The organism is Microcoleus sp. S28C3, assembly GCF_036700785.1.
GTDB classification, from domain to species: Bacteria; Cyanobacteriota; Cyanobacteriia; order Cyanobacteriales; family Microcoleaceae; genus Microcoleus; species Microcoleus asticus.
Genome location: NZ_JAUBPO010000056.1, coordinates 1 through 49,342, shown reverse-complemented (window position 1 = coordinate 49,342; position 49,342 = coordinate 1). Strand labels below are relative to the sequence as shown.

The 49,342-nt window shown below is 44.3% G+C and carries 36 protein-coding genes and 1 pseudogene; 20 read left to right on the top strand and 17 right to left on the bottom strand.

Annotation, left to right across the window (positions count from 1 at the left end; translation table 11 throughout):
* Positions 1 to 347: 347 nt before the first annotated feature.
* Complete coding sequence (locus QUA13_RS17755; RefSeq protein ID WP_333200543.1) at positions 348 to 1,787, bottom strand: ATP-binding protein; 1,440 nt, start codon at positions 1,785 to 1,787, stop codon at positions 348 to 350.
* A gap of 999 nt (positions 1,788 to 2,786) precedes the next feature.
* Between QUA13_RS17755 and QUA13_RS17750 the strand changes: the two genes are divergently transcribed.
* The 9 genes from QUA13_RS17750 to QUA13_RS17710 all read left to right on the top strand — a co-directional run bounded on the left by QUA13_RS17750 (position 2,787) and on the right by QUA13_RS17710 (position 13,721).
* Positions 2,787 to 3,866: a permease gene (locus QUA13_RS17750; RefSeq protein WP_333200537.1), complete on the top strand. Its 1,080-nt coding sequence runs from the start codon at positions 2,787 to 2,789 to the stop codon at positions 3,864 to 3,866.
* An 80-nt stretch (positions 3,867 to 3,946) separates the two neighbouring features.
* Positions 3,947 to 4,735 carry a TIGR03943 family putative permease subunit gene (locus QUA13_RS17745; protein ID WP_333200541.1) on the top strand — a complete coding sequence of 263 codons (789 nt, stop codon included), beginning with the start codon at positions 3,947 to 3,949 and terminating at the stop codon, positions 4,733 to 4,735.
* A 183-nt stretch (positions 4,736 to 4,918) separates the two neighbouring features.
* On the top strand, positions 4,919 to 6,295 hold the full coding sequence (locus QUA13_RS17740) for an oligosaccharide flippase family protein (RefSeq protein ID WP_333200535.1): 1,377 nt from the start codon (positions 4,919 to 4,921) through the stop codon (positions 6,293 to 6,295).
* A gap of 20 nt (positions 6,296 to 6,315) precedes the next feature.
* A complete protein-coding gene (locus QUA13_RS17735; protein WP_333200533.1) occupies positions 6,316 to 7,302 on the top strand; it encodes a hypothetical protein in 987 nt (328 codons plus the stop codon).
* Between the two features lie 123 nt (positions 7,303 to 7,425).
* Positions 7,426 to 7,596: a hypothetical protein gene (locus tag QUA13_RS17730; protein WP_333200531.1), complete on the top strand. Its 171-nt coding sequence runs from the start codon at positions 7,426 to 7,428 to the stop codon at positions 7,594 to 7,596.
* A gap of 186 nt (positions 7,597 to 7,782) precedes the next feature.
* Positions 7,783 to 9,348, top strand: a complete 1,566-nt coding sequence (locus QUA13_RS17725; protein WP_333200529.1) for a hypothetical protein — start codon at positions 7,783 to 7,785, stop codon at positions 9,346 to 9,348.
* Between the two features lie 255 nt (positions 9,349 to 9,603).
* The gene (locus tag QUA13_RS17720) at positions 9,604 to 10,170 is read left to right on the top strand and encodes a hypothetical protein (RefSeq protein ID WP_333200527.1); all 567 of its coding nucleotides are present in this window, start codon (positions 9,604 to 9,606) and stop codon (positions 10,168 to 10,170) included.
* Positions 10,171 to 10,879: 709 nt separating this feature from the next.
* Complete coding sequence (locus tag QUA13_RS17715; protein WP_445242721.1) at positions 10,880 to 12,235, top strand: ATP-binding protein; 1,356 nt, start codon at positions 10,880 to 10,882, stop codon at positions 12,233 to 12,235.
* A gap of 109 nt (positions 12,236 to 12,344) precedes the next feature.
* Complete coding sequence (locus tag QUA13_RS17710; RefSeq protein WP_333200523.1) at positions 12,345 to 13,721, top strand: ATP-binding protein; 1,377 nt, start codon at positions 12,345 to 12,347, stop codon at positions 13,719 to 13,721.
* A 192-nt stretch (positions 13,722 to 13,913) separates the two neighbouring features.
* Here the strand turns inward: QUA13_RS17710 and QUA13_RS17705 are convergent, their stop codons facing one another.
* Positions 13,914 to 14,693: an ion transporter gene (locus tag QUA13_RS17705; RefSeq protein WP_333200521.1), complete on the bottom strand. Its 780-nt coding sequence runs from the start codon at positions 14,691 to 14,693 to the stop codon at positions 13,914 to 13,916.
* A 46-nt stretch (positions 14,694 to 14,739) separates the two neighbouring features.
* Here QUA13_RS17705 and QUA13_RS17700 point away from each other — a divergent pair, with 46 nt between their 5' ends.
* From QUA13_RS17700 to QUA13_RS17690, 3 genes are all read left to right on the top strand, one after another.
* Positions 14,740 to 16,476 (top strand): pentapeptide repeat-containing protein, encoded by a 1,737-nt coding sequence (locus QUA13_RS17700; RefSeq protein ID WP_333200519.1) that lies wholly within the window; start codon positions 14,740 to 14,742, stop codon positions 16,474 to 16,476.
* A 190-nt stretch (positions 16,477 to 16,666) separates the two neighbouring features.
* Positions 16,667 to 17,188 carry a hypothetical protein gene (locus tag QUA13_RS17695; protein WP_333200517.1) on the top strand — a complete coding sequence of 174 codons (522 nt, stop codon included), beginning with the start codon at positions 16,667 to 16,669 and terminating at the stop codon, positions 17,186 to 17,188.
* Between the two features lie 75 nt (positions 17,189 to 17,263).
* On the top strand, positions 17,264 to 17,608 hold the full coding sequence (locus tag QUA13_RS17690) for an NAD(P)H-quinone oxidoreductase subunit M (protein ID WP_333200515.1): 345 nt from the start codon (positions 17,264 to 17,266) through the stop codon (positions 17,606 to 17,608).
* A 219-nt stretch (positions 17,609 to 17,827) separates the two neighbouring features.
* On the opposite strand, the gene QUA13_RS17685 is transcribed toward QUA13_RS17690, so the two are convergent.
* Positions 17,828 to 18,211, bottom strand: a complete 384-nt coding sequence (locus QUA13_RS17685; protein WP_333200513.1) for a hypothetical protein — start codon at positions 18,209 to 18,211, stop codon at positions 17,828 to 17,830.
* A gap of 810 nt (positions 18,212 to 19,021) precedes the next feature.
* On the opposite strand from QUA13_RS17685, the gene QUA13_RS17680 reads away from it, so the two are divergent.
* A complete protein-coding gene (locus QUA13_RS17680) occupies positions 19,022 to 21,334 on the top strand; it encodes a protein phosphatase 2C domain-containing protein (RefSeq protein ID WP_333200511.1) in 2,313 nt (770 codons plus the stop codon).
* 293 nt (positions 21,335 to 21,627) lie between these two features.
* Here the strand turns inward: QUA13_RS17680 and QUA13_RS17675 are convergent, their stop codons facing one another.
* From QUA13_RS17675 to QUA13_RS17625, 11 genes are all read right to left on the bottom strand, one after another.
* Complete coding sequence (locus QUA13_RS17675; protein ID WP_333200509.1) at positions 21,628 to 22,323, bottom strand: LPS assembly lipoprotein LptE; 696 nt, start codon at positions 22,321 to 22,323, stop codon at positions 21,628 to 21,630.
* Positions 22,324 to 22,619: 296 nt separating this feature from the next.
* The gene (locus QUA13_RS17670; protein WP_333200507.1) at positions 22,620 to 22,985 is read right to left on the bottom strand and encodes a DUF1823 family protein; all 366 of its coding nucleotides are present in this window, start codon (positions 22,983 to 22,985) and stop codon (positions 22,620 to 22,622) included.
* A 150-nt stretch (positions 22,986 to 23,135) separates the two neighbouring features.
* The gene (gene gap, locus QUA13_RS17665) at positions 23,136 to 24,167 is read right to left on the bottom strand and encodes a type I glyceraldehyde-3-phosphate dehydrogenase (protein ID WP_333193547.1); all 1,032 of its coding nucleotides are present in this window, start codon (positions 24,165 to 24,167) and stop codon (positions 23,136 to 23,138) included.
* Positions 24,168 to 24,616: 449 nt separating this feature from the next.
* Complete coding sequence (locus QUA13_RS17660) at positions 24,617 to 24,925, bottom strand: P-II family nitrogen regulator (RefSeq protein ID WP_172186349.1); 309 nt, start codon at positions 24,923 to 24,925, stop codon at positions 24,617 to 24,619.
* A gap of 4 nt (positions 24,926 to 24,929) precedes the next feature.
* Positions 24,930 to 25,901, bottom strand: coding sequence for a sodium-dependent bicarbonate transport family permease (locus tag QUA13_RS17655; protein WP_172186348.1), 972 nt, complete (start codon positions 25,899 to 25,901; stop codon positions 24,930 to 24,932).
* A gap of 203 nt (positions 25,902 to 26,104) precedes the next feature.
* Positions 26,105 to 26,839: a glutathione peroxidase gene (locus QUA13_RS17650; protein ID WP_333200505.1), complete on the bottom strand. Its 735-nt coding sequence runs from the start codon at positions 26,837 to 26,839 to the stop codon at positions 26,105 to 26,107.
* A gap of 313 nt (positions 26,840 to 27,152) precedes the next feature.
* Positions 27,153 to 29,072 carry a tetratricopeptide repeat protein gene (locus QUA13_RS17645; protein WP_333200503.1) on the bottom strand — a complete coding sequence of 640 codons (1,920 nt, stop codon included), beginning with the start codon at positions 29,070 to 29,072 and terminating at the stop codon, positions 27,153 to 27,155.
* Entirely contained in the window at positions 29,065 to 33,156 is a 4,092-nt protein-coding gene (locus tag QUA13_RS17640) for a tetratricopeptide repeat protein (RefSeq protein WP_333200501.1), read from the bottom strand. Before QUA13_RS17640 ends, QUA13_RS17645 begins: the two co-directional genes overlap by 8 nt.
* Before the next feature lie 24 nt (positions 33,157 to 33,180).
* Positions 33,181 to 36,012: a tetratricopeptide repeat protein gene (locus QUA13_RS17635; RefSeq protein ID WP_333200499.1), complete on the bottom strand. Its 2,832-nt coding sequence runs from the start codon at positions 36,010 to 36,012 to the stop codon at positions 33,181 to 33,183.
* A gap of 538 nt (positions 36,013 to 36,550) precedes the next feature.
* Positions 36,551 to 37,408 carry a calcium-binding protein gene (locus QUA13_RS17630; protein ID WP_333200497.1) on the bottom strand — a complete coding sequence of 286 codons (858 nt, stop codon included), beginning with the start codon at positions 37,406 to 37,408 and terminating at the stop codon, positions 36,551 to 36,553.
* 528 nt (positions 37,409 to 37,936) lie between these two features.
* Positions 37,937 to 38,071, bottom strand: a complete 135-nt coding sequence (locus QUA13_RS17625; RefSeq protein WP_333200495.1) for a hypothetical protein — start codon at positions 38,069 to 38,071, stop codon at positions 37,937 to 37,939.
* 687 nt (positions 38,072 to 38,758) lie between these two features.
* On the opposite strand from QUA13_RS17625, the pseudogene QUA13_RS17620 reads away from it, so the two are divergent.
* Positions 38,759 to 39,504, top strand: a pseudogene (locus QUA13_RS17620) (IS1 family transposase).
* Positions 39,505 to 39,539: 35 nt separating this feature from the next.
* Positions 39,540 to 39,776: a hypothetical protein gene (locus QUA13_RS17615; protein WP_333200492.1), complete on the top strand. Its 237-nt coding sequence runs from the start codon at positions 39,540 to 39,542 to the stop codon at positions 39,774 to 39,776.
* 152 nt (positions 39,777 to 39,928) lie between these two features.
* On the opposite strand, the gene QUA13_RS17610 is transcribed toward QUA13_RS17615, so the two are convergent.
* Entirely contained in the window at positions 39,929 to 40,117 is a 189-nt protein-coding gene (locus tag QUA13_RS17610; RefSeq protein ID WP_333200490.1) for a hypothetical protein, read from the bottom strand.
* 1,636 nt (positions 40,118 to 41,753) lie between these two features.
* Here QUA13_RS17610 and QUA13_RS17605 point away from each other — a divergent pair.
* Together QUA13_RS17605 and QUA13_RS17600 are read left to right on the top strand one after the other, a co-directional pair.
* Positions 41,754 to 41,951 carry a hypothetical protein gene (locus tag QUA13_RS17605; protein WP_333194062.1) on the top strand — a complete coding sequence of 66 codons (198 nt, stop codon included), beginning with the start codon at positions 41,754 to 41,756 and terminating at the stop codon, positions 41,949 to 41,951.
* A gap of 717 nt (positions 41,952 to 42,668) precedes the next feature.
* Positions 42,669 to 42,869, top strand: a complete 201-nt coding sequence (locus QUA13_RS17600) for a hypothetical protein (protein WP_172186381.1) — start codon at positions 42,669 to 42,671, stop codon at positions 42,867 to 42,869.
* Positions 42,870 to 43,015: 146 nt separating this feature from the next.
* Here the strand turns inward: QUA13_RS17600 and QUA13_RS17595 are convergent, their stop codons facing one another.
* Positions 43,016 to 43,765, bottom strand: a complete 750-nt coding sequence (locus QUA13_RS17595; RefSeq protein ID WP_333194060.1) for a pentapeptide repeat-containing protein — start codon at positions 43,763 to 43,765, stop codon at positions 43,016 to 43,018.
* A 54-nt stretch (positions 43,766 to 43,819) separates the two neighbouring features.
* Here QUA13_RS17595 and QUA13_RS17590 point away from each other — a divergent pair, with 54 nt between their 5' ends.
* Positions 43,820 to 44,332 carry a phosphoribosyltransferase family protein gene (locus QUA13_RS17590; protein WP_333194059.1) on the top strand — a complete coding sequence of 171 codons (513 nt, stop codon included), beginning with the start codon at positions 43,820 to 43,822 and terminating at the stop codon, positions 44,330 to 44,332.
* A gap of 357 nt (positions 44,333 to 44,689) precedes the next feature.
* On the opposite strand, the gene dxr is transcribed toward QUA13_RS17590, so the two are convergent.
* A complete protein-coding gene (gene dxr, locus QUA13_RS17585) occupies positions 44,690 to 45,880 on the bottom strand; it encodes a 1-deoxy-D-xylulose-5-phosphate reductoisomerase (RefSeq protein WP_333200488.1) in 1,191 nt (396 codons plus the stop codon).
* A 127-nt stretch (positions 45,881 to 46,007) separates the two neighbouring features.
* On the opposite strand from dxr, the gene QUA13_RS17580 reads away from it, so the two are divergent.
* On the top strand, positions 46,008 to 47,621 hold the full coding sequence (locus QUA13_RS17580; RefSeq protein WP_333200539.1) for a DUF2079 domain-containing protein: 1,614 nt from the start codon (positions 46,008 to 46,010) through the stop codon (positions 47,619 to 47,621).
* Between the two features lie 60 nt (positions 47,622 to 47,681).
* A complete protein-coding gene (locus QUA13_RS17575) occupies positions 47,682 to 49,073 on the top strand; it encodes a DUF2079 domain-containing protein (RefSeq protein ID WP_333200486.1) in 1,392 nt (463 codons plus the stop codon).
* Positions 49,074 to 49,342 lie beyond the last annotated feature (269 nt).

Here is a 49,342-nt window from a genome sequence, read left to right as displayed (position 1 = left end):
ATCCAAACTACCGAAAACTCCTAGAATACGGCTCTCTCAGAGCCTGACTCTCCCAAAATATGTCCGAACTGTTGTAATTACCAATTACTAATAATTAATAACAACTGATATCAATTCCGGTAGCATCGGAATTGTAAAGTCGAGTCAACAGTCAACAATCACGGATGGTGCAACCGGAATCGATCTAATTAATCTGCGTTAATCGGTGTTAATCTGCCTGTATCTGCGGTTAAAAAAAGAGAATGTATTAACCGCAGATGACAAGGGATTGACGCTGATTCACGCAGAGGTCGAGAAGAGAGATAGGAATAGTTGCGATGCTAATAGATTTGATATGACTTATTGCTTCAAATCAATGGCAACAAAATTTCAAATTCAGTACCTGTACCGGGCGTAGAATGCAAATTTAACTTGCCTTTATGCTTTTCCGTAACAATTTGATGGGTAATTGCCAACCCCAAACCGGTACCTTTCCCAGCGGGTTTAGTGGTGAAAAATGTCTCAAAAATCCGCCGCTGAATTTCTGGCGGAATTCCCGGCCCGTTATCGGCAATTCTAATGGCTATCCAAGCGTTATTTTGATTTTTTTCCGCTGCTTCTGGGCAGAAGTCGCCGTTTTGGCTGGCGGATGATAACTGTTTGGCATTTTGTCGATCGCCCATAACATAATTTTGAATTAATTCCGAATTCACGCAATCTCCGTCTGAACTGTCTATTACCTCGGTTTCAATAGTAATCGCAGGCACAAAACCTTTTTCTCCTTTTACCTCTTCCAAAGCGTCGATCGCATTGCTGATAATATTCATAAATACCTGGCTCAACTGACCAGAGTAACACTTGAATAAAGGCAAATCACCATAGCTTTTAACTACTTCAATCTCGTACTTAAGACGGTTTTTCATAATTAGCAGCGTACTGTCAATACATTCGTGGATGTTAGCTTGTTTCAAGCGGGCTTCGTCCATGTGAGAAAAAGTGTGCAAGCTGGTGACGAGTTCGGTCAGCCTTTCGGATGAAACTTTCATACTTTTGAGAATTTCCACCCAATCTTTTTGCAAAAAATCGAAGTCTATGTTTTTTTTGAATCCGTCAATTTTTTCGCTGTCACCGACAATGTGTTCGTAAGCAGACAGCAAATCCATGATGTCTTTCGAGTAGTTGGACAAAAAGCCGATATTTCCCCTGATGCAGGTGACGGGATTTCTAATTTCGTGGGCGACTCCAGCTACCATCTGCCCCAAACTGGCTAGTTTTTCGGTTTGAATTAGTTGAGATTGAGTTTGCTGCCTCAGCAATTTTGTCGCTAGTTCGTGAATGTTGGATTGGGCTACTAACAGTTCGTGTACGTCTAGCAAAGTATAAGTTTGAGGCGACACTTGAACTACAATCGGTTCGTAAAGCAGTTCTTTCGATCGCAACAGCGACTTCCTGGCTGCATCGACGATTAAAGTATTGCTGGGAAAAATTAAATTCTCTGTTTCGGCAAATCGGTACAAAGCGCTCACAGGCCGCTTTAAAAATAATTCTCGCCCAAAAGGACGGCTGATAAATTCTAAAAATCTCCGCCGGGAAATCATACCGGCAAATTCACCTTGATGGGTCACAATGACTCCCGGTAACAGCGGATTAGATTCTAACATCTGGGAAATTTGCATTCCCCAATCCGTAGCTTCTACCTGAAAATCGTAAAGCGACAATTCTTGGAGAGTAGAGTCTAAACAAAGTTCTCTGATGGAAGCCTGGGACGTGGTTTGGACTGGTCTTTCTACGCAGGAGGTATTCAACATAAATTCATCAGCACGCTTTTTTAGGGTTCTATTTGCCAGCAGACCTTCAGCTACCAAAGGTCAGCAAGTGAGTTGCTGACTGCTTCGATCGGCATTCGCCTAGCAAACTGCATTTTAAATTACACAAAAAACTGACTGTAGTAAATGAAATTTTACCACTTAAAGTATTAGGCAAGATTGAGTATAACCGAGATAAATGCGCCCTGGTAATTATACCTGACTTTATTTTATACTGACTTGAGCGGTATTAACGCTTGGTTCGACTATTTAACTATTCATTAACCTTAAGTTATCGTCTTAACCTTTTGTTAATAAATTATTATACCGAGAAATATAATTGATTGACAATAGAAGAAAATCGGAATTGCCCGATCGCCCCTGCGATACAGCGAAATTAAACAAGTTAAAAGCACAAAGCCAGGGCGATCGCATCCCTGAGTTTTAGCTCGCTAAGCGCGATAGCTGCGATCCCCGCAAGCTAAGGCATTTGAGGCGATTTCATCCTATCTCCCCGATCCGGTACTCGCAACCCCCCGTAACGGTAGGTAAGCCAGTCACACCCGCCTGTGAGTCCTCTATTGGTTTGTAGTGAGGACTTTAGTCCTCACTACAAACCAATTTTATAGCAATTCTTCGATCGCACATAATATAAAACAGTCAACCTCGCCCGCAATCTCCAAAATCAGCCCAGGCAGTTGTTCTACAATCAACCATTGTTAACCGAAAGATCCATCAAATCGGCGACGGTTGGCAGAGTCAATTATTGATTGGCTGTACGAGGCGGATATGAATAAAAATTCAGTCAAATTCAAACAAGTTTAACCATTCCAAATCATTCAAGGCATCAGCCTTGATTAAATTAGAATGTCTACAAAATGCCGCAAAAAAAAGGCAAAAAAAAATTAACTGGATCTTAACTTAGTGCTATGCTTTGGTATGATCTACAAGGAGTTCTACCAAAGACGTATAACTAAATAGCAATCTACCAGTAGGTGATCGATGCAACCGGGCTTAACAAATCAGTTAAACAATGCTTTTACCCTTTTTCTCAGCTTGTTAGTAGAGGCAATACCTTTTCTGCTGCTCGGAGTTTTATTTTCAGGTTTGCTGCTGGGGTTTGTAGACGAACGCAAACTCGTATCGCGCATCCCGCGAAACCCGCTGCTGGGGGCTTTGATGGGCAGTTCGATCGGCTTTTTGTTTCCCGTGTGCGAGTGCGGTAACGTGCCTGTAGCCCGCAGGTTACTGATGCAGGGAGTTCCCGCACCAGCCGCGATCGGCTTTTTGCTTGCGGCCCCCACCATCAACCCCGTGGTAATTTGGGCGACTTGGACGGCATTTCGCGATCAGCCAGAAATTGTAGTTTTGCGGGTGGTATTTTCCCTAGTCACAGCCACAATTATCGGCTGGGTGTTCAGCGCCCAAAAAGACTTGCGGCCTCTGCTGCAAGCTTCTGTAGCCCGCGCCATCCCCTTGCCAAAACCAGAGTTTTCCGAAAAAGAACTCGTCCAAGCCAACACTCCGGTGCTGTTGCAGTCGGGAACATTTATGCTCGGTCAGCCGGGGGGGGCAGTGCCGATCGAATCTTTGCTACAAGACGACTGGAAGCCATTACCAACAGGCAAAACAGAAAAAACCTCGAAACGTTCATCTATGTTCCACCGCGTTTCTAAAGAGCGTCTGCGCCTGCTTTTAAACACGATGGTACAGGAGTTGCGCGAATTGGGAGGAGTGTTGGTAATCGGAAGTGCGATCGCAGCAATCATTCAAGTTGGCGTACCCCGCGACCTAATTCTCAATCTCGGTCAAGGCCCTATTTCTTCAATTTTCGCCATGCTGATATTAGGCGCAGTCGTGTCGATTTGTTCTACGGTAGATGCCTTTTTTGCCCTGTCTTTTGCTTCCATATTTACCAGCGGTTCGCTATTAGCATTTCTCGTTTTCGGTCCGATGATTGACCTCAAAGGCATCGGTTTAATGCTGTCAATTTTTAAAGGTCGAGCCGTAGTTTACTTAATTGTGTTGGCAGCTCAGTTAACTTTTTTAATGACCCTCGCTGTCAACTTGTATCTAGGCTAATAAATTAGCCCGGACTGACAAATAACGATAGATTCCCAATGACCAATGACCAATGACCAATGACTAATGACTCTTACAAAATGAATCTTAAAAAAATTAGCCCCTGGCTGGACGCCCTCGCTATCTTAGCGTGGGGAATACTGCTCCTCAAATATTGGATCACCGGCAAATTAAGCATTCTCATTCACCCCAATTACTTTGGCTTGACTCTAGCGGGAGGAATCGGCTTAATGGTGATTGGCGGGTTAAAAACTTGGGAACTCATAAAGCTCGATCGCACCACAAAGCAATCGCGGACATCAGCAGCAAATAACTCTCTCAGAATCACAGAAGTTGAACACGTTACTTTGTTTCCCCCCAGTATTGGCAGCACCTTAATTTTGAGCGTCGCATTAATAGGTTTACTAACAACGCCACGCACTTTTACCAGCCAGACAGCATTAGAACGAGGCCTCACCGAATCTCTGCCAATCACCAGACTGCAACCCCAAGAATTTCGCAATACTACAAAACCCGAACTGCGATCGCTCGTCGAATGGGTGCGACTGTTGAATTTCAATCCAGAACCCGATACATACAGAGGTCAAAAAGTCAAAGTTCAAGGATTTGTAATTCACCCCCCCAACATAGCAGAACAATATATGTGGATCGGGCGTTTTATCATTACCTGCTGCGCGGCAGACGCCTATCCGATCGGGTTGCCGGTAAAATTACTGATCGGTCAAAGCCGGGCCACATTTGCCCCAGACAGTTGGCTAGAAATAGAAGGAGAAACGATCGTAGAAGAATTGCAAGGCAAGCGCAAATTAATCATTCAAGCATCCTCCCTCAAACCAATTCCCGAACCAAAAAATCCTTATGATTATTAGGTATGGAGTAAGTATGAGATTAAATTTTTAGCTTTATTGCGACATGGACACTTAAGACCCGTTCTCCGTATACAAATAAAGATACTGTACAGTCAGCTACGAAAGTGGCAGCAGCATCCTGTAGGAGTTGCAAATAACAAATTCAGCAACTACACTCGTAATTAGGAAATAAATTCTGAGTATATGTCATCAGAAAAAAAATTAGCTGTCAAAGGTGCTATCTGGACGATCGCCAGCTATGGAAGCAGTCAAATTATCCGATTTGCCAGCAACTTAATCCTGACGCGTCTGCTTTTGCCCGAATTATTTGGTCTAGTAGGTCTAGCCTACGTTTTCATCACAGGGATTAACTTATTCTCAGACATCGGTCTAGGCCCAAGCATCATCCAGAACAAACGCGGCGAAGATCCTGAATTTCTCAATACCGCTTGGACGCTGCAAGTTATTCGCAGCTTTTTCATTTGGATTTGTTTGGTTATAATTACCCAGCCTGTTGCTAGTTTTTATGGAGATCCCCGTCTCCTATGGTTGATTCCAATAATAGGTATAAATTCCGTAATAGGAGGGTTTAAATCCACAGCCACATCCAGCCTAGAACGCAAAATGGCAGTGAAGGAAGTAGTAATTTTTGAGTTGGGCATACAGATTGTTTCTACTATAGTAATGATTGTCTGGGCCTGGTTCGATCGCAGTATTTGGGCCATCATCGCCGGCGGCTTGACTGGAGCTGTAATGGAGTTAGTATGGAGCCATTTTTTGATTCCCGGCAAGTCAAACCGCTTTGCTTGGGATAAAGAAGCAGCTAAAGAAATATTTTCTTATGGCAAATGGATATTTGTGTCTACGGCTTTGTTTTTCTTGTGTTCTCAAGCCGATAGACTCATCCTCGGGAAAATATTTACTTTAACAATGTTGGGCATTTACGGCATCGCTTTTACTCTCGGCGATATGCCGCGCCAAGTCATCATCGCCATTAGCGGCAGGGTGATTTTTCCCTCAATTTCTATGCTGGCAGAGTTGCCGCGACAGGAGTTGCGCGCGAAGATACTCAAGAACCGCAAGCTAATTCTAATACCGTTAGCCGTAGGTTTAGCAATTTTTGTGACCTTTGGAGACCAGTTAATTTTAATACTGTACAGGAAAGAGTATTGGGCTGCATCTTGGATGATGCCAATCTTGGCTTTAGGTATCTGGCACACCACCCTCCACAATATGATGGGTTCTTGTCTGTTAGCCGTAGGAAAGTCTCAGTACCCAGCTATGGGTAATCTGCTGACTTTTGTGAATCTATGTATAAGTATACCGCTGGGATACCACTTAAAAGGTAATTTAGGTGCCGTGATTGCTGTAGCTCTCGGCGACCTTCCTACGTATATAGTAACTAACTACGGTTTGTGGCGGGAAGGACTAACTTGTTTTTGGCAGGATCTTCAATTAACAGGGCTGTTTGTAGGGGTGCTGGCAACTCTACTTTGGTGTAGAGTCACTTTTGGTTTGGGTCTGCCAATCGATAAAATATCACCGATGGATTTAATTCCAATCAATACCCTATTTCAGTAAACAAAAAGGAGATTGTCTATATGTCAAGCGAAACAAATACCAGAAGAAAAGTAATGCACTTTATCTTTTTACAACTGGCTTTGTTACAAGAAATATCGCGAGTTGCCACGAGGTATACTAAACTGATGTTTTTTTATCAAAGAGATCGCATTATAGATTTATTCAAAGAAAACGAACAGCCAGAAAAAGCACGGCCCAAAGTCTTTGCGGCTGTCGCACACATTACATCTGTTGAAGAATCTAACAATCCAGAAAAAGCCACAGAAAAAATTGAGAGACTCAGGCACACAATAGATGGACTGTTGACGAGTTTTGCTCATTGCGACCTGACTATTGCGATCCAAACTCTACCAAACAGGCACGTTACAGCGTACTTACCTGAATATCAAATTAAGTGCATTCAGATACAAGAAGGCCCTGAATGCGACCCCATGTTGGTAGAGTTTAGACTTCAGGAAGAATTTGTCGAAAGAGTAGAAAAATTTGACTGGTTTTTATTCATAGAAGATGACATTGTTTTGTACGATGCTTTCATTCTAGAAAAATTAGAAAATTTTAACCGACAAAGCGGGTATGAGAATGCTATTCTTTACCCAAACCGTTATGAAATGGATCAAGGAACCAAGAGATATATTGATTTGACAATACAGCAGCCGCTATTGTGGAATCAGCTATCTAGTGTAGAGATAGAAGGTGTAAAATTTGCGGAGTTTAACAATCCTCATTCAGCATTTTACTGTTTGTCAAGAAACCAGATGAAACAGTGGATAAAATCAGGTCGCATCTTCAAAAATCAAGTAGTGAATGTCGGGCTTTTAGAGAGTGCCGCAACTTTTTGTCTGTTGGAATGTTTCACCATATATAAGCCTCACCCGTCAAACTTAAACTATTTTGAGGTCAGGCATTACGATAGCAAATATTCTAAGCTATATCCCGAACCTGAATCGCCGTATACACTGTCAGCCGTTAATAATAGTTCCAAGATACCCATTGTCAAGGATTCGTGAAAGGGATCTCAGCTAAGTAGTCGTCATGATTATTAGTAGGAGGGGTAGAACGCCTGTGTTACCCCTCAACCTGTTAAAGAATTGGCGATTTGAGATGGGATAAAAAATCTTAAAGCTCAAACAGTGCTTGACGCAACTGGAACAATGGTAGGGTGCTATACGATCGCCAAAACCTCTCTCGATCGAGCAATTTTTAGCTCTGAGACGCCATACAAGCTAAAATCTCAAATTTCACATCTAAAATCGGTGGAGGCTGTTGGACGTGCAGCAGACTCCACCGATTTTAGATCGTGAGTTTAATTCAGTCCAGGACGCACCACAACTTTCAGAAACCGAGTTTTTTACCAGCATACTTCGTTGCAGTCCTTTTCGCTGGTAGAAAAAACGGGTTTCTGAGGGTAGGGAGTGCATCTAGGACTGTAAAATTTAAGAGGGAAAATTTGGTAGTTAATTTTCAGCAGAAATAGGAGAGAAAGATTTGTGAGTATTTTTAACAAAAAAATTAATCCTTCACCCTTAGCTATTCTGCCATTCAAACAGCCGATCGACCGCACGGCGATCGCCCTCATGCTAGTGCTGAGCCTCTTAATGGGTCTGCTGCTGCTGAGCGGCGATCGCACAGCACCCAGAGTGCGAGAATTTACCTGGGAAAACAAACAAATCGGCGCTGAAGATACCGGCTTTATCCTCACCTTCTTTCGACCGATGAACCACTCCAGCGTCGAGGAAAACTTAAAGCTAGAACCCCCCCTCCCCGGTAAATTTAGTTGGGCTGGAAGGCGCATGGCTTACACCCTCAAAGATCCAGCACCCTACGGCGTTACCTACACAGTAAAACTCGCCGGAGCAACCGACAAGTATTTCGGAGAAAACAACCAAAATAAAGGAACGCCAATTCAACCGTTTAGCAGTTCCTTTCGCAGCCGCGATCGAGCTTTTGCTTACATCGGCGTCCAAGGCGAAACAGAAAGCAGATTAATGCTAGTCAATCTCACCAGCAGCGACTCAAAACCGATACCGCTGACTCCCAAAGATTTAGTAGTAACTGATTTTAAACCGTATCCCGACAGCGATCGCATTTTATTCTCAGCTACAGATCGATCGATCGCCCGTAGTGGTGGCACCCTAAATCAAGAACTATTCACAGTCACCACCGGTCTCAACCCTCAATCTCCAGGAGTAGAATCTCAGTCGCAGCCAGCAGGTAGACTTGACAAACTATTAGATGCCAAAGATTACCAAAACCTCAAATTCGACCTCTCAGCCGACGGAAAAATCATAGTTATCCAGCGCGTCAACCGCCGCAATCCCGGCGATTTCAGTCCTTGGATTTTGGAAGAAAAAGTGCCTCCCCGACCCTTGGAAAATCAACAAGGTGGAGATTTTCTGATTCGCCCCGACAGCAAATCGATGGTAATATCTCAAAAACAAGGATTAGCGATCGTCCCCCTCAAACCGGAAGCAGACCCAGTAGAATTTTTGCCAAAATACGAACAAGTATTGGGCATGGCCCGCGACAACTCCGCCGCCGCATATGTTAAATACAACAGCGACTTTACTCGATCGCTTTTCATCTTAGACAACCAAGGTGCAGAACAAGAAATATTGCGAATTCCCGGCAGCATTATCGGCGTTTATTTCGATCCCCGCAAAGACAAAGACAACCAATTTCAGCGTCTATACTGTTTTTTAACCCAACGCCTCACAACAGAAAGCTACAAAGAACAGCCTTTCATCGCCGCCATCGACCTTAAAAAAGAGGGCACTCGTTTGGTAGGAACCATCAAACCGCTGCTGGTTTTGCCCAACCAATTAGATACCCAAATCAGTTTATCTCCCGACGGGCTGGCATTAATTTTCGACCAATCAGTCACAGCAGCAAAGCCCTCAGCAGCAGATAGTCCCCGCAACGATAGCGGGCAGTCGATCGCCACCAGCCGCCTCTGGCTGCTACCCTTAGTAGAAATACCCGCAGACGGTTCTCCCGCAAAACTACAGCCCGAAGAACTGCCCTTTGCCGGCTATCACCCCCGCTGGCTCCCCTAAATCGATTTGAGATTTGAGATTTGAGATTGACCGATATTGGTAAATATCAAGAGGGTAACGCGATCCGTGCGCACCGGGCGTTGAAATGTGCGCCGAGGCGCACTCTACTTTTACTAAATTGATTTGAGATTTGAGATTTGAGATTTGAAATTGACTTGATACTAGGCCATACTGGTAAATATTACAAACTTTGAAACCAACTCACCAGCCTGCAATTTCACATCTAAAACCTCAAACCAAAAATCTAAAATTCGCATGACTCCCGAAGAAATTAGCAATACCCTTAAAGACTTATTTGGTGACCGTGTTGAGACGCCTGCTGCTACTTCTTGGCAAGTAGAAACTCCCAAATTTCGCCTGTTAGTCCTCCTTTCAGAAGAGGGGAGTTGGCTGCGGATTTTGCTGCCGATCGCCGACGCCCAGGAAGCTCAACCATTTTTTGATAAACTGCTAGAAGCTAACTTTGACACCACCCTCGAAACTCGCTACGCCATACATCAAAACGTTGTGTGGGGAGTATTTCAGCACAGTTGTGCCACACTCGCCGCCGCAGATTTCTCGGCCGCCGTCGCCAGACTGCTGGCTTTGCAAGAGCGAGGTTTGTCCGACTTTTTCGGCGGTTTGATAGAAAGCCGCATCCGTCAAATCATCAAAGCTGCGAAGATGCAGGGACAGTCTGTCGAAACTACCCTTCAGACTTTAGACCGTTTCTACGCAGAGGGATTGATGGGTGAAATGGAACTAGGGCGAGAGTCTCGCGAAAATACTCTCGCGGCTTGGCGGTATCAGCTAGAACGCCTTTGGCCGGATGTGGAACCCTAAGACGATTTGAGATTTGAGATTGCAGATTGCCGATTGCAGATTCCAGATTGCAAAAAACTGACTGCCATCGAGGTTGGAAGTTGCCTAAAGTTGGATTCTTTTTAGTGGTATAGCAACCGCCAAGACGGTTAGAACGTTCTCAATTGCACAAACCCTTGCCGAAGATTGCTTCTTCCTTCTCTGCTAGATAACTAAAGCCTTCCATCCGTTACATCCGTCGAGCGAATCCGTTGCCGAACTTCCTTCTGCTGTACAATATGCGGATTTTGGCCAGGGCCCCAGTCTTGACCGTTGGGGCCTCAAGTCACTTCCACGATCGCCAATCCGGGCCATCTTACCCTCGAACCAGGCCCGTATATTCACTGATAACCCGCGAGCTGTTCTCCAATTCCCTACTAGCACCGGAAAAATGGTATAGTAGGTAACAAAAATCCCTGATAAACATTAAAAATTTTCTGAAAACAGGCGATCGCAGGTATATGATGGTAAAAAGTTTACAGCAGAACTCCGTAAGTTCCACAAAAGCTTCGATCGTTTAACATTGATTTAGAAACAAAATCTTTAGCACACAACGCTAGTGCGATCGGGTTTTCCCATCGGATGCTGTTCTAATTTAATAAATTAGCAACTACCCCCTCTCAATTACCCGTTACCAATTAATAGCAACTTAAGTTATCCATCAATACAACATTTAACAGGGGTTTCATCTATGTTTGCTGTGCGTGAGACTAGCTCGGAGTTATCAGTGTTGCATATACCTGAAATTTGTACTTGGAATATATCCTCAGAATCAACTCTCCTAGACCTGCCACTCTACAACTGCCAAATTGAATTAACTCAAGAGGCAAAAGAAGTAGCCCAGGCTTTTGAAAAAAATTCCATGCTTCCCGGCGTCATTTTGACAGAGGGGGGTAATTTTGTAGGTATAATATCCAGGCGTCTATTTTATGAAAAAATTAACCGCCGCTACGGATTAGAAATGTTTTTTAAGCGACCGATAGAAGTATTATACAAGTTTTCCAAGCCAGATCCCCTGGTACTTCCAGGCAGTAAATTAATAGTAGAAGCCGCCCAGGAATCGCTTTACAGATCGGGAGAATTAATTTACGAACCTGTAGTAGTGGAAATAGCACCTCAGATCTACAAACTGTTAGACGTACACCAATTAATAATCGCTCAATCAAGAATTCACGAATTAACAAATAAGTTGCTCCACAAACAAACCCAAGCCAAACTAATCCAAACAGAAAAAATGGCGAGTTTGGGGAGAATTGTAGCAGAAGTAGCTCACGAAATCAGAAATCCGCTAAACTGTATTTGGGGAAATTTGACTTTTCTGCTGTCCTATTTTGAACACTTGCTTCAGCTCATTTCGGTTTATGAAGAAGAATATTCTGAACCGTGTCCCCGAATTGATGCCCTCAAAGAAGAAATTGAATTTGATTTTTTACAAGAAGATTTGCCAATCACGTTAGAAGGGATGGAACTGGGAGCCTCGCAATTGCTAAAAATAGTTAACGGGCTGCACCACTTCTCTCACATGGACGAGACAAAGCCAGTGGAGACAGACATTCACGAATGCGTGGAGATGACGCTGTTAATTCTGAAAAACCGCTTTAAAAACAACATAGAAGTGGTAAAAAATTACGGTGAAGTGCCGCTAGTTACTGGCTACTCAGGTCAGTTGAGTCAGGTGTTTTTGAATTTGTTAGTTAATGCTCTAGACGCCCTGACAGAGTACGCAGCCGATCGAGAAATACAGACCGAGTGCCTGGACAACTGGCAGCCCCAAATCGAAATTACTACTAAAGTCGTAGAAACCGAAGACGGCAAGCGGGTCGCAATTTGCATTGCCGATAACGGCCCCGGCATTCCCCCAGAAAATCACCAGCAGATATTTGAGACCTTTTTTACCACTAAACCAGCAGGCAAAGGCACCGGTATGGGGCTGGCTATCTCCCATCAAATCGTTACAGAAAAGCACGGCGGCCAACTGAAAATGCGATCGCAGCCGGGCCAGAACACCGAATTTGAAATTCTCCTGCCCATAATTGGCAAAATATGATTAACTCAGGAACAGTCTCCAGGGTCGCTCCTGCGGTGAAATTATAGGCTAGCTTAGTAGTACGTTCTAATTTCACTTTCTCAGCGTGTTTCGGCAACTAAAAGTTCCAGTGGCAAATAAATTCAGTTCCAAACTCCTTAGCCCTTCCCTCTCCGAAGGCAGCCATCAAGACCTTTCCCTAGAGTCTACCCTCTGGGATTTGCCCCTGTATGATTTTCAGGTTAAATCGAGCTGCTTGGCCGTGGCAGTTGCCGAAATTTTTGAACAGCATCCCCTAGTGCCGGGTGTCGTATTAGTAGAAGCAGGAGAGTTTGCTGGCATGATATCCCGCAGACAACTGCTGGAATATTTGCTCAAACCCCAAGGCCCCGAGCTATTTTTGCACCTGCCGCTGAAAGTTCTCTACAGTTACGCTCGCCTCGAAATATTATTGCTTGCAGAGAGTACAACCATTTTGGCAGCAGCCCCACAAGCTCTGCGCCGATCGCCCGAATTGCAGTCAGAACCAATCGTCGTCCAAATAGACTCCCAATCTTATCGCCTCTTAGACCCTCACGCGCTAAACATCGCTTACTGGCAAATTCGCGGCATAGAAACTCAAGTCCGCTACGAAAGAGCCCAAACTCAAATGATTCAAAGCGAAAAAATGGCTAGTTTAGGGCGTTTAGTCAACGGAGTAGCCCACGAAATTTTAGATCCGGTAGGCTTTATTTGGGGCAATTTAACCTACGTCAGCGACTACAGCAAAAACTTAATGGAGTTGCTCTCAGTTTACGACGCGCACTGTACCGAACCCTCCCCGGAAATAGCACGGCTCAAGGAAGAGATAGACTATGACTTTTTGCAAAACGATTTCCTCCGAACTGTTGCCAGCATCAAATCTGGAGCCGAACGTTTGAGCAAGCTGGCAAGCAGTTTGCAAAACTTCTGCCACATCGACGATGTTTATCCCAAACCGACCGACTTGCACGCCAACATAGACAGCATACTTTTGCTGCTCAAAAGTCGTTTGACCAGGGAAATCAAAGTAGTGAAAAACTACGGCTACCTGCCGCCAGTGCCGTGCTATGCAGGCCAGCTAAACCAAGTATTTATGAATATCTTGACCAATGCTATTAATACATTAATTAACGAAGCAGTCGGTCAAGAATTGGCGAAAGAGTTTAAAGGTGGAGGACTCAGAGACTTCGATCGCCAGCCTCAAATTGAAATCACAACTCAAGTCTGCTGTCCCGAACCTGCGCCCGATTTAGACAAACTTCATGTTCGCTGGGTTTCGATTTGCATTGCAGATAACGGGCAAGGAATGTCACCTAGCAAGTACAAAAAAATCATAGAATCATTCTCTACCGAAAAACGCGCCCTCAAAGAAACCAGTTTAGCAATTAGCTATCAAATCGTGACGGGCAAACACGGCGGTGCATTCAGAATGCGATCGGAATTAGGCAGCGGCACCCAATTTGAAATTTTGTTACCCTTAGCTTAAAGAAGGAAGAGGGAAGAAGGAAGAGGGAAGAAGGAAGAAGGAAGAGGGAAGAGGGAAGAAGGAAGAAGGAAGAAGTTACAGCGTATTCCAGATTTATGAACTACAAGACACGGCAATGCCGTGTCCCTACCGGTTATCTGTACTGCACTCAACTGAAAACTGCTGTAACAGTCAACAGTCAACAGTCAGCAGTCAACCATTATCTAATTGAGTGCCGCACATTTTACAATATTTGGCATTAGCATCGTGTACAGACCAACCGCAACCTTTACAAACAGCTTCTACTTGATTAGCACTTTTAACTAATTGTTTAATCAAATCCCCCAATTGCCAAGGAATCAGAGCAATTCCGGTCAAAATCATCAAAATAGTCAGAAAACGACCGGATTCCGAAATCGGAGTAACATCGCCAAATCCCACCGTCGTCATGGTGACAACGGAGAAATAAACAGCATCCAAAAAAGTCCTAAAAACTTTGGGATTGGTCGGATGTTCGACTTGATAAATCAAACCCGAATAAACAAAAATTATTGCCAGCAAAGTAAACAAAATCCGAGCAAAAATCACTCCATCTTCGCTGCTGATGCGGAAAATAGAAATTTTTAATTCCAGAAAGCGGATGAGTCGGAGAATTCTAAACCAGCGAAAAATTCGGATAAAACTAACGTTGACAAATCCCAGCAAAAATGGTAATATTGCCAGCAAATCAATAATTGAAAAAAAACTAAAAATAAATTTAACTCGATTTTCGGCACACCACAGCCGCAATAAATACTCAACTGCAAAAACGATTAAAAGAACAGTATCGAGAGTTTGGAAATTAATTCTAACAGATTCCGAAATCGGGTAAGTTTCGGCGATGAAGCTGGCGGAAGATAAAAGAATGAGTCCGGTAAGAGTTAAATTGACGGTTCTGCCAATTGGGGTTTCGATGTCTTCGAGATAAAATCCAATTTGCGATCGGGTTAACATAGATGAGATAATTAATACCATTTATGAGGTAAGGGAATTATCGCATATGAGTATCGAATTAACTAAGGGTGAAAGGTTCAATCTTTCTAAAGAAACTCCTAATTTCAGTAAAATTGCGATCGCCCTGGGTTGGCAAGTCAGCCAGAAAGCACAAAACTGCGACATTGACGCATCTGTTTTTATGTTAGCGGCAGACGGTCGCATTCCCGATGAAAAGTATTTTGTATTTTACAACAATCTGACATCGCCGGACGGTTCGGTGCGGCATTTAGGACACAGCGCGACTGGGCAAATAGACGGAGATGATGAGACGGTTTATGTGGATTTGAGTAAAATTAATTCGGCGATTCAGGAAATTGTGTTTGTTGTGACTATTCACGAGGGACAGGAAAAGAATCAAAGTTTTAGTCAAGTTACAAATGCTTTTATCAGGCTTTACAACCGAGAAACTCTTAGCGAATTGGTTCGGTACAATTTAAATCAGATATTTTCCCAAGAAACGGCTTTAGAATTTGGACGTTTGTATAAGAAGAATGGCGAATGGAGATTTCAGGCGCTAGGACAGGGATATAATGCTGGGTTGCAAAGTTTTGTAGATAAGTATTATGTTGAGAATGCGGTTGAAAAAAGCTCGAAAGCTGGTGAGAAGCTGGATGATGCTGAGGTTGTGAGGCGGTTTAGCGATCGGGTGGATCGGTTATTGCGCGAAGAGGCGATCGAGGAGACACCGATTCCAGTATCTAGTGAAGCAGTAGAACAGCCGGCTGCTACTCCTGTAAATGCGGATACTGTGCAATCTCAGGAAGAGGAAAAAATAAATGATGCTGCACTAAAAAATCTGGAACCCGCTATTAGTGCTGAGGAATTTTGGAAACGGTATGAAGACGGAGAACGCGACTTTACCGGGATTAACCTAACGGGAGTGGATCTAAGTGGCAAAACTATCGACTCTAATGTCAGTCTAAGTCAAGCAAACCTGAGCAGTGCCAATCTAGCAAATGCCGAATTGACAGGGGTAAATTTGATCGGAGCTAACTTGCAAGGCGCTAATTTAAACTCAACAAACTTGCTAAATGCTGATTTGATTGAAGTTAATTTAAGTGGGGCTAACTTAACCAAGGTAATATTGTATTCCGCAAGACTAATTCAGGCAAATTTGAGTCTAGCTAACTTAAGCCAAGCAAAGTTAGATAGCGCAAACCTGACTACAGCAAACCTCAGTAGAGCTAACTTAACTCAAGCAAATCTACCTAATGTTAACCTGACAGGAGCCGATTTAAGTCAAGCGAAGGTAACTAAAGTCAACCTTAGTGGTGCAAATCTTAGTGGTGTTAACTTAACAGGGGTAAGTTTGACTGGGGTAAACCTTCAAGGAGTTAACCTTAGTGGCATGAATTTGAGTGGGGTAAATTTGACTGGCACAAACTTAAGTTATGCCAAGTTGATTGGGATTAACTTAAGTGGAGCAAGTTTGAGTGGGGCAAACTGTTTAGGCGCTAACTTGGATGGTGCTAACCTCACAGGGGTAAATTTGATTGGGGTAAACTTACAGAGCGTTAATCTGAGCGGGCAAAACTTGAGTGGCTTTAATCTGTCTGGGGCTAACCTATATGGAGCAAACTTGAGTAAAGCAGACTTAAGTGAAGCAAACTTGTGTGGGGCAAATTTGAGCTATGCAAACTTAGAGAAAACTAACCTGAAGGAAGCTAAACTGGTTGGAGCAAATCTGGACAATGCAAAACTCGCAGGCGCAATTATGCCAGATGGGACAATTCACGAATAAACTCGATCGCCAATATTAAAGAGCAAGGTGGGCAATTTATTGGTACCCATTTTCCAGCCTCTTCCCCGAAGTCCGGCAGGGAATTAATTCCCTGCCGGCCTTTCGGTTTAAGTTGACAACCAATGGCTGGCATGGCCCACCAAAAAAATAGAGTATGATTAATGTGAAATATCAAATATATAGATTTTCGATGAATGAATCTGACACGGAAATTATAGAATCTACCCTCAGATGGATGACGGAGTTTGTCGAGTTACCTCATCCAATGTTCAGCGATTTACCGATTTGTCCCTTCACTAAAAAAGCACGCTTGGCTAATCAAATTTTATTCAAAAGTGAGCGGTTTTCAGCGCTGACTGAGTTCGATCGCGATTCTGCAATAATGAAATCAATTTATGAATTTTACAATTCGGAATTTGAAATCATGGTAGTAATTAATCCAGAAAAAACAGCAATTACTGCGCCCGAAACTAAAGAATTGATAGACAAACTAAATAATCGGATTTCAGAGTTGGGCTTGCTGGCTTTTCACACTCATCCAGAGGAAGATTTTAATATTGACGGGCTTCATACTAGGAGGATGCCGTATCCGGGCTTCACCGTTCAAGTAAATTCTAAGCTGAAGCCAGCTTCCGATTCTTTAGAGAAAACTGAATATTACAAAAATTGGACGGCCGAACAACTAAAATATTTCGGGATTCCGAGAAATTGACGATCGCCCGCCCTCCCCGCGCATCTCCCAGCCATTACAATTAATTCAGCAAAAAATCTTTACACATAAGAACTCATGCAGCTCAAGTCAACAACCCGCCATATTCGCATATACACCGCCATCCTCGAAGATAACGAACTCGTACCCAGCAACGACCTTTTGACCCTCGACATTGACCCAGATAACGAACTTAACTGGAATGACGAGTCAATCAAACAGATAAATGCCAAATTCGACCAACTCGTAGACGCTTACGAGGGCGAAGACTTGACCGAGTACAACCTCCGCCGCATCGGTTCGGAATTGGAACACTTGGTACGATCGCTCCTCCAAAAAGGCCAAATCAGCTACAACCTCAACGGCCGCGCTGTTAACTACAGCATGGGATTGCCTCAAGTTGATTCCAAAGTCCACCTGTAAGGGCGATCGGGCGATCGGCATTTGTGTCAACTAAAGATAGAAAGCCATCATAAATGTCGCTTGTAGCTGAGTTTCCATCCCCTCTACTGCCCTTAATCAGGGGCAGTAGGGGGGGACAAGACGGTTGTGTTTCGTGTCCCGCCTTAAGGGGGATTGAGGCGAATCTAGACTTTGATACAAAGGAAAGGCCCAGATGGGGAGAATTGGGAAAATCTGCTTTTATTCTTCTTCCTGCTTCTTTCTGACTCCTGACTCCTGACTCCTGGCTTCTTCCTTCTTTTTACCCTCAGCCGAGTCAAAGGGCCTTTTTCCTTCTTTCTTCTCCCCCGCATCCCCAGCATCAACCGCAAAATTAGTAGGATGGCGATCGCGCTCCAAAAACTGTTTAACTGCAACTTGGCGGTTGGTCATAAAATGACCCCAAGCGCCGGGAAACAGCCCATCCAAGGTTTCCACCAGCGCCCAAACCTCAAGATTCATCACTTTGTAATAAAAACTGTGAGAATGTTGAATGCTAGTCAGTATTTCGTCTATTTCAACTGCAGGCAGCAGCTTCGGATCGGACAAATTCTTGCGAAAGGCACTGGACTCATATAGGGGCATGGTTAAATACTCAACAGCTTGCAGAGGCCGGTCAGTCGATTTTAGATTTTAGATTTTAGATTTTAGATTGACTCCACAGATGAATCTGCGGGCTTGAACTAATATCTAATTTTTTTTGATCTCCACGACTCCTGTCGGGGGCTTGCATCCGTCAGTAGATGTGAGATGTTAGATTTTAGACTTTAGATGGACTCCACAGATTTATCTGTGGGCTTGTATCCTTACTTTGGGTAAGGTTGAATTTAACTTTACTTGCTAAACTCTGGTACGAGGCACGGAACACCCTGGGCGAGAAAACCGAGAATTGATATTTATTTATACCTGTTGGCTCAGGTGATTTCTACCTAGCTGCATCATACCATTATAGTTAGTCTAAAATTTCAATTCGTTTGAGAACCGCGATTTCTTCGGAAATGGCTACTATCAAGAATATGCTGAACACAGCGTGCTTTCAAGCCGAGGACTTCGGCGTCGCGCCAGCGTCTAACCCTGAAAGCTCATAGCAAGATTCATCGGGGGGTCAACAAAATGGTAGACTATTCGTGTCAGTACAAGACATTAAAACCTACCCCTGGACTGGGGGAAAGTCACGCCTAAAACATTCTCAGGAGATATAACTGCGCGCACAAGAGTGCAAACGTGGTCAGCCTAGGAACCTGAAAAATCAGGATATTAGGACTGCGAAGTCTTAAGAATCCCCGTCTGTTGAGAAAGCGGGGGTGTCGAATAATCGCCACGTATCAACCGTCGAGGTTCAATCGCTAAAATAGTTCAGATCAGCACGCTTGCCCAAAGGCGTCAGGAACCCTTATGCAAAACTCTGTGGCAAAACACTACTTATGGGCTTTAGGTGAAGGGATCAAAGGGTGTAAGCCAGGCGATCTGATCGCTGGTCGCTACTTGGTCAAGCGCGATCGACTTCTTGTCGATACTCAACCCGAACAGTTGCCGGAACAGCCCGAAGAGATTCCGAGTGTTGTCACTCCTTATCTGAGACTATTTACCTATCAGTTGCACGTACCTCAAGTATACGGGCTGGTATCGTCCCAGAGGAGCAAGCTATCGGGAGATATCTGGCTATTGGAAAACGTGCCTATTTTGAAGGTGACGGAATCTTTAATGCCGGAATTGGCGGACTCCTGGAAAGGAGCCGCAGCGATGCGCCAGCTCAATTGGCTGTGGCAAATTGCCCAGTTGTGGCAGCCGTGTATCGCTCAGGGCGTGGCTTCCACGCTGCTGACTCCGGAACTGCTGCGGGTGGAAGGACAATTGGTGCGGTTTCTGGAATTGCAGCCCGATCGCAAACCGCCTAATTTGTCGCAGTTGGGCAAATTGTGGCAGCAGTGGCTTGAAGATGCTCACCCGGCAATCGCCAATTTTTTGAGGCAACTTTGCCAGCAAATGGTTGCCGGTCAAGTGCGCAACGGCGAACAACTGATGGGCCAGTTGGATAAAGCTCTGGCAAAGTGCGGGCGATTTTACGATCGTCACGTTGAGATTGCCACGGGCACCGATGTCGGCAGAGCACGGGCTCACAACGAAGATGCTTGCTATCCGCCCAGCGGTACGGTGTTCTCCGGAAAACCGGGATCGTCCGCTTGCGCGATCGTCTGCGACGGTATCGGCGGACAAGACGGCGGCGAAATCGCTTCGGAAGAAGCCATTGCTGTGCTGCGGGAAAAGTTGGAGCAAATGCCCCTGCATCAGGCTAATTGGGACCCGCTGAGCCTGACTTCCAAGCTGCAACGGGCCGCTTGTGCTGCTAACGACAAGATAGCCGGTCGCAACGACAGCGAACACCGCCAAGGCCGCCAGCGGATGGGAACTACGCTAGTTATGGCTTTAGCCCACATTCACGAACTCTACGTCGCCCACGTCGGAGACAGTCGGGCTTACTGGATTACCCGCACTGGCTGCTATCAAGTTACTCTCGACGACGATGTAGCTTGCCGCGAGGTGCGTTTGGGCTACTCCCTCTACCGGGATGCTTTGGAACAAGTGGCCGCAGGCGCTCTGATTCAAGCTTTGGGCATTAGTTCGTCCAACACTCTGCACCCAACTGTGCAGCGTTTTCCGGTGGATGAGGACTGCGTTTTGCTGCTGTGTTCCGACGGTTTGAGCGATAAAGACCGGGTTGAGGAATGTTGGGAAACGGAGATTTTGCCAATTCTCGACGGTAGCATTAATGTGGCCAAGGCGCGCGATCGACTGATTGAGATTGCTAATACTAGAAACGGTCACGATAACGTCACTGTAGCTTTAATTCACTGTCAGGCACATTTGAGGGACGAAGGCAATACTTTGACAGAATTGTCTGTCGCACCTTTAGATACGCCTGCGGAACCAATTATCGACAGCGAGGATTTGCCAACGGATTTGAATGATTCCACAACCCTTGGCGATGGTAATTCTCAAGCGAAAACGCAGTTGTTACAGCAGGAAAAAAGCAAAAGTTCATTTTCTCTGCTCCTGAAAATTGTATTTTTATTAGGGTTGGGGGGTGTATTTGCTTATTTTTTCATCCCTCCGGTGGGTCGGGCGATCGATACTGCCGGGGAGTCGATTTTCGGGAAAGGCGGTTTAATTAATGCTGGAAGCACGCCGCAGAAAACAGTTGAATCTGTACCTCCTCCGGTGAAATCTTTAGAAACAGGCTCGTTTATAGAGATTAAAAGTTCTGCAGGTGAGGAATTGGGAAAAGAGGGCGATCGCTTGGATTTGCGCGTCGCAATGGGTGAGTTGACTGTCAAGGGAACAGTCCCTGCCGGCAGCGTTTTGCAGGTGACAAACAAACAACTTACGCCTCAAGGCAATTGGCTGGAATTGAAAGTTTGTTCGATTCCTGAAATTGTGCGATCGAACTCTCCCAAACCCAACTCAAATAAAGATTTTTCTACAGTTTCAAAACCCGCAGTGAATCGATCTCCCGCTGTGGCAACTCCCTCGCCTTCCCCGACCGTTAAGCCAACAGTTGAAGTAGGAATTGCCACGCTGCCAGCGGGAGAAATCGGATGGATTCAAGAACAAGCTGCCCTTTCTAAAGTAGTCTCTAACCCGACTCCAAACCCGAATCAACAGGGGAAATGCGTTGTTAATTCTGACTCAAATCCCAATGCTAATTAAACTGTTAATGCTTGAGTATGTTGAGCGAATTTGCTCTAATTTAGTAGAATGAAAAATGCAGATTTCTAAACAAAACTAAGACTAACTGGTACCATCGCTGATCAAGTAGCTGACATAATCTGTCCTAGACGCAAAAACCCGGTTGATTCACAAAATTTGGTCATATACGCTCGATCGCGACAACGCTCAACCGGGTTTCTTTGGGTAGCGTGCGATAGCGAACTGATAATTTTAGATTTGAGATTGGGAATTATTCAATTCCCAATCTCAAATCTAAAAAGGTTTCAAAATTTCTAACCTAATTTCTTAGATACTTCTGCAAGTTTAGTCACCATCTGAGATACGGCTTTGTCAACGGCCGCGCTCAAAAGTGAGTCTTCATTGCTGCTGCCAGAATTGCTGCTGATACCTCTGACAGAAATATTAGAATCGCTTTGATCGGCTTCTCCTACTGCTTTGGCGGTAGCAAGAATATCTCCTGAAGCTGTACCAATTAACCGCACGTCTATTTGAACGGTAGCTTTGGTTTTTTGCGACCCGCCGCCGATTCCCATGAAACTGCCGCCGCCTGATTGTTTGTCAATATTAAACTTGGTAATGGTGCCGATGAGTACGGCGTCAACTCCTAACTCCTTGCCAATTTCTGCTGCTGTACCAGCATCCATCGCACCGCTGCGATTTTGCTGTTTGAGCACTTGTTCGAGTTTGCTACGATCGACTACTGTATAAGTGCCATTGTTGACAAGTTCGTTGATTAGCAGTTCGCTGATGCCTTTAGCGGCCCCGACTCCCCTGTAGGAAGTGTAATAGCTGTTGGTGGTGCCGTAGTCGAAGTCCATGACGACGAGGCGTTTTTTGGCAGTAGCTTGGGCGAGTTGGGTTGCGGGTTGGGTGGTGGCTGGCGTGGCGGTCGCGTTGACTGAAACGCCGGCTAGCATTAGGGTAGCGAGGGAAATGCTGGTTAAGCGAGATATGGTGGTTGTTTTCATAAAGGTTTCCTCACAGTGGTTTTGTGCCGACTCTAGGATACTTTACGGAACAGCCCGATGTCAGGGTTGGCGGTGAGGAGGTTGGAATTGGCGATCGGATTTTAGTGTTTTTTGACTTTCAAAAGGCTTAATTTTTGTTAATTAACCGCAGAGGACGCAAAGGAGACAGAGAAAGAAAGGAAGAGTTTAATAAAGGTTTCAATCCTTAATAGGAATTTAGGGGTTTTCCTGCCAAAAAATCTAATATCTTTGTACTGTAACGCGGGCAACAACCGCACAGCAATCCCATATACCTCCTAGTCCCCAGCTTTCATAAAACCCATCAACCAATTAGCCATTGTCGCCCTGCGAGTTTGTCTCGGCCCGAATTCCCCAATTTTATAGCCCTTAAACCCCAATTTTTCCTTCAGCAACTGCTTGTTTTCTGGAGGGGTCGATCGAGTCAATTTTACGGTCGCAGGCCTAGAATCGATAAAATCCGGCGGTTCCGGGTATTCTTGGCGCCACTCGGTAGCAACATCAGCACTGTTCCACTTACCAGTCTCCGCATCGCAGCGGTAGCCCAGATACTGCCAAACTAGCTGATTGACGCCAGCATCGTCGATTTCTTCGTTGAGGATAGCCCAAATAGTTTCGTTATTCAGCGGTGGTAATTCAGACATGAGCGCGATCGAATCGGAAACACAAAAAGTTTAACTCACATTAGGTAATATTCTCAGGAACAGGCTTTCGGGCCCGTTCCACAAAAATTCATAGGAATTTGTTTGTGGGGTGGGAAGGCGAGCCCGCCCAAAATGCCACCCCACAAAAAATCAATTATTCAAAATTCCGTCCTTCTGGGCCATCGACAGCATCAAGTCAATCACGCGGCAAGAATAACCCCACTCGTTGTCGTACCAAGAAACGACTTTGAAAAACTTAGAATTAAGTTCAATTCCCGCACCTGCATCGAAAATGCTCGATCGCTCGTCGCCCTTAAAATCTGTAGAAACCACCGCATCTTCAGTATATCCGAGAATGCCTTTGAGTTCGCCCTCCGAGGCTTTTTTCATGGCTTCACAAATTTCTTTGTAGCTAGTTTCCTTCCCCGTTTTAAAAGTAAGGTCAACTACAGACACGTCGGGAGTTGGCACGCGCAAAGCCATTCCCGTCAATTTTCCTTTCAATTTCGGCAACACCAAAGTAACAGCTTTTGCTGCACCAGTGGAAGATGGAATAATATTTTGAGCCGCACCGCGTCCTCCCCGCCAATCTTTTTGGCTGGGGCCGTCTACAGTTGGTTGAGTAGATGTCATGGCGTGAACTGTAGTCATTAAACCTTCTTCCAAGCCGAAGTTATCGTCGATCACTTTGGCAATTGGTGCTAAACAATTCGTTGTACAGCTAGCATTGGAAACAACAGTATCTTTTGCCTGGTCAAATTTGTGGTGGTTGACGCCTACTAGATATGTTGGTACTTTTTCAGGATCTTTTGTCGGTGCTGAAAGTATTACTCGTTTTGCTCCCGCAGTCAAGTGTTTTGATGCGCCTTCAAAATCTGTAAACAATCCGGTAGATTCTACAACATAATCTGCGCCGGATTTACCCCAAGGCAATTCGGCAGGATTTCTAATCGCTGTGCAGGGGATAAATAGTCCGTCAACGACAATCCCGTCGGGTTTGCTTTCAACTTCGCCGTCGTAAATGCCGTGGGTGGAGTCGTATTTGAAAAGATAAGCCAGGTTTTCTGGCGAAACTAAGTCGTTAATGCCGACAAATTCGATGTTGGGGTTTTTGATGCCGGCACGCATGACTAGCCGTCCTATGCGACCAAATCCGTTGATGCCAACTTTTAATGCAGCCATGTTTAAACTCCTCTTGAAAATCTCGCTAGTCGATCGGGCGATCGCCTGTTGTGGCTTAGAATTTACCACGCTAACGGATTTTTTTAACTGATTCTTTTCTATCTCTTAAGAATTCTGAATTCGGGGGTGGCGAAGGGTAATTAACCCTGAAATTACCGCTGGCTAATGGTTAATGGCTGATGATTGTAAACTTGTAAAAGTGCTATAACAGACAGAAATTATTTTCAAAATAGCCTTTTTTAAATCATGCTAAAGTAATAACAAAAAACTTATAAAAAAACCAAAATGGATTGGTATTCTCACCAGTGGTGGCTTTCCGGGCCGGAAGCCTAGGATTAAAGTCACAGATACGCACAAGGACACAGCAATGCCGTGTCCCTACACCTATGGCGTACAATCTATATGTCGCTCTAGTTTTCCGAATTGGTATAATCACCAATCACTAATGACTACCCGACGCACCTAGTAATTAGCAATTCCACCGCATCTGAAATAAAACACGACCCACCAAATTTATTGAGCACGGGTCTAATGTTTTCTGCAACTGCTGATATTTGAGCGGGAGAACAAAAAGCAACCACATAAACGTTATCCAGCGCCGTCATTGATGAATTGCGGGAAACGTGATCCCTGGTGCTTTTTCCCGCCACATCACGAATCACCGAATAACCGGGTACGCCAGCTTTGTCTAAACCGTCTAAAATCTTGCCGAGTTCCACCGAGTGGGCTATGATTTCTATCCTTTTGACTGGCTCCATTATCTCACCTCCAAAACATATTGATTCCGTATAGATACAGGGGAATGCCTACAATGATATTAAATGGAAAGGTCACTGCTAAGGCCGTTGAAATGTAAAGACTTGGATTCGCTTCGGGAACAGTTAGGCGCATGGCTGCTGGTACTGCTATATAAGAAGCACTAGCGCACAAGACGGCAAACAGCAAAGTGTCTCCCTGTGGCATTCCGATTAATTTCGCTATTACCAAAGCAATTACGGCGTTGACTATGGGAATTAGGATTGCAAAGCCGATCAGAAAAATTCCTGCTTCTTGCAAATCTTTAATTCTGCTGGCTGCAACCAGCCCCATGTCTAGCAAGAAAAAAGTCAAAACTCCGTAAAATAAGTCTTGAGTAAACGGACTCATAACTTGCCAACCGTGTTCTCCTGTCATTATGCCCATAATTAGGCTGCCAATCAGTAGAAAAACTGAACTGTTTAGGAATGCTTCTTGCAACACTTCTGGCCAAACTATTTCGCGTTTTCCTTCTTCCCCGCCGAATACACTCACGAGGATTAGCCCGACTATAATTGCCGGGGATTCCATTAATGCTAGCGCGGCTACCATGTAACCGTCAAAGTCGATCCCCTGTGCTGTGAGGAAGGAGGTTGCGGTAATAAATGTGACGGCGCTGATGGAACCGTAGGTGGCTGCGATCGCCGCGGCATTGTAGGAGTCGAGTTTGATCCTCAGTATGAAAAAAGTATAAATTGGTACTAGCATTGACATCAGCATCGCTGCAAAAATTGTCAGGGCAACTTGCTGGTCAATTCCGCTTTTGGACAGTTCGACGCCGCCTTTAAATCCGATCGCAAACAGCAGGTACAGCGAAAACAGTTTGGGGATGGGCGCTGGAATTTCTAAATCAGATTTGAGAAAAATTGCCAGCATTCCCATGAAAAAAGCTAATATGGGTGGATTTAAGATATTTGACGCGACTAAACTCAAATCCACGATCGTTCACTCCCATTTTTTGCGTTTTTAATATTACTTCCCCAGTAATTGTGGCACGAGAATGGATCGATAGACCGATCGAACTTTTCAAGCGAAAGCTCGACGGGGCTAAATACCGCCAAATAGGGCAAAGACGCACACTGCACGCCCTACAACCAGTAAGGCGTGCACTTCGCACCCGCAGGTTAAGTATTTGTGTTTAACTAAGCAACAGCCAAATAAGACTCTAGGTCTTCGGAACCACCGATCAACTTGCCGTCGATAAATACTTGCGGCACAGTTGTAGCCCCAGTCATAGCCCGGAGCGATCGGGTTGTGATCTCCCGTCCCAAGACGATTTCTTCATAATCGAAGCCATTTTTACTCAGCAGTGCCTTAGCCTTAGCGCAGAAGGGACAGCCCATTTTTGTAAACAGGGAAACGACCTTCGGCTTGGCTGCTGCGGAGTTGATGTAGTTGAGCATCGTCTCGGCATCGGACACTTTGAAAGGGTCTCCCGGTTCATCAGGCTCAATAAACATTTTTTCAACCAAGCCATCTTTTACCAGCATCGAATAACGCCAAGACCGCTTGCCAAAGCCTAAGTCTGTTTTGTCTACCAGCATTCCCATGCCTTCGGTAAATTCGCCGTTACCGTCGGGAATTAACGTCACATTGTCTGATTCTTGGTCTTTTGCCCACTCGTTCATCACAAAAGCGTCGTTGACGGAAATACAAACTATTTCATCTACGCCATTTTCTTTGAAAACTTTGGCACATTCGTTATAACCGGGGAGGTGCGTTGACGAACAAGTGGGCGTAAAAGCCCCAGGCAGCGAGAAGACGACTACGGTTTTACCTGCAAATATATCATCGGTGGTGACATCGACCCACTCGTTGTCTTTGCGAGTGCGAAAGGTGACTTTGGGTACTCTTTGACCTTCTTGGTTCGTCAGCATGATTTTAAATTCTTAGGTACTTAGGTTCAATTGCTTACTTTAGCGTAATCATAACGAGTACGACTTGTCAATAGGAGGCGGGTCTTTTGCTCGGACTTGGGCGCGCGGGAGTCAAAAATCTCCCTTGATGCGCCATGTCACGCCAGGTAAGTCCGACTTCATCCGCAAAGCCAGATAGGCAATCATGGACGCCCTCCGACCCAAGAAACCGGGTTTTTTGGCGAAAATACTTGGTTGGAACCCCAGATTCGGTAAAAAACTCGGTTTCTGGCCACCCGTGCTTAAGTCCTGAAAGTAGCAAAAATAAAGTTTATTACCAATTAAAATTTGTGTTTAAATACTCTTCTAGTTGCTGATTGTAAGGTCGAAAATAATCCCTCAACCAATCGCGAACCGATTGATTGACCGGCTGGTAAGAACCGGGATTAGCATTTTGGTATTCAGACAATTGATATTCCGGCAAATCTAAGAATTCTAAAACTTGCTTGACTGTTGTCGCCGCACCTGCATAAAAATCTTCGCTTTTCAAAATTAACAACTGTTCTCTGGGAAAGAAAGCCCGCCATTTTTTGATAAATTCTATGTACCTACCGCGAGCTAAATAATTCCCCGGTTCCTCGCCGATGATGTATTCTGGATTTTGACTCAACCGTTCAATTTCATCGCTAATTACTCGATCGAGCGATCGCGCTTCCCAATTTAAGCCAGTCAAGCGGTAAAATTGAGAAATCGCCCGATCGACCGGATTTCGCAAAAGTACAATCAGTTTCGCCTGTGGAAACAGGCTGTAGAGACGTTCCGGTGCTTCCCGAGAGTCAAAATAGCTCGGACTTGCTTCGCCCGTCAAAAATTGCTCCCCGGCTGGCATTGGCGGAAAATGAGCCAAATACCAATCAATCCCCCTGTCAAAGTGCCACGAGAAAAAATCCATCTCCTTTTTAATCGGAGTCAAAATTTGCGGGTGTTGAGCTAAATAAGTATACAGAGAAGTCGTCCCGCACCGCTGACAACCAATAATTATAAAATTAGGAACTTTGACTGGTTTTAAGTTCCAATTTTGTGGAACAGGCATCTTGCCTGTCTCTGCTTGTGGAACAGGCATCTTGCCTGTCTCTGCTTGTATAACAGGCATCTTGCCTGTCTCTGCTTGTGGAACAGGCAAGATGCCTGTTCTCTTACTGATAAGAGATGCAAAACTTTGTTTGTAACTGACAGTTCGATAAAAATCAATCGCCTCGGCAATTTTACCTTGCCTCGTCAAAGCTTCCCCCAAATTCAGATAAGACCAAAAAGCCTCCGGCTTAGCTGCAACAACTTCGCGGCACAAGTTTTCAACTTCATCTAGCTTGTTTTGTCTAACAAAAACTTCCCACAAATTGTAATAAAACCACCAAGGAAGATCGGGATTTATTTTTATTGCTTGGCAAAATGCCTCCGCCGCTTCCTCCCAATATTTTTGGTGGCTCAAAACGGCACCTAAATTGTAATAAGACCAGCAATCATCGGGTTTTTGGGCGACAGTTGCGCGAGATGAGGCTAATGCGCGATCCTCTTCGAGGGCTTCGCTAACGCACTTTTCTTGCTGCTGCAACAACTCTTCTAATTCTGCTGACCGTTCAGCACAACTCGGCATAGTTGTCAATAGCAATTTGTAAATAATAATTGCACTTTTTGGGCGATCGTACTGTGCTAAATTCTTTCCTAACTGCCAATAAAATTCCCGATTTTCCGGTGTAATTTGCAATTTAAATTGTTCTAACACCAACTTCAAATCAGACTCTGTTTGTCCGACAGCATATCCCAACTTCTCGTAAATTCCCGGCAAATCTCCGTCAATTTCAACAGCTTTTAAATAGCTGGCGATAGCTTCATCCCACTGTTTTAGTTTAGTTAAAGCGTCGCCTAAATTGCAAAAAGACCAAGCAAAATCCGAGTTGAGTGCAATCTCGCAGCGGTAAGCAACAGCAGCCTCTTCCCATTGCTGAAGTTTCAGCAAAGCATCACCCAGATTGTGATAAGACCAAGAAAAATCGGGATTTAACTCAACAGATTTTTTGTAAGCAGCGACAGCTTCCTCCCATTTTTCAAGTTTCAGCAAAACATCGCCCAAACTGTGATAAGACCAAGAAAAATTAGGATTTAATTCAATAGCTTTTTTGTACGCAGAAACAGCCTCATCAAGCCGACCGCTTTCTTGCAGGGAATTACCCAAATCGTGATAGTCATTATCCATGCAAAACTCCTGCAATAGTCATTAATTTTTCCAGCGAGTTCAAATCCAGCCGCATATCTTTATGTAAGGGTTTTGTCGGAGTTCCATCATCAACCAAATCGCCAATTAAATAGTAATGTTCCAAACCGCATAAATTGCTAATCATCCAATAGCAATACGGAACGTAAAGGGGAGAAAAAATCTCAATTACCTTAGTTCCTGGACTGCAAAAAACTAGATTAGTCAATCCCCCTCCGTGAGGTGCGACAACTACTTTAGCAGCCGCCAAACACGCTGCTTGTTCCGCTACCGACATCGTTTCCAACTTGACACTGCGAAACCCAAATTTTTCTAAGTATTTAATTACCTCTTCATCGTTGACAATTCGTCGATAGGATGCTTGTTGGCGGCTGATATAAATCCGCTCAGAATAGTCTGTGCTTAGTGGCTGTTGTTCATTTAAAAATGTCTTTCTGAGATATTCACACTTCCATTTAGAAACTGCCCCCGATCCGTTATAAGATATTGACGGAACTATTAATTTATCGGTTGTAAAGTGTAAACTGCAGCGACTTTCTAAAAGTTTATCTTGAGGAATCCCTAAAGCCTCTAAAGTTTCTGCTTGATAGGAAGAATCCCTGGCATTGACAATAAACTTATCTATAGTTTCTATCAATCCGCTCCGCTGTAAAAGGTCAAATCGCGTAATCACATCAAACATCCAATGAAAATAAGCGGCTCCACCCCAGCGAGCAGATAAAAAAGCCACATTTCCATCGACGTGTTCAGCGGGAGGCAATTTGTCGGAAGTGATTACCAATTCAGCACAACCCATTGAAATATCAGTAACAAGTTTATTTTCTGAAGTAATAACGGCCGTAGTCACAACATCTGCCCAAGCTCGTCCGTTTGGCAATACGGCAACAAAAGCTTTTCTTGAATGACTTTGATGTTCCCAAAATCTGCTGTTGCTGTCAATTGTTTTGGAATACGATAAATTGATGTGACTAGCCGGATGGATGTCAATGCAGGTGAGGTTAGGATTGGATTCTGCTGCAACGGTCAAATCTTCTGTAAACCCACAGTATTTTTTGAGAACACTTAAGGGTAATATTTGATTGCTGTATTCTCCGCGATCGCTCTCATCGACTTCTCCTTGTTGTTCCAGAGCATAACCTATATTATCGTAAGCTTCAAACAAATCGGGTTGAATTTGCAATGCTTGAACTAAATTAGTGATTGCCGGTTCCCACTGCTGTTTGGCAATTAAACTCAAACCCAATCCTTCGTAACACCAACAGGATTTTGGATCGAGATTTATGCCTTGCTCATAAATTGCGATCGCCCTTTCCAATTCCCCTTGATTCCGCAGTGCATCGCCCAACTTTTTGTACAGCCAACTATGCTCAGGTTCTAGCTCAATAGCACTACCAAAAGCCACTGCTGCTTCGGGCCAATTTTCTTGTGATTCCAGAACTTCTCCCAAACTATTGTACAGCCAACAATCATCGGGATTTAATTCAATAGCTTTGCGGCAAGCTGTCGCCGCGTCCTCCCAATTTTCCAGTGCAACCAAAGCCTTACCTAATCTCTCATAAGACCAACAAAAATCGGGATTCAGTTCAACTAACTTGCGGTAACTAACAGCAGCTTCCTCCCAATCAGAAAGCTCCATCAGCACATCGCCTAAATTGTTGTAAGTCCAACAAAAATCGGGATTTAACTCAATAGCTTTGCGGTAAGCAGTAGCGGCTTCGCCCTGTTCCTCAATCGCCTGCAAAGTTTCCCCCAAAAAGTAGTAAGCCCAACTAAAATTAGGGTTTAGTGCGATCGCCTTTTGGTAAGCAGCCCGAGCTTCCTCAAACAGTTCTTTCTCTTGCAGAGTTTTACCCAACTTGTGGTGAGTTAAGTAGTTGCCAGACTTAATTTTAATAGCTGTTTGATAGCGGGCGCTCGCCTCATCCAAATAACCCGCATTTGCCGCAATATCCCCCAACTTTTCCCAACCCTGAGACAACAGAGTTTGCTCTTCGCCCAAACTTTGATTGCCGATTTTTTTAACAATCAGTTGATAGCCTTTGTGTATTACTTCTAACTGACTTCCAAACATCTCCAAAAAAACATCTATCCCAATTTTAGTATCTTGCTCCGGGCTGTCGGGAAACGTAAACTCGTAATCATCAAAAATCATCAGCCCCCCAACTTTCACCAACCTCCAAGATAAAATCGCATCTTGCAGAGCACTGGTAGGTTTGTGACAGCCGTCAATGTAAGCAACATCGTAATATTCCGAAGTCAAATCCACTAACAAATCTTGAGAGTAACCTTCTAATTCAATTACCCGATCGGCTGCTCCAGTTTTAACAATATTGCCCTTAAAATGTTCTTGGAAATACAAATCAATACAAGTAATCTTTGCTGTCGGATGAGTTAAAATATTATCCAGCAGCCAGCAAGCCGACATTCCTTGAAAACTGCCGATTTCCACAACTTGAAAATCCGCAATTCCGGTAAATTCCTGCAAATGCCGTTTCCAAATAGGAATATTGTGGGTAAACCAATCTTGGGTAAATTGATAATCTTTCGCCGCACACTCAGCCCAACCCCTCAATTCGGCCGCTTTTTGGTGGCAAATAATTGCTTCTTCTAATTCGCCTAATTGCGGTAAAATATTTCCTAAATCGTTGTAAGGCTTAGAATTGCTCGGATCGAGATCAATTTGGTGGCGGTAAGTGGCAATTTGTGCGTATAACTCCTGTTGTTTCGCCCGAACATCATGCAGTTGGGCGACAACTGCCTCAGCATTGGGTTCAATTTGCAGTGCCATGCTATAAAATACGATCGCACCTTCCAACTGCTTCTGTTTCGCTAAACTATTCCCTAAATTTATATAAAACTCCGCTCCATCTAACTCAATTCCCAGCAAGTTGTGGTAATATTTCCCGCTTGCAAGTACCTCAATAGCTTGACAGTAAGTTTCGATTGTGCTGTCTAAACCCGATTCGCTTCGCTTGCGCAAAACATATCCCAACCTCTGATTGATTCCCGTCAAATTCGGATCGATCTGAACCGCGTGCAGGTAAGCGCTAACAGCTTCATCCCAGGATTTTTCACAGGTTAAGGCAATTCCCAAATTGCAATAAAACCAAGGAATATTTGAATTTATTTCAATAGCTTTGCGGTAGCAACTAATAGCTTCAGACCACTGTTTTTTGTGAGCAAAAGCGTCCCCTAAACAATTGTATGCCCAGTAGGAATTATCATTAATTTCAAGAGTTTGACGGTAACATTTAATTGCTGCATCAAACTCGCGCTTTTGCATCAAAACATTGCCCAAACCAAGGTGAGCACGAGCGTAGTTGGGATTGATTTCAAGGCTTTTGTTGTAACAGGCGATCGCCCGATCTAATTCACCTCGCTCCGCCCAAGTTTTACCCAAACAGTGGTAAGATTCAAAAGAATTTGGATTGATCGCAAGGGCTTGTCGGTAATTGGCAATCGCCTCATCCCACCGTTTCTCCCGGACCAGCATTTCCCCCAAATTGTGATAAGCTGTTGCCAGCTTCGGGTTTAACCCAATTGCCCGCGAATAACATTCAATAGCGCGATCGAACTTTCCCAATTCAACAAAACTATTTCCCAGAGTGACGTGCTCGTCAGCAGTTGCCCAATTCGGCTCGATATTAAAAGCTTGATACCAACAGTCTGCCGCCTCTTCTGGCTTCTCTACCTGCGTCCAAACTCTCGCCAACTGCCGATAAGCCGCAGCAAAATTTGGCGCTAGCGAAATCGCTTTTTCACAATTTGCGATCGCCTTTTCCCACTGTTTTCCTTGAGAATACAAACTGCCGAGATTAGCGTAAACTTCCGGCAAATTTGGATTGCGATCGATCGCGCTTTCATACCACTGCTTAGCTTGCTCGATTTCACCTTGAACCTGCATCACCTTTCCCAGCGTCTGGCAAGCTGTAGACAAATTCGGTTCAATTTTCAACGCTAACTCGCAAGCAGCAACTGCCTCATTTAACCTTCCTTCGGCTAAATAAACTTCTGCTTGCCGACTCAAATCAACCGCTGCTTTTTCCATCTTCTCAATCGAGGGCATAATTAAACTTACTCCAGACGCCAACTAACCCAAACGCACCACTTCAACCATCCTTTTCAGCGAACTCAAGTTCACCAAAATATCCTCAGTCAGCGAATTCTGATACATCAACTGTCTAATAGGATAGCATTCAAAAGCCTCGCCCGCTAAAAAGTAATGTTCCAACTGCAAATATTGGCTGCTTCCCCAGTAATAATGGCTGATATAGTGAGGCGACACCAACTCAATTACTTTAGTTCCCTGGCGGCAAAAAATCGTATTTGTCAAGCCGCTGCCGTGGGCAGCAACTATCACCTCAGCGTGGTAAAAATGAGCAATTTGCTCTGCCAAAGACATCGACTCCGGCAAAATAGAAACAAAGCCAAATTGCTCCAAAACCTCAACCACATCTTCCTCGTTCAAAACTCGCCGATATCTCGCTTTGCTGCGGCTGATATAAATGCGTTTTGGATAGCTGGAACTAGGTATAATTCCCTTGAGAAACTCGCGCCTCAAAAAATCCATCGCCCACCCAGAAGGCCAGCCCAAATATCCCGCAAAAGACGGCACAATTAACTCTGTTGCTTGAATGTGAGGCAAGCGATCGCTCTCCAAGACTTTCTCTTCAGGAATGCCCAGAATTCTTAGACTTTCCCGCTGAAATTGGTGCTGACAACTATTCACCAAAAACCAATCAATTTCCGCCAAATCCCTACCGCTGAGCCGCAGCAATTCTATCCTCGGCAAAACATCGACCATCCAGTGAAAATAGACATTTCCCGACAAACCAGAAAGCACCGCCACGCTACCGTCAATTTGCTTTAAGGGCGGAAAGGATTCTAACTGAAAAACGCTGTGTTTTCTAACATCATGCTTTTCGCATCCCGGCAAAAACCCCGGATAATCTCTCGACACATCAGCCAATAAATAATTGTCAGGAGTAATTACAGCGATCGCTTTGCAAATCAGCCAATAATTTTCCTGCGGAACAATCCAAACTCGCCCCTTGGGAATCTGTGCCACAAAAGTCTTTGGCGACTCCACAGGTAGCGGTTGCAAGTTGGACAAACGGCAAACTCCCCAACCCAAATGCACCGGATCGAACCACTTAGAAATCCTTTGCAAACACAGCCCGCAAGTTAAACCCGTACAATCGGTATTTTCCGATTGCGAATTTGTTAGCAAAAATTGGGAATTATGAATATTTTTGGCACAGGCTTCTGGTGGATATTTCCAAACTATTTCCACATAATTGCCCGCCTCCAACTTAGCATTAACCAGCCAATCCCAACTCGATAAATAAATAGCGTGAGGAGGTTCTAAAGAATTGCTATCGGGCGAGATAAAACTCTTTTTAGTCCACTCTTTTTGCTCCCCATACCCGTGCAATTGCAACTCTAAAACCTTTTGATAATAATCGATCGCCCGATCCCAGCGCCCCTGTTTTTCCAGGAGTTTTGCCAACTCAAAATAAACCTGCAGTAAAGCAGGTTGAATCGTCAACGCCATGCGGTAAACTGCAATTGCTGCACTGAACCGCTGTTGCTGGGCTAAGGAATTTCCCACCCGCCAGTAAATCTCTGCATTTTGTGGCTGAATTTGCAAAGCTTTTTGATAATAAACGGTGGCCGATTCGTGTCCGCCGTACTCTGTTAAAGCATTTCCCAAATGCAAGTAAATTTCGGCTAAATAATTGTAAATTTCAGCAACAGGCAATTCGTGCTCTGGACTTGACAAATATCTAGCCGCACCCTTTTTTTTCTTTACTTTTAAATCCCTTAAATCTGTGACATCCGTGACATCGGTGACATCAGTAACATCCGTTATACAATCGGTTGCCGAACTTCCCATCAATGCTGCGAGAAATCGATCGCACGCAGCGATCGCTCTTGACAATTCATCATCTTCTACAGCAGCTATTCTGTGCCTTTTTGCCAAACGGCAGTACGCCTCAACAAAATCAGGCTTCAGAGCTATCGCCCGCTTAAAATAAGGCATGGCTTCCGGAACTTTACCCAAAACCATCAAAGAAAACCCGGCGTCTGTATAGCCCGAAATATGTTCGGGATTCAGCTCGATCGCGCGATCGAAACAAGCAACCGCCGCCGAATGTTCTCCCTGTATTTGCCACGCTTTCCCCAGATTGTAGTGAGCCAAAACCATGTCCGGCTGCAACTCAATAGCTGTGAGGTAAGATGCGATCGCCCGAGCGGGATTTTTGTCCAGCAACGCTTGACCAAAATTATTGTGCAGCGTCGCCCAATCTGGCTTAATCTCGATCGCCCGTTGGTAAACCTCGATCGCCTCAGCAGCGCGATCGTCCTTCAGCAGAATCGCACCCAAATTGCTGTAAGCTTCCACGTAATCCGGCTTCAGAGCAATCACCTGTCGGTAGGTATCAATTGCCGCTTCGAGCTGATTATTTTCATCTAAAACCACAGCCAGATTGTAGAAAGCAAGTAGATAATTGGGGTTAAGAGCGATCGCCTTTCGGTAACAGTCGATCGCCCCCAACAAATTACCCTGATTGTGAAAAACATTTCCCAAGTTATAATGAACTTCCGGCCAGTCTGGTTTCAAATCCAGAGCTTGCCGGTAGTGAAAAACCGCCTCATCCAGCCACCAATATTCGCTGTAAAGTTGACCCAAATAAGCATGAGCCAGAAAAAACTGCGGCGAAATCTCCAAAGCTTGCACAAAAGCGTCTCTTGCGGCCGTCGGATCGCCTTGAGCTTCCAGAATTTCGCCTAAAGTGGTGTAAGCCGAGGGCGAAAACGGTTGAAGTTCGATCGCCCTTTTGCAAAACTCGATCGCCTCAGTTAACTTCCCCCTGTTCAAATAAACTTGGGCTTGCCGGATATATTCTTGAGTGTTCATTGATCGCCAGCAGTTGCGGTTACTTTACCGCTTCAGTAAAACTTAGAAATTCTGATTTAAAAACTTTGTATTTATATTTTGCCCGATCGGGCGATCGATTAATTTCACTAATTAATTGTTAAAATTTTTACGTTTGACGTTAAAGTTGACACCAATCCCCGAGTTTTACTTCCTACTTTCTTTTGCTTCTGAGACTCAAGCCTTATAAACGCCGTTTCTACGAGATACGACACTTTTGCTGGCAAATGAATTACAAAAAACTGGTTTCGCTCCGGGGCGGTGCCAAGAGCGCCTGCCCTCCGGGTTTCTGAGGTGTACTGAACTAACCTGGAATCTGCTGCTGTATCTTAGGTTTCCGGGCGAAGTATTTACCAATAAACCGACTTTCTGATTCCGCGTGCCTAAGTCCTGTCTCTACATTAAAGCTTTCAACTTCGCTCCGCCGCAGGCAGAATGAAGTTGAAAGCTTCCAAGACTTTCAGTAGTGTGAGAACAGCACCAGATAAAATATGGTGCTGCCCCACAACTGCCACTTGTTTTAGAACAACTCGAAGCTGTTCGAGGTAATTGTCAGACCAGTCTGCAACTGAGCAACAGTTAGCACTCCGTTGCTGCCGTTGAAGTACAACGCACCGCTTGTTGGGTCGTAGACCAACTTGTTCGTCGTGCCTGCTCCTGGGCTGGCTGCGTTGAAACCAGAAACGACTACAAACTCGGTGGCATCGAAGCTGCTGCCCAAACCAGAGAACACACCGCCCTGCTTCAAGCGGATCTTATCTTCGCCTGGGGTAAAGTCAGTGATCGTGTCTACGCCATAATCGCCACCGCTGGAGAAGAAGTAGAACGTATCGCTGCCAGCACCGCCCGTCAGGACATCACTTCCTCTGTCGCCAGAGATAAAGTCATTGCCAGAGCCACCATCGACAGTATCGTTATCTTTACCGCCGAACAGGCTGTCGTTGCCGTCGCCGCCGCCGACAACATCGTTGCCTTGGCCGCCATAGACTGTATCGCTCCCAGAGCCGCCGAGTACGGTGTCGTTGCCTCTGTCTCCAGAAATCAGGTCATTGCCATCACCGCCGTCTACGAGGTCATCACCTTTACCGGCAAAGATCACGTCATCGCCGGTGCCACCAGCTACCACATCGGCGCCGCTGCCTGAAAGGATGGTATCGTTGCCGTCGCCGCCGCCGACAGTGTCATTGCCGCCGCCGGTAATAATCAGGTCGTTGCCACCGCCACCAGCGACCAAATCGTTGGCCCCAAAAGTCAGGATGATATCGCCTTGGGCGGTGCCGTTTAACCTGTTACTCTCCTGGGTGCCGATAATGTTAGCGCCACCGCCCGGTCCCGGGTTTGAAGATACTGGTGTTGTTGGATTAGTTACCTGTGTCATTTACACTCCTCCTAAAGGATGAACCATTTTTCTACAATACACTTTTCTCTGCTATACAAAACCTGGCTAAGCTTATTTAAGCTCCACCATTCAACTAGAAGTAGTTTCTAGAGGGTCTGCTTCCTGCTTCTACCAAGGGAGTCGGCTCCTACTTGTCCACAGGCGTAAATTCGGGTGGAGCAGCACCCTATTTTTCAAATGAGTACAACTATTTTTTTTGAAGCTTTTAGCCAACGAAACCGGACATTGGTTGAGACCCTAATTGACCCGGCTGCCATAAGTTGTCATGTAATTTAAATTGTCCGTAAGGAGGTCGGGATCGCAAGTTGAATCCTGTATTCCTTGAGCAGCAAATATCGGTTGTTTCCTGCTGTGGACTCTCGACTCCACCACTCCCTCCCTCCTCTAACACCAAAATATTTCAACTAAACGTTTGTGAGTGTACCATACTGAGCTTCGATGCGGCTAGTCATTTTTAAAACAATAGCCGGGAAATACACATAAACCATTTTTAATCGGAGTATGCTCTCAAGATCGAGAAATCGCACCGGGCCCTTCTTGGCACTGTCGATCGCCGGGAAGTTCGATCGCCCGCAATCGGGCTGGAACTGAGTTGCGACTTTTAAGTACACTGTAGTTGACCAGACTTTTGATTTTCGCCAATAGTTCCCCAGAAATCAAAATTTTTTAGCTAGCTTTCAAAGCAAGCCCGCGTACGCTGGAGGCCGCATTCAATCAAAAGTGCGTCCCAACACAATCCCCGACGGACTCTTGAGGCTCATCACCTTAATTTTTCCACCGAAATCCCCCGCACTCAACCCAGGATTTTGGCTAAAAAACCCGGTTTTTCAACCCAAATAGGTCATTACAGCCATGAGCCGCATCCATCCCGACAATCTGACAATGCAGCGCTTGTGTTGGGAAGTTGAGATGAACGGTAGGCCGGTAGAGTGGTGACGGTACTGTCAGTCGATTTTAAATTTGAGATTTGAGATTTGAGATTTACTCCACAGATGAATCTGGGAGGTTGAACAAAGATCTAAAATTTTGGGCTGCTGGCGACTCCTGTCGGAAACTGGTATCCGTTTTTGGGCGGGGTCAAAGCTGAGAAGAAACTGCTGCGCATCTTGTACCAGTTTATAAACAGAATGCAACTGCCGGTAAACTCTAAACTCCGTCATCAATCCTTCCCCATCTAAAACCTCAAATCTCAAATCTCAAATGGTATTAATTGTCTCTTGGTTCGGGACACACTGTCAAACAGAAAAATATGCGGCGTTGCATATATTCATAACTATATTTAAAAATAGGAAGTGGCATAATAAAGGCAAAGTTGTTCAAAGTTCAAAAATGCAATGCCCAAAATGCAACGGTGAAGATGTAGTTAAAAATGGACATCGATACGGAAAAGAGTGCTATCGATGTAAGCAATGCAATCGCCAGTTTGTCGAAACCTATAGTCAGCGTGGATATTCCGAGGATGCCAAACAAATTTGCTCCTCTCATATACTGTAATGGCATGGGGCGCGAGACAAATTGAGCGTTGTAATGCTATCAGCCACAATAGTGTCATCAACTGGGTCAAAGAAACAGGGGAACCATTACCTGAAACTGAGGCAGTTGAAACCATACCAGAAGTAGGAGAAATCGACGAAATCCAGACATTTGTTGGCTCAAAAACAACAATATCCTTGTATAGACACCAGTCAATCATTTTGCTGAAGGCATTCTTGCTTGGACGTTAGGGGATAGCAGCAGTGACACTTTTGTTGCTTTGTGGAGGATGAGTAAAAATTGGTCTTGCTATTTCTGGGTCACTGAGGACTATTGTGTTTACCCAAAATATATCAACTCTGAAGACCATATTGTTTGCAAGACTTATATGACAAGGGTGGAAGGAGACAACACGAGATTAAGACATTATCTGGCGCGGGTTACATCGCAAGACCTTATGTTATTGCAAGTCTCAAGAGATGTTGCAACTTTCAATTAGTTTGTTGCTTTTTTATCTCAAGCACCAGATCAAAGATATTTCCCTGTTTTTCCTCGATCATTATCAATATATTCAACGCCGTTATGGGTTGACGCAATTGTAGTGATGGATAATTTACCTGTTCATCATGTCTAAGCCGTGGAAAGTTTGATTCAATCTGTCGGAGTTCAAGTGAAATGCTTATCTCCCTACTCGCCGAATTTATTTTCCATCGAGTTATGTTGGTCAAAAATTAAAGTAATTCTCGGTTCTGAAGCAGCTCAAACTTCAAATGTTCTTGATGAAGCGATCACTAAAGCTCTTAATGCTATTAATGATGAAAGTGCTTTAAACTGTTTTCATCGCTGTGGTCTATTTTTACAGCCAAATAGATAGTTAATTTTTGTAGTATCTTTGATGGCAAATAGCTGTAAGTAAAAATATTAACTTATCACAAAAAAAATTATTGCTAATTGTTAACTTCGAGCCGCTAATTAACAATTAGCGATTTCCAGGAAATTTGCTTCGGCATTCATAGAAAAGCTCTACTATTTATTCCGATGGTGTGCTTCTAGTTGCGCTGTTGGCGCGTTGGAATTGCTCTGGCTGTCGTACCTGTAGATGTGAGCGTCGCTCTCGAACATATAATTTATGGAAGTAGCTGCATAGTAGCTCAGCGCTAGCAGCGACACTAGATTAAGAATTCTATAAATTGGTTTCTCAGACACTTCGTTCATTTTTACTCCTACTTTTTATGCAAATAGCGAATGTGGATACAGGGACGGCACTTTTTTTTGAGAAGTTCCCAAACCCAAAAATCCAGCACCTCTAAAAATTCCGCTTGCTCGCGTTATACATTCGTCATGCCCGATCGCCCAAAATAAATCGTAGTTGAGATTTGAAACAGTTGTTGCCTATTTCATATTGCAGTCTCTGCTTTTAATTGTCTATCTAACTGCGGTAAGAGTTAGGCAATTTAGGCGCAAACGAACTCTACAATTTGCTTGTGAGAGCTGCTACACTTTTAAAAAATAGAGCTGTAAAAGGTTACAGGGCAAGGTGTCTAGCTTTTTTTAAGGCTAACCAAGGATTTTACCAAATTCGATTAATGGTGCGCAGTGGCCGGAAGTAATAAAAATTCTTAAGTGGGTCAGCGGAAGGCGAAAATATGTCTGAAGTTATAGTTTTGCCAGCAACAGGCCGTGTTACATTGCAGATTAATTTTGAGCTTGGTTGAGCTGGCAGATAATCTTTGAGTAAAAAATGTTGCGGTCGCTGTCCGACTATTTGTGTCTGACAATTTTGACTCAGCGACACCATTAAATCACGATGTTACAGAAGAAAAGTACGCGTCAGTCGATTTGATACTTTGCCATGAGACGTTAGGCGAGAGAGCAGTGGAGTCGCGCTCCGTCGAACGATTTGAGATTTTAGATTTACTCCACAGATGAATCTGGGAGCTTGAACAAGAGTCTAAAATTTTGGTCGGCTGGCGACTACTCTCGGAAACTTGTATCCGTTTTTGGGCGGGAGCGAAAAGCAGAAGGCAGAATTTGGAGCGGTAAAAAAATACTGTTTTAGGATTCAGGATTTTTATTGAATTCTACCTTATAACTGCATTTTTTTTACCATCAAACAAGATGATTTACTCGCTGCGAGGAGCGATGCAAGCCGGATCGTTTAGGACGAGATAACCGACTTTGTTTAAGCCAGTTACTTCCACAAATTATTATAATTCTTGATCGCATTGAGCTGTTTTTACAACAGACTTTTTGCTGGTAATTTGCAAAAGGGATAGGGGCAGAACAACAGGCCAAAACAGAGGGCCGAATATTAATGCTATCCAAGAGATCACGTCTTTTTTAGATGTCGCAGTATCATTCCAAAAACTTTTGAACCAAACAATAAAAACGATTAAGGCAATCGAAAAGTAGCTAATCATTATCATTTTTTTACTTGCCTGCCTAGAGATGGGATAGAAGTATTTATAAATATTGTATCTCAGGGTGTGGCTCGCCGATCGCAACTTTAGACCCTGTGATGCAAGCTGCAAGTGTCTAAAACCCAAAGTTTGACAGTTCTCCGAGTCCAGAGCCTGGGATGTAGAGGGGACGCACTCCCGCTGTGCAGCGGCGCTGGGGGCTAAAAGTCTTGCGATCAGGAGTTTTCGAGGTTTAGTCAAACCTTGAGGCTACCACCGCAATGACAGGTTATGCGATCGAGGTTTTTGGTTATCTGTGATTTAACTCACGTATACTCGCAGACTTCGGTCACAAATGGAGCTAAGAACGATCGCACAGCTTAGCCGACTGCTATCACCCTACTCTTTTCTCAAATCCTCGATACTACAATAGTCGAGTTCAACGATATTTCATGCAAGCTCTGACTTTAAAATCCGATCGCGCGATCGCTGAACTGTTCTATCAAGTCACCCGTTCAGGCAATCTGACTCGCACTCAAAGCCACGGACTGCCCGCACTCTGCGAAAGCGCTCTCAGCGAAGATGCCCGAGATGCAGTCAACCGCCTGCTTCACGCCATCCGCCGCGGATGGGTCAGGATTTCCGATTAGTCCTCTCACAAAAGAAGTTGAGATGAGTATTTCTACTTTTTCTCCTGTCAAGCTTTGCCAACAATAAGATTTTCGTGAGCAGGTCGCTGCATTAACCCTCTCCAAAAAAAGTTGTACTGCGATCGAAAAGCTCGAACCCGGTTTCTTAAAGAAGCCGGGATTTTTGATCTGAAGCAGTCAGCAGTCAGTAGCCTGTAGTCAGCAGTTACAGCAATTTTCAGGTTTATGGAGTAGGGTTGCAAGGGTTTGTCAACTATTTTGGTAAGTGCTTGGGATTAAGGTGTACTCTATTTGCCTGGAATCTGCTGTATTAAGTATATCCACGGAAAAAAACCCACGCCAAGACCTTCGGTAAATGTAACCAAAGGCAGATGTCTCAACAGCGTAAAACTTTTAGATTTAATTAAGTCGATCGATTTAGTTAGCAGTCATTAATTAGCCGTCATTAATCATCTAGATAATAGATAAATATTAATTTATTTGTCAGAGTTTCTTGACAACAAGTATAGATTTGGGATTGGCCAAAAGCGAGAAATCGGGACGGAGTTTGTGTTTCGAGTTGCAGGGCGAGCGAGAAAACATCCGATCCCCAAATCAGGCTGACACAAATCACCAATTAAGAGCGAATCGATCACATATAATTGCGTAGTTAAATCACATAAACATTGGGGAAATCAGTCAATACTGTCAAGAGTGAGTTCAAAAAACAAACACATGATGACAACCCAAACGCTTTTACCTCAATTTACTATTGCAGAGCTAGTCTTTCAGGTATATCACTCTGGTCTGCTGACTCCCACTCACCGACAACAGCTCAAGACAGCGCTGTTAAATGACAGTCTTACCGAAGAAGATCAAACAGCCATCAACCGCTTGCTCCACGCAGTTCGCCGCGGCTGGCTGAAAGTTGTAGATTAAACTCGGTTCTAAATTTTTTGCCACTACTCTTTAAATGCACTGTCACTTGAAGGCAGAATTAAATCCCTTAAAAAAATCAGGCATTAGCATAAATGTAGGGTGCGCAACAGGCACCCTGCTGTTTTAACTTCTATTTTCTCAGCTTATTAGTCAGAGATTGTGCCGTCAGGCATCATGGCCTCTCTCAGATTCGCTTCATCCAAATTTGTCCCGCGCAAAGAAGCTTGATGCAAGTTTGCTCCCCGGAGATTTGCTCCCTTAAGGGAAACTCCGCTCAAATTTGCTTGATGGAGATTTGCACAGCTCAAGTTAGCTCCGCTCAAATCGGCTCCCTTCAAATCAGCTTTTTCCAGATTTGCTTCCGTTAAATTTGCCCAACTCAGATTTGCTTGAGTTAGGTTAGCACGGCTGAGGTCAGCTTGTGTTAAGTTCGCATCGGTTAAATTGGCTTTGCTCAGGTTGATTCCGCAAAGCTTTACTTCTGTCAAGTTTGCACCTTGCAAGTTAGCGTTAACTGCATAAACTTGAATCAAAATTGCCCCCTGAAGGTTTGCATCTCTCATGTCTGCACCCCTGAGACTCGCCCCCGTTAAATCGGCCCCGCTGAAGACGACACTCCGCAAGATGGCTCCGCTCAAGTTCGCTCCCACCGCCTCGCATTCGCCAAAATTAGCGGACATGAGGTTGGCTTGAGAGAGGTTGGCTTGGCTGATATCTGCTTGATACAGATTAGCTCTGTAGAGGGTGAGGCCGAGCGAATTTGCACCTTTTAAATTAGCGTGACTCAGGTCTATATCGCGCAAATTTGTCCTTGACATATGAGCACCGCTCAGGTCTACTTTGTGAAAAACCCGTTCTCCGGCTGCATACCGTCTGAGAAGTTCCTCTGCATCCATGTCATTTTCCCCAAAATAATTAATAATACCTTTGATATTTCAATAATATTAGGAATGAGTAACCTTTACGTTTCTTGGGCTGAGTACCATCGGAAAATTGAGGATTTGGCTGTAAAAATTGAAGAATCTCAGTGGAAATTCGATCGAATTGTCTGTCTGGCGAGGGGAGGGCTGCGGGTTGGAGATACTCTGTCGCGGATTTTCGACAAACCTCTGGCCATTTTAGCTGCCTCGTCCTATGGTGGGGCCGAGGGAAAAGTCCGGGGTGCGATCGAGTTTGCCCGCGATTTGACAATGGTGGGCGATAATTTGGGCAGCCGCATTCTCCTGATTGACGATTTGGTGGATTCGGGAATTAGTTTGGAGCAAGGAATCGCTTGGCTGAAGAGTCGCTACGGCGAGGATATTCAGGAAATTCGGACTGCTGTACTCTGGTACAAGGCTTGTTCTGTTGCAAAGCCGGATTATTATGTAGATTATTTGGCTGACAATCCTTGGATTCACCAACCTTTTGAAATGTACGAAAAGATGAGTGCGGCTGATTTGGCGGCAAAAGTTCGGAGTTAGTCTATAAAAGGCTAACATCCGGTCAACTTTTAACATGGTTTGGGCGATATTTTGCACTTTTTGGCATAGTCCGTCAGGGGGGGAAACCCGTGTCTCATAGCTAAAGTCCTCTGAAATAAAACTGAATATTTATTAAAGTTGGGCAGTCGGTTTCAACTCACATCTTGCACCATTGTCAGCAACAGGCAAGATGCCTGTTCCACAAAGAGTGAATTTTCTTGTGGAACAGGCATCTTGCCTGTTCCTAAAAGGCTTATTGAGAATGGTGCAATATCTCAATTTCAACCAATTTTAGCTATGAGACGGGGTATTAATTCCCCAGCGGACTTGTGGGTAAGTGCAAGTCTGCTGATACAATTACCGAACCGAAAGAATACGATCGCCCAATTCTATACTATCTGCCAAAACTTCCTGCCGCGCCCACCGATCCGCCTCCAAAATATCGTCTAAAGCAGGACTTTCACAGTTATCGGCTTGATGTTTGTCGCAGGCTTTCTCAATCAACTTCGGAATATCCAAAAACTGAATCTTCTCCTCCAAAAACAGGGCTACCGCCTGTTCGTTGGCCGCATTCAGCACCGCAGGCATCGAACCGCCCGCACGTCCCGCTGCATAAGCCAACTGCATACAAGGATACTTTTCGTGGTCGGGTTCTCGGAAAGTCAAATCCCCAGCTTTTACCAAATCCAGCCGTTCCCAATCTGTATGAATTCGCTCCGGCCAAGACAAAGCGTAAAGCAGCGGCAATCGCATATCCGGCCAGCCCAATTGCGCCAAAACCGATGTATCTTGCAGCTCAATTAACGAGTGAATTATGCTCTGAGGATGGATGACAATATCAATGTCCTCATAATCCATCCCGAACAAGTAATGAGCCTCGATTACTTCTAATCCTTTATTCATCAAAGTAGCAGAATCAATTGTAATTTTCTGCCCCATCGACCAATTTGGATGTTTCAAAGCATCGGCTACTGTTACTCCTGCTAATTTCTCGATCGGCAAATCTCGAAAAGAACCCCCCGAAGCTGTGAGAATAATTCGCCGCAACCCGCCAACCCGAACACCTTGGAGGCATTGAAAAATAGCCGAATGTTCCGAGTCAGCAGGCAATATTTTAACGCCGTATTTTTCGATGAGGGGGTTGACAACGGGGCCCCCTGCGATTAATGTTTCTTTATTCGCTAAGGCGATATCTTTACCTGCTTTGATAGCCGCAATTGTTGGCAGCAAACCGGCACAGCCAACTATGCCGGTGACGACGGCTTGAGCGTCGCCATATTTGGCAACTTCGACAACGCCTGACTCGCCCGCAAGTAAAATAGGTTGAGGGTCGAGATCTGCGATCGCGTCCTTCAATTCCAGCAATTTATCTTCGTCGCAAATCGCGACAATTTCCGGTCTAAACTGGCGAATTTGCTGGGCCAGCAACGTTACATTTTGTCCGGCGGTTAACCCGACAATCCGAAATTGCTCGGGGTATTGAGCTACAATATCCAGAGTCTGAGTGCCGATGGAGCCTGTGGAGCCGAGAAGAGTTATTGCTTTCACAATTGTTTAATGTTTTGTGGGCTATTCTAATATTACGATTGCGGGGATTAAAATTAGCGGTTAACTATTGCGTGGAAAGCACATTCGAGGTAATCATATTTTGAGTGGTCAGTTAGTGCCAGATTTCATGCAGAATAGGGAAAATTTTCCTGATTCTAGTGAGGACATCAGTGTCTCTATCGCCGAAAATATAGAGGAAGGTCGATCGCAGCTACCGTCGAGTTTGGTTTGGGCGATCGCTACTGCTGCGGCAATCTTCTTTTTGTGTAGCAGTTTACGGCACGCTTTATTCCAATCAACTGCTTTCGATTTGGGAATTTTTGACCAAGCAATTTACTTGATCGGCCAAAACCAAACGCCTTTTTCTTCTTTAATGGGCATTCATATTTTGGGCGATCATGCAGCGGTAATCTATTATCCGCTAGCTTTGCTTTACAAAATCTACCCGGATGTGCATTGGCTGCTGTTGGTACAAGCAGTTGCTTTATCCCTGGGCGCTTGGCCTAGCTGGAGTTTAGCGCGTTTGGCCGGTTTAAATCAAGAACAATCCCGTGCCATCGCATTGATTTATTTGCTCTATCCGGTGGTATTTAACATCAATTTGTTTGATTTTCACCCGGAAGTAATCGCTTTACCCGCACTTTTGGCAGCAATTTTGGCGGCGCGTTTAAATAAAATTGTGTGGTTTTGTACCGCTATTCTGTTAATTTTGAGTTGCAAGGCGGTTTTGTCCATAACCGTTGCTGCTATTGGTTTATGGCTGTTTTTTTGCGAAAAAAAGCAACGGTGCGGGGCGATCGCACTTTTGCTCGGTGCAGCTTGGTTTTTGATAGCTTCCCAGAAAATCATCCCCTTCTTTAGCGGCAGCGAAGTCGCTGGAGTCGGGCGCTACAGCTATTTAGGCAAATCCGTACTAGAAATCATCATCAATCTCATATTAAAACCACAGTTAGTATTAGGCAAAATCCTTTCATTCGATACATTAAAATATTTATTTCTCCTCACCTTACCTGTGATTTGGCTGCTATTACCATTCTCGCGCAAACTACGCCTACAATATTTAACAGCGCTAATTCCTGCCATCCCTACCCTGCTGATCAATATCCTCTCTGACTTGCAATTTCAACGCAGCTTAGCCTATCAGTATTCAGTGCCTGTAATTCCCTTTTTATTGTTAGCAGCTATCGCGAAGGAAGAAACAAGGAAGAGAGAAGAAATAAGAGAAAACAAGGAAGAGGATAAAGCAAATAACCAACAGTTTTTAACATCTGTAAATTTGCCAAAATTTCCCTATAGCAAATTGGCAAATTTACCCTTTAAGAATTTCCGACTTCATCAACTCCGGCTAGGAATTCAATTGCCGAGAATCATGATAATTTGGTCGTTAATAATTTTCCTATTTCTGGGCGAATATAAAGATTTTTATCTGTACCTAAATAGACTAGATACCTGGCAAGCTACACGCGAAGCAGTCGCACAAGTTCAACCTCAAAGCAGTATTTTAACAGATAATAGACTTGCCCCTCACTTTGCCCACCGCCCAATAGTAAAATTGCTTTCACAAATTTCGCCCCAAACAAATTTAGCTGAATTTCAATACATATTATTAAACCTGCGCCATCCCTGGCCTGATACTGAAAAAATTGGTGATACCTTAGCAAATCAACTTAAAAACTCTCCAGATTTTAACTTAACTTATCAAAAGAACGAAGTTCGGCTATTTAAACGAATCGCTGATTAAACCAATAAAATGCTAACTTTAAAATCCCTAAAATCTCATCCAGTATTTTTAATAATTGTCGTGACAACGATAGTCTTATTTACCGCCAGCAGCGCGCGGCACGCTTTGTTTCAGTCAACTGCATTCGACTTAGCAATTTTTGACCAAGCAATTTATTTAATCTCCCAAAATCAAAGGCCATTTTCCTCTTTAATGGCAATAAATATTTGGGGCGATCACGCCGCTTTTATTTTCTATCCACTAGCTTTACTTTACAAAATATATCCAGATGTTCACTGGCTTTTTTTAGTGCAAGCTGTTTCCCTAGCTTTAGGCGCTTGGCCGACTTGGAGTTTGGCACGTCAAGCGGGATTAAACGAACGAAAAGCAATTGCAATTTCAGCCGTATATCTGCTTTATCCCGCAGTATTTAATGTCAATCTCTTCGACTTCCACCCAGAAGTAATTGCTTTGCCAGCACTGCTAGCAGCAATCTTAGCCGCGAGGCTGAATAAAACCTTGTGGTTTTGTGCTGCTATTGTATTAGTTTTGAGCTGCAAAGCCGTGCTATCTTTAACTGTGGCTGCGATGGGTTTGTGGCTGTTGTGTTTTGACAAAAAACGCAATTGTGGGCTCATAGCTCTATTTCTAGGCGCGGGTTGGTTCCTGGTAGCTACTCAGGCAGTTATACCGTATTTTAATCAGGGAAGAGAACACGCGGGAATCGGGCGATATCAATATTTGGGAAACTCGGTTTTGGAAATTGCTATTAATTTAATAGTGAAACCCAATCTAGTTTTAGGGCGTTTGTTTTCTTTAGATACTTTTGAATATTTAGCTTTATTGGTATTACCTATAATTTGGTGGCTGTCTCCGCGTCATCTGTCATCTTTAATTAGTGCTGTGCCGATGTTGGCGATGAATATTCTTTCCGATATCCCCGCTCAGCGGGATTTAATTCATCAATATTCTGTGCCGATATTGCCGTTTTTGTTGGTTGCCGTAATTTCCAGTTTAGCAGATAGCAATCAGCAAAAAGGAAAGACAATATTTGATAGATTGCCACTTCCTAATTATCCATTGCCTAGAGTCATTGTAATTTGGTCGTTGATTGCTTTCTTAGCTTTAGCAAAATACGGCTATTTCTGGACTATTTATTTAAATGGGCTCGACACTTTGCCAGCTACAAAAGAGGCAATTTCTCTTGTTGAAACCAAAGGCAGTGTTTTAACAAATGCTCAGATTGCTCCGCACTTAGCGCACCGCCCTGTAGTCAAAATAACTTTGGCTAACGAGCCGCCGGCCAATCTCGCAGAATTTGATTATGTATTGCTGAACCTCAGATATCCTGGCTGGATGAGCGATCGAGATTTTGTTAATAACTTAGTAACTCAACTAAAAAACACTCCTCAATTTCAACTAAAATATCAGCGAGACGACATATACCTATTTACCCAAAACGCTAACAAATAAATCATCTTCTCCTCCTTTAACTGGTTCCCAGGCTCTGCCTGGGAATCGATGTCAAGAGGCTCTGCCTCGCTTGCGGAGGAAAATTGGAGGCAGAGCCTCCGGATCTGTGTTACCAGGCAGAGCCTGGGAACCAGTAAATCAATTTAACCTTAATCCTCCACTTTCAAAGCCCTTCTTGCCAACTTCACGTAAGGAATGAAAAATAAATAAGTTGATGACTTATCGGTTATAATCAAAAAAGTGTGAGATGACAATTTTCACTCCTACAG

Coding starts and splice junctions, on each gene's coding strand:
- QUA13_RS17755 (WP_333200543.1), bottom strand. CDS start 1,787: ATGTTGAATACCTCCTGCGTAGAAAGACCAGTCCAAACCACGTCCCAG.
- QUA13_RS17750 (WP_333200537.1), top strand. CDS start 2,787: ATGCAACCGGGCTTAACAAATCAGTTAAACAATGCTTTTACCCTTTTT.
- QUA13_RS17745 (WP_333200541.1), top strand. CDS start 3,947: ATGAATCTTAAAAAAATTAGCCCCTGGCTGGACGCCCTCGCTATCTTA.
- QUA13_RS17740 (WP_333200535.1), top strand. CDS start 4,919: ATGTCATCAGAAAAAAAATTAGCTGTCAAAGGTGCTATCTGGACGATC.
- QUA13_RS17735 (WP_333200533.1), top strand. CDS start 6,316: ATGTCAAGCGAAACAAATACCAGAAGAAAAGTAATGCACTTTATCTTT.
- QUA13_RS17720 (WP_333200527.1), top strand. CDS start 9,604: ATGACTCCCGAAGAAATTAGCAATACCCTTAAAGACTTATTTGGTGAC.
- QUA13_RS17715 (WP_445242721.1), top strand. CDS start 10,880: ATGTTTGCTGTGCGTGAGACTAGCTCGGAGTTATCAGTGTTGCATATA.
- QUA13_RS17705 (WP_333200521.1), bottom strand. CDS start 14,693: ATGTTAACCCGATCGCAAATTGGATTTTATCTCGAAGACATCGAAACC.
- QUA13_RS17700 (WP_333200519.1), top strand. CDS start 14,740: ATGAGTATCGAATTAACTAAGGGTGAAAGGTTCAATCTTTCTAAAGAA.
- QUA13_RS17695 (WP_333200517.1), top strand. CDS start 16,667: ATGAATGAATCTGACACGGAAATTATAGAATCTACCCTCAGATGGATG.
- QUA13_RS17690 (WP_333200515.1), top strand. CDS start 17,264: ATGCAGCTCAAGTCAACAACCCGCCATATTCGCATATACACCGCCATC.
- QUA13_RS17685 (WP_333200513.1), bottom strand. CDS start 18,211: ATGCCCCTATATGAGTCCAGTGCCTTTCGCAAGAATTTGTCCGATCCG.
- QUA13_RS17680 (WP_333200511.1), top strand. CDS start 19,022: ATGCAAAACTCTGTGGCAAAACACTACTTATGGGCTTTAGGTGAAGGG.
- QUA13_RS17675 (WP_333200509.1), bottom strand. CDS start 22,323: ATGAAAACAACCACCATATCTCGCTTAACCAGCATTTCCCTCGCTACC.
- QUA13_RS17670 (WP_333200507.1), bottom strand. CDS start 22,985: ATGTCTGAATTACCACCGCTGAATAACGAAACTATTTGGGCTATCCTC.
- gap (WP_333193547.1), bottom strand. CDS start 24,167: ATGGCTGCATTAAAAGTTGGCATCAACGGATTTGGTCGCATAGGACGG.
- QUA13_RS17660 (WP_172186349.1), bottom strand. CDS start 24,925: ATGGAGCCAGTCAAAAGGATAGAAATCATAGCCCACTCGGTGGAACTC.
- QUA13_RS17650 (WP_333200505.1), bottom strand. CDS start 26,839: ATGCTGACGAACCAAGAAGGTCAAAGAGTACCCAAAGTCACCTTTCGC.
- QUA13_RS17645 (WP_333200503.1), bottom strand. CDS start 29,072: ATGGATAATGACTATCACGATTTGGGTAATTCCCTGCAAGAAAGCGGT.
- QUA13_RS17640 (WP_333200501.1), bottom strand. CDS start 33,156: ATGCCCTCGATTGAGAAGATGGAAAAAGCAGCGGTTGATTTGAGTCGG.
- QUA13_RS17635 (WP_333200499.1), bottom strand. CDS start 36,012: ATGAACACTCAAGAATATATCCGGCAAGCCCAAGTTTATTTGAACAGG.
- QUA13_RS17630 (WP_333200497.1), bottom strand. CDS start 37,408: ATGACACAGGTAACTAATCCAACAACACCAGTATCTTCAAACCCGGGA.
- QUA13_RS17610 (WP_333200490.1), bottom strand. CDS start 40,117: ATGAACGAAGTGTCTGAGAAACCAATTTATAGAATTCTTAATCTAGTG.
- QUA13_RS17605 (WP_333194062.1), top strand. CDS start 41,754: ATGCAAGCTCTGACTTTAAAATCCGATCGCGCGATCGCTGAACTGTTC.
- QUA13_RS17600 (WP_172186381.1), top strand. CDS start 42,669: ATGACAACCCAAACGCTTTTACCTCAATTTACTATTGCAGAGCTAGTC.
- QUA13_RS17595 (WP_333194060.1), bottom strand. CDS start 43,765: ATGGATGCAGAGGAACTTCTCAGACGGTATGCAGCCGGAGAACGGGTT.
- QUA13_RS17590 (WP_333194059.1), top strand. CDS start 43,820: ATGAGTAACCTTTACGTTTCTTGGGCTGAGTACCATCGGAAAATTGAG.
- QUA13_RS17580 (WP_333200539.1), top strand. CDS start 46,008: ATGCAGAATAGGGAAAATTTTCCTGATTCTAGTGAGGACATCAGTGTC.